Origin of the sequence: Aquitalea magnusonii, from assembly GCF_003202035.1 — a bacterium.
Taxonomy (GTDB): domain Bacteria; phylum Pseudomonadota; class Gammaproteobacteria; order Burkholderiales; family Chromobacteriaceae; genus Aquitalea; species Aquitalea magnusonii.
The window spans coordinates 57,672-114,258 of sequence record NZ_QJKC01000011.1 but is presented as its reverse complement, the minus strand read 5'-3'; the positions used below and the strand labels follow the sequence as shown (position 1 = coordinate 114,258).

Here is a 56,587-nt window from a genome sequence, read left to right as displayed (position 1 = left end):
CAACGGCTGGAATTCGGCCAGGCCGACATTCATTACCTGGCCAATCTCTGCCACAACTGCGGCGCCTGTCTGCATGCCTGCCAGTACGCACCGCCACATGAATTTGCCGTCAACATTCCCAAAGCCATGGCCCAGGTACGCCAGCAAAGCTATACCCGCTTTGCCTGGCCGGGCGCGCTGGGGCGGCTGTATCAGCATGCCGGGCTGACCGTGGCACTGGCACTGGCCAGCGGCCTCGCGCTGTTCCTGCTGCTATTGCAGGCGCTGGCCCCCAGCGTGAGCAGCGGCAATTTCTACGACTACTTCCCGCACCATCTGCTGGCCGGGCTGTTTGGCCCGGTATTCGGCTTTGCCATGCTGGCGCTGGGCCTGGGTGTGCGCCGCTTCTGGCGTGACATCAGCCCGCAAGCGCCGGATGTACCGGCGGTGCTGGATGCCGGTCATGCAGTAGCCACGCTGAAGTATCTGGATGGCGGCCACGGCCAGGGCTGCAATAACGCCGACGATGCCTACACCCTGTGGCGGCGGCGTTTTCACCATTTCACCTTCTATGGCTTCCTGTCCTGCTTTGCCGCCACCATCACCGCCACCGGCTACCACTATCTGCTGGGTCTGCCAGCCCCCTATGCACTGAACAGCCTGCCGGTGCTGCTGGGCTGCGCCGGTGGTATCGGGCTGCTGATTGGCCCGGCCGGTCTGCTGTGGCTGAACCTGCAGCGCGACCCGCAGCATGGCGACATACAACAACGCCCGATGGACCGCGGCTTCATTGCCCTGTTGCTGCTCACCAGCGCCAGCGGCCTGCTGTTGCCATTTGCCCGCCACAGCCATGTGCTGGGCAGCCTGCTGGCCGTGCATCTGGGCGTGGTGATGGCGCTGTTTGTCACCCTGCCCTATGGCAAGTTTGCCCACGGTATTTTCCGCAGCGCGGCCTTGCTGAAATGGGCCATCGAGAAGCGTCAACGCCGCTGACCGTCCATCAGTAAACATTCAGAAAAGCAATAAATACAACGCAACAGATGCAACAAAGGAGAGTACGCATGCAACAAGCGCCAGAGCGCCAGCACCCCGCCCAGTCCCGACTGGGTGCGGTACTGCGCGTGACCAGTGGCAATTTTCTCGAACAGTTCGATTTCTTTCTGTTCGGTTTTTATGCCACGTATATCGGCAAGGCATTTTTCCCCACCAGCAGCGAGTTCGCCTCGCTGATGCTGACTTTTGCCGTCTTCGGTGCCGGTTTCCTGATGCGCCCGCTGGGTGCCATCGTGCTGGGCAGTTATGTGGACCGCATCGGCCGCCGTCAGGGGCTGATTGTCACGCTGGGCATCATGGCCTGTGGCACGGTGCTGATTGCCTTTGTGCCGGACTACAGCCAGATCGGGCTGGCCGCGCCCTTGCTGGTGCTGCTGGGCCGACTGCTGCAGGGCTTTTCCGCCGGGGTGGAGCTGGGAGGGGTGTCGGTGTATTTGTCCGAGATTGCCACACCGGGTCGCAAGGGCTTTTACACCAGCTGGCAGTCGGCCAGCCAGCAAGTGGCCATTGTGGTGGCGGCGGCCATCGGCTATGGCATCCAGCAATGGCTGAGCCCGGCGCAGATTGCCGCCTGGGGCTGGCGCGTGCCGTTTTTCATCGGCTGCCTGATCATCCCGCTGATTTTCCTGCTGCGTGGCTCGCTGCAGGAAACCGATGCCTTCCTGGCGCGTCATCACCGCCCCAGCCTGCGTGAAATCTTTGCCACCATCGGCCTGCACTGGCGCACCATTGTGGCGGGCATGTTTCTGGTTTCGCTCACCACCACGCTGTTTTACTTCATCACCGTCTACACCCCCACTTTTGGCAAAAGCGTGCTGCACCTGAGCGCGCAGGACAGCCTGATCGTCACCCTGTGCGTGGGCCTGTCCAATTTCTGCTGGCTGCCCATCGGCGGCGCCCTGTCCGACCGCATTGGCCGCAAGCCCTTGCTGCTGGGTATTTCGCTGCTGGCCTTGCTGACCGCCTACCCGGCCATGGCCTGGCTGGGGGATGGGCCAAGCTTTATCCGGTTGCTGACGGTATTGCTGTGGTTCTCGTTTTTCTTCGGCATGTATAACGGTGCCATGGTGGCGGCACTGACCGAGGTGATGCCGGTGTATGTGCGTACCGTGGGCTTTTCGCTGGCCTTCAGCCTGGCCACCGCCATTTTCGGTGGCCTGACCCCGGCGGTATCCACCGCGCTGGTGGAAATGACGCACAGCAAGAGTTCACCGGCCTGGTGGCTGCTGTTTGCTGCGCTCTCGGCCTGCGTGGCAACGCTGCTGCTGTTTGCGCCGCGGCGGCATCAGCCTGCGGACTGACTGGGCATCCCAGACGCAAGCCAGGCAGGGCCTGGCTTGCGTCCACCCATTTCCCAGAGCGCCACTGCCGCACCTTCCGCGGCCCAGAATACTGGAGGCGCTGCCCTGGGGTCTGCGCTATCCGCAGCGGGCTGCCAGGGCAGCGGCGGGCCGCGACTGAAAACCGGAGGCTACAAAAGAAAAAGCCCGTCTGGTAACGGGCTTTTTCAGCATGCTGGGTTGATCAGGATTTGCCTGCATCATCCTTGCCGGGCGGCACATAGCCCGGGAAAGTGAAACCACTGAACAACTGTTTGGTTTGTTCCTGCATGCGATTCTGCATTTCCAGGAACATGCCGGTGCTCTGTTCCATATAACTGGACATGACATTCTGGATCGCCGGCCCCTGCAGCTTCATGAATTCGCCCCACATGGTGGTGTTGAACACTGCCTTGTCGCCATACATGGCGCGGGTTTGCTCCTGCAGCTTCTGCTGCATCTGCCCGAACAGCTGCAGGTTCTTCTCCAGGAAGGGCCCCATCATGCCCTGCATGGCCTGACCATAAAAGCGGATGAACTGTGTCAGCACTTCGTAGCTGAACATCGGCATGCCGCCATTCTCCTCCTCCAGGATGATCTGCAGCAGCACGCTGCGGGTGATGTCATCCTGTGATTTGGCATCGACAACCTGGATATCCACGTTCTCGAGCACCAGTTGTTTCACGTCTCCCAATGTGATGTAGGAACTTGTCGCCGTGTCATACAGGCGGCGGTTCGGGTACTTCTTGATGACCCTTTTTTCAACACTCATGTAACACTCCCGGATTATTGTCGTTGGTGTTGTGCACCCGCAATTTATCATAAATACAACAAGCTAGAGCAAAACTTCTATCCCCCTCGCGCAGTGCATGCTACATTTCGCACTTATTGTGCAGTGCAATATAAAACAAGAAAAAAAATCACAGTCAACACAGAGCTTGTCGGTCTTTTCTACGAAATCCAATGATGAGGGTTAAAAACATGTTCAATACCAACGATCAAATCAGCAAAATCTCCCTGTCCGGCTTTGAAGCCGCCCTGCGTGTTGCCCAGATCTCCCTGGACAGCGCCGAGCGCCTGGTCAAGCTGAACCTGGAAGCCTCCAAGCAAACCCTGGAAGAAAACGTCAAGGTCGCCAAGGCTCTGGCCGGCGCTGGCGATGCCCAGGAAGCCCTGAACCAGTTCAACCAACTGGCCAGCCAATCGGTGGACAAGGCTGTTGCCAACTCCCGCAACGTATACGAAATCGTATCCGCCGCGCAAAGCGAACTGTCCAAGCTGGCTGAAGAAAACCTCGGCAGCTTCAACAAGAACCTGATCACCGCACTGGAAGGTGCTGCCAAGAACGCCCCGGCAGGTTCCGACAATGCACTGAACGCCGTCAAGACCTCGCTGGCTGCTGCCGCTGCTGCCGTTAACAGCTTCAGCAAGGCTGCCCAGCAAGTTGCCGAATTCACTGATAGCAGCATCAAGGCTGCCAGCAGCGCCACTGCCGATGCAGTGAAGACCGCCACCAAGCGCGCCTGATTCACGGCTTCGCCTGCTGCAAAACCCCGCTTTGGCGGGGTTTTTTGTTTTGCATGATGCAAGCTGGCCGGCGCAGGTTTACAATTCTTTCTTTGAGTTCCAGCAAAGACCACGGGTTCAACGCATGAAAATCAGCAGCAACTTTGACGCAGGCAGCATCGAAATCGTTTCCATGGAGAGTTTCGACGACATCCAGCTGCGGATTCCCCATGACAATGCCGCGGACTTTGCTCAATGGTTTTATTTCCGGCTACAGGGTGCCGCCTATCAGGCTTGTACGCTGCGCTTTCTCAATGCCGGCGAATGCGCCTATCCGGAAGGATGGACTGATTACGAGCTGATGGCATCGTACGACCGCATCAACTGGTTCCGCGTACCTGCTCATTTTGACGGCCAGGTCATGACGGTTGAACATGTGCCGCTGGCCAATAGCGTGTATTACGCCTATTTCGAGCCCTACTCCCACGAGCAGCACCTGAATCTGCTGGGGCAGGCGCAAGGATCGGGCCTGTGCCAGATTCATGACCTGGGCTTTACCGTACAGGGCCGCGACATCAATTTGCTGACCATTGGCCATGAAGTCGAGTCTGATCTGAAAATCTGGGTGACCGCGCGCCAGCACCCCGGCGAAACCATGGCCGAGTGGTTTGTCGAAGGTTTCCTGAACCGCCTGCTCGATCCGCTGGATGCCACTTCGCGCGCCCTGCTGGACAAGGCCACCTTCTACGTGGTGCCCAATATGAACCCGGATGGCTCCATCCTGGGCAATCTGCGCACCAATGCCGCCGGGGCCAATCTCAATCGCGAATGGCTGGCACCATCGCAGGAAACCAGTCCGGAAGTACTGGTCGTGCGCAACAAAATGCTGGAGACCGGCGTTGACCTGTTCCTCGACATCCACGGCGACGAAAAACTGCCCTATGTGTTTGTCGCCGGAACAGAAGGCGTTCCTTCTTACAACGAACGCATCCGCCAGCTGGAAGACAAGTTCAAGCACTACCTGATGGTGGCCAATCCGGACTTCCAGGATGAATTCGGCTACGACAAGGATGCGCCGGGATCGGCCAATCTGAGCCTGGCCACCAACTGGGTCGGTGAAAACTTCAAATGCCTGGCCTTTACCCTGGAAATGCCGTTCAAGGACAATGCCAACCTGCCGGATGACGACTACGGCTGGAATGGCCAGCGCAGCCTGCGCATGGGCGAAGCAGCACTGACACCGATCTACGCGGTGATCAACGAATTGCGCTGATCACCCTGCAGCCAGCAAAAAGCCGGAATCGCGATTCCGGCTTTTTTGTTTTCCCCTGCCTGCAGCACTCACATGGCCAGTGGCAATCTTTCCAGCGCCTTCACCAGTTCGATTTCGGCCAGACACCAGTCGCTGCCTTTTTCCAGCACCTTGCCCAGCGCAATCTGAAAGTGTTTGCCGCGTGCCGTCATGTAATACTGCCGGCCCAGGGTATACACCGAAATCGGCATGATCAGGGCATTGATACGCCGCCCTCCGCGATCAAAAGGCACAAACAAGGCGATATGCCCGGCCAGCCACACCATGTCGGGGGGCAAGGTGGGATCGATCAGCTTGCTGTCGGTTGGGCGAATGGAGGCCGCCACCGGTCGGGTACACAGGGTCTCCACCCCCAGATAGATGCGCTCCCGCTGATTGGCGCGTTTGACCCGGCGCACCAGCCCCAGGCTCCAGTTGGCACTGTCCACATCGCGATAGCCTACCAGGCTGCCCAGTGTCACCCACTCATTGCCCAGCGAGTCCAGCGTCACGCCAAGGCCGCTCTGGCTGACATTCTCGACCGACCAGCGCAGGAACTCGTCGCGCAAGGGTTGTGCCGCCGGCGTCGCATCGCCGGTCATGGTCAGCGGAGCCAGCGCCAGCGTGCTGCGATCACGCTTGCGGCTGGTGACAAAGCCATAGATGCGAATATTGGCGGCATCATCAAAACTGTCGTTGTCGGTATGCCGCGCCTGCGCCTGTATGGCCTCATCTGGCTGCCGAATCAGCCGGTGCAGGGTTGACAGGCGATGCGCCACTTCCAGATTGCGGTTTGTCACGGCAACCCGCTCGGCCCGCTCGAAGCGCATCGGCTTGGCCGACCATTCACGGCACAGCATGTGCAGCAAACCGGCATCAATGCCAGGCTCGATCAATGGCTTGAGTTCCGGCGGCACCCGCCCGCCTTCCATCACCGTGGCCCAGCTATGGATGATTTCCACCATATTGGCGGTACTCCAGAAACGGGCAGAATCACTGACAAAGCTGGGATTGGCACGTGCGGCTGGTTTGGCCTCGGCCAGTGTCACGGCAAAGCTGGCCTCTTCATCATATTGCGGATGCAGCGACATGCGATTGGAAACCAGGCATAACAACTGGTAGGAGAAATTGAATTGGCGCAGGCTGAGATTGCCACTACTTAACAAGGACAACATCAGCATGATGAGGTATTGATCCTGCACCGTCGTACCGGGGCTGTCCTCTCCGAATAAAAACACCGGAGTCGAGTCAATACGTCGCTGCTCTGCCAGGCGATAAAGCTGATTTACATTCAGCCAGAAAACATCATCCGGAGTGAAATGCCGCAGGTATTGCCAACGGGCGAACTCACCAAAAAAATGCATCATGCGTACCAATACCAGGGGCAGCATGGCACGGATCCGCTCTTCTTGCTGCATGTCGGTATCAACCGACAAGGCTCGCTGATAAAACTCGAGAAACTGCTTGCCATAAGCCAGTATCTGCGAACGCAACTGCCCTTCCAGCACCTTGGGCATACGGGAATTCATGAAATATTGCGTGCACAGGTTTTCATGCAGCGGCTGGATTTCCAGATTGAGCGTCAACACGGCATCCAGCAAATCCGCCGTCACATGGGGAGACAGCGCATTGACCTCGGCCAGCATCTCGGTAATTCTCTCGTGCGCAGCCGCGCCATACTCTTGCTTGAGAGTATCGGCATAAACCTTGGCAGCAGCAGCATTGGCCAAAGGATCTGACTTGTTCTTTGAGCCTCGGGAGAAAAAGTCCAACATGGCGTAACTTTCAGTCTGTCATCATGACGGGATCAAGGCGAACCCGGAGCTTGCGCTAGTCGGCCCTACCAGTATTTATACAAGCCGGCAAATCAGCAAGAAGAACTTGTGCCACAAAACAAAAAGCGCCCGTGCAGGCGCTTTTTGTCAGGCACTTGGAAGACAGTGTCACATCAGATAGCGAGATCTTCAAGCGTTTTGCCAGCATTCAGCAGTTCTTGTACCCAAACCGGCTTGCGGCCGCGACCAGTCCAGGTCAGTTCGGCATTTTCCGGATGACGATACTTGGCTTCAACCGGCTTGCGCACGGTGGCACCCACCTTGCCCAGCACCTCTTCCACGCTCAGACCATAAGCTTTTGCCAGCTCGATGATCTGCTTCTTAGCCTTGGATTTTTCTTCAGATTCACGACGCTTGATTTCGTTTTCAACGTCGCCTTTCAATGCTACCAGTTCAGTAAAACTCAGATTGCTGATATCCATTTTGCCGCCCTTATTATTCAGTTGGAGAACCACTGATTCAATTTAGCCAAAAGCCCATCGACTAGTCAAGGCAATGTGGTTAAATTTCAGCAAACAAGGCAACAGTTTATTCATCCTGAGTAGGATATGGCAATGCCAGAGGCTCCAGCGCATTGATATATTCAGCCTCCAGATAAATACCCTTATCCCAGCATGCCGACTGCACCACGACCAAAGCCTCATACTCGCACTCTGCCACCTGACAAATAGCCGCCACCATCCCGATGGACTGTTCAGGCAGCTCCGGGCTGAATAACTTGCTGCCAACCGCAGCAAATCGGGCCAGCCGGGCTTTGTATAAGCGCCGCTTGAGCTTACCCAGATATTGGGTACGCGCCACAATTTCCTGGCCTGGATAACAGCCCTTTTTAAAGCTGACGGCGCCAATGACTTCCATATTTGCCATTTGCGGCACGAACTGTTCTTGGGTGGCCAGCGTCACCCAGGCAATGCCCGCATCAATATCCCGAATCGCCCAGGCAGCAGCAGACACGGCAACCGCATCCACCGCCTGCAGCAATGCCGGCAATGTTGAATCAATCACCGGATAGACAAGATAACCACCCTCCGGCAAGGCTATCGCAATATCTCCACCCTGCTGCATCACCGTGAGCGGCTGCGGCTGTCGCAGCGTGAAATGGGCTTCCACTACTTGCTCCAGCCTTGCCCCGCGCACACCAGCCACGTGCACCTCTGCTGCATCCAGCAAAGCGACTTTTACTTTGGATCGCATGACAAACATGGTCAGACGCTTGGCAATGGCAGCAGCAATATCCGCCGACAGCAGCAGAAAATAACTGTCCTCATGCTGCCAGATAAGAAAGCTGGCCAGCATGCGGCCCTTGGCGGTGGAGTAGGTGCTGAATTGCGCATGGCTTGCCGTCACGTCCCGGATATCGGCAGAAAACTGCCCCTGCAGAAAGCTTTGCGCATCCTCGCCCGTCACCCGGATGATTGCCAGGTTATCCAGCAGTGCAAGCGCATTGCCGGTACGCACGGCAGCGACTTGCGCCAGAAAATCGGAAAACGACAGCCGCCCTTCCTGGTCGATCTGTCCCTGATTCTTGTCTACCCACGACTGCCACAGCTGGTTCATGTTGCGATACCTGTGATTAAGCACACTAAATTAGTCAAGAATTTTACTTTTTTCAGCTGATTACTGCCAGCACCACCACATGCCGGGAATACATGCTGCGGTGATATTCTTTTTGCCTCATGCACTTAACCAACACACGCTCTGCAGCGGTTTAAAAAGCTGGCATTTTCCATGGGCAAAGCGTTGACAGGCCTGATTACCATCGGTATAGTTCGCACTCTCTTGGATGTTCCCTGATAGCTCAGTCGGTAGAGCGACGGACTGTTAATCCGCAGGTCGCAGGTTCGAGCCCTGCTCGGGGAGCCAAGACCCTACAATTTATTGTGCATTGCCGGTTATTCCCTGATAGCTCAGTCGGTAGAGCGACGGACTGTTAATCCGCAGGTCGCAGGTTCGAGCCCTGCTCGGGGAGCCACCCCTACAATGCCAAGCCAGTTTATTCCCTGATAGCTCAGTCGGTAGAGCGACGGACTGTTAATCCGCAGGTCGCAGGTTCGAGCCCTGCTCGGGGAGCCAGACAAAAGCCCGCTTTGATAGCGGGCTTTTTGCATTGCCATTGCCGCTTCCTTTTGACAAGACCTCACTTTCTCGCAAAGAATCGTCTGACTATCACAGCGGTTTATTCGTGCTAAAATAAGCATTGATTAACTCTGTATTAAACAATAACCATAGGATCAGCCATGTCCATTCTGAAGGAATTCAAGGAATTTGCTGTTAAAGGCAATGTCATCGATCTGGCCGTCGGTGTGGTCATTGGCGGTGCGTTCGGCTCCATCGTCAAATCGCTGGTCGACGATGTCATCATGCCCCCCATTGGTCTGCTCGTCGGCAATGTCGATTTTGCCAACCTGTTCTTCGTATTAAAGGAAGGCGCCAAGCAAGCCGGGCCTTACGCGTCGGTGGCCGCTGCCAAGCAGGCAGGTGCGGTGACCATGAATATCGGCCTGTTCATCAATTCGCTGGTCAGCTTTACCATTGTGGCCTTCGCCATCTTCATGCTGGTGAAGGCCATCAACAATCTCAAGCGCGAGGCGCCGGTTGAAGCAGCCCCGGCAGCAGCCACCAAGGAATGCCGCTACTGCCTGTCCTCCGTGCCGGAGAAGGCCAGCCGCTGCCCTTGCTGCACCTCGCAGCTGGATTGATGCACTGGTGCAGGTTCCGATAAAAAAAAAGAGGCCGTATGGCCTCTTTTTTATTTACTGCCTGACTGGCTTTAGCGCCGGCCTTTTTTCTCCAGACCTGCTGCCTCCAGCAGACTGCCGGGATCAAAGCCCAGGCGCAGCGCACCCCAGTGCCTGCCATCGATAAACACCGGCAGCGTCAGTTCAGACAAAATCTCGCCGGTATCGCGCATATAGGTATGCAGCAGAAAGGGCTCGGTATTGCGCGCCGACTTGAGGCCGGCCGGATCAGCAAAAATGCGCTTGTCACGACTGTTGACCAGATCTTTTTGCTCATCACCAGTCAGGGGCTGGCTATACCAGCTGTTATGGGTAGGCGCATAGCCATTGTTGTCGACCAGCAGGCAGAAGCGCCCTCCCACCACATCCCGCACCAGACTGTCGTAATGCGGCTGTACCAGACCGGCCAGCTTCTCGTCATAGGCCGTATGGTATTTGCTGGGTTTGCTGCCGGGGATGGGCTGGTAGCGCTGATCAAACACATTGACGCCGGCTTTTTGCTGCTGCTGCAACACGCCCTGCAACTGATCGCGCATATTGCGCGCCAAGCCTATCATGCGGTCAAACTCACCTTCGCCAATCACGAAGCGCGATACCATTTCCTGCACCTGCTCGGCCACGCCGGACAATTCGTCGGCAACCTGCTCGGTATGGTTGAGGCGTTCGGTTACCTGCTGGCCCAGATCGTGAATTTCCGATACATGGCGGTTTACCTGGCGATTGGTTTCGGCGAAATCTTCCATGGTGCCGGCGATTTGCGTCAGACTGCTGGCCGTGGCTTCGAAATCACCCATCATGCGGCCGAAGTGCTGCGAGGCACGCGATACCACTTCGCGCGCCTGATGAGTTCCGGCCGTGATTTCGTTGGTTTCCACCTGGGTATCCGACACCAGCCCGAGCATGCCGTCGATATTGCTGGATATTTCGTCGGTAGCCTTTTTCACCTTTTCCGCCAGCTTGCGCACTTCGTCGGCCACCACCGCAAAACCACGGCCGCTCTCGCCGGCCCGTGCTGCTTCGATGGCCGCATTCAGTGCCAATAGATTGGTCTGGTCGGAAATATCCTTGATCAGATCGACAATGGTCTTGATGCTGGCCGAGCGCTGACTCAGGTCCTCTACCGTTTCGTTGAAGTGACCGACTTTCTGGCTGATGTCATAGATGCGGTCGGCCACCGTTTTCAGCTCATCGTAAGACTCGCGTGCCACGTCCAGATTGGACAGGGTGGACACGGAAATGCTTTGCGTCTGACCGGTGACCTGATTGATGCCGGTGGTGGTCTGATCGCTGGCATCGCGCACGCGGGTGGCGAATTCATCCTGGCGTACCGCACTCCCCAGGGATTCACTGACATTCTTGCGCGTACGCGCGGAATCCATGGCGATACGCACAGTCATCAGCCGCACATTGCTGATGATTTCGCGCATTTTCAGTTGGAAGCGATTATAGGAGACGGAAACATCGCGGATTTCATCATAGGTGATGGCCGGGATATCGCGTGACAGATCCCCCTCGCCGGCGCCAATCTCATTGAAGATGCCGATAATCATTTTCAGCGGCCGCACGATAAGATAGCGCAGATACCAGACCATGAAGCTGGTAAAGGCCAAACCCAGCACCCACAGACAGCTGCCCCAGAAAATGGCGCTGTCGATACTGGACAGGATGTGGGTGGAGACGGTACTGGGGACCGCCGGATTATTCAGCTGGCCACGAATGTCGGTCAACACCAGATATGAATAAGCCAGCATGATCAACTGGAACAGGCTCAAACAAAAGAAACTGCACAATTTCCTGGTCAGGGTATTGAAAAACGTTTTTTCGACCAAGGCATATACGCGCCAGAACCAATCCATGCTCTCTCCTTACGACCTGCTGATATTGCTTGTTATATGTTTAAAGCGGGCGCTACATTTTTACCTGAAATCTGTGAAATAACCAATCCCAATTGCAATAAAAATGACCATTATCAAGCTCCTCACTCAGCCATTTCACAGCAAGCACAAACAGTCACGACAGAATATGAAAGATTATTCCGCGGGCCTGCCGTCAGCAGCAGGCTTGCGCTGCCATACCATCCAGAACTCCTGCCCGGCAAACACCGGCAAAGTCGCGCCAGCCGGCTGGCAATCCATCAATTCAAAGCCCTCGGCCAACAGTTGCTGCAAGGCCTCGCGGCTCGTGCCAAAAGGGGGACCTTTGGCTTTATCCGCCAGAAAGAACACCCCGGCCAGATATGCGCCACTAGGAATCAGTTGCATCATCTTCTGGGTATAGTCCTTCCACCGCCTCGGCGGCAAGGCGCACAAGAAGGCTCGTTCAAATACCAGGTCATAGTGTGCTGCGGCATCCAGGGCAAAGAAGTCGGCCTGCCACAAGCGCACCGGACTATCCTGCAGTGCGGCCGCCGCCCGCCTGATGGCTTCGTGGCTGAAATCGATGGCATCCACCTGCATGCCGGCCTGCAACAGCCAGCGCACATCTGCCGCCGAGCCACAGCCCGGTAGCAAGACCCGGCTTCCCGGCGGCAGGCTGGCGATGAAACGCTGCATCAGCACATCCGGCTGCGCCCCCTCCCATGGGGTGACGCCCTGCTGGTAGCGCACGTCCCAGAAGTCGGGCAAGGAACTGTCCTGCGCCATATTTCAGTTCTCCATTAACTACTGATTGATCAGCGCCACATACTGACGCAATTGCGCCGCAACGCCATCCACGCCTTGCTGCACATCCAGTGGCAGCGAGCGGCCATCGGGCAAGCGCAGCTGCACGGTGGCGGACTGCATGCGGATGAACAGTGGCCGCCCATTCAGCGACAAGGTCCCCCACTCTTCGCCATCCAGCAGCTGCAGGTCGAGCAGCACCCCCAGCCGCTCTGCGATATCCAGCAAAGCTTGCCGCTGTGGCAACTGCTGCCATACCTGTTCGCGTGCGGATTCATCCATGAAGCACCAGTTGGATATTTCGGCAAAGCTGCGACCGCAGCCGCGGCAGACATTGTCTCCCACGGCAGTCGTGCAGCGGGCAATGCAAGGGGAATCGGGACGCTCAAGCGCCATGCGCCACTCCTGCCTGAAACACTTCTGTCATATTTCTTGACTTTCTCAATAAAACTGTCAGATAAATGAAAGGTCGCTGCAACAATAAAGACACAAATGCCACGCAACGAATTATTGGTGTTCCGGATACTACGCATTTTGCGGCTGAAACAGGTGCAATATCTGGACGAGCGCCAGCTGATCGCCGCCATTCGCCGCGAAACGGGTGATGAGTTCAACGACCAGACCATCCATGAGCATCTGCGCCACATGCAGCAGCATGGGCTGCTCAAACCGGTCAATCTGCGTCGGATCAATGGCTATGCACTGGACTGGGCCGGCTACGACTACCTGGACGCATCCTGAATCAGCCTGGCCGCTCGCAGGCCAACATCAGCCCACCAGTACGATACAAAGCAAAAACCCCGGCTAGCGGGGTTTTTCGGCTCATGGCCAAGTGGCCTGCACATTCCTACCCGGTCATCACAAGGATGGCCGTATTGTAACCGCCAGTCAGGGCGGTGCGCTGCATTGTTGCCCGTCCGCAGCCAGTTCCTCCTCGCTCAACAAGCGCGACAGCGTGACAAAGCGCATCCCTTCGGCCGACTCCAGGGAAAAGCCACTGCCACGCCCCGGCAAGGCATCGATGGTCAGGACGCAGTTCTGCCAATAGCCATACAGAAATTCGCTGATGTAAAAAGGGCAGCCGCCGATTTCTCCCAACAGGATGTCATGATCGCCAACACGGAATTCCTGCTGGGTAAAACACAGTGGCGCACTGCCGTCGCAACATCCACCAGACTGGTGGAACAGCAAGGAACCATGGCGCTGGCACAACACCGACAATAGTTCCGCAGCACGCTCTGTCATGTTGACTCGGGAAATCATGTCACCCCTTTTTTGCGAGATACCGGCGGCGCCAAAGCGAGAGCGGCTCACGCCACCCCCAAGGAGGACCGCTGCTTGCAAGCGGCCATGCGCCCGCGGGCATGACCGTAAAAAACCGCTGCCGGCAAGCTGCTGGCGCGCATCCGGCCGCGCCAGCGCTCAGCGGCCGACAAGGGCTGCTTAGAAGAAGCCCAGGGCCTTCGGGCTGTAGCTCACCAGCAGGTTCTTGGTTTGCTGGTAGTGGTCGAGCATCATCTTGTGGGTTTCACGACCGATACCGGACTTCTTGTAACCACCAAAGGCTGCATGCGCCGGATACAGGTGGTAGCAGTTGGTCCAGACACGGCCCGCCTTGATCTCGCGACCCATGCGGTAGGCGGTATTGCCATCACGCGTCCACACACCGGCCCCCAGGCCGAAGGCGCTGTCATTGGCAATATGCAGGGCTTCCTCCTTGTCCTTGAAGGTGGTGACAGCCACCACCGGCCCGAAGATCTCCTCCTGGAACACGCGCATCTTGTTGTGGCCGGCCAGGATGGTGGGCTGCACATAGAAGCCCTCGGCCAGCTGACCACCCAGATGGGCCTGACCACCACCGGTCAGCACCTGGGCGCCTTCGGCGCGGCCAATGTCGATGTAGGACAGAATCTTGTCCAGCTGCTCGCGCGAAGCCTGGGCACCGATCATGGTGGCCATGTCCAGCGGATTGCCCTGCCTGATGGCCTGGACGCGGGCCACCGCACGCTCCATGAAGGCCTCGTAGATCGATTCCTGCACCAGCACGCGCGACGGGCAGGTACATACTTCCCCCTGATTGAGGGCAAACATGGCGAAGCCTTCCAGCGCCTTGTCGAAGTAATCGTCGTCCTCACGCATCACGTCTTCGAAGAAGATATTGGGCGACTTGCCACCCAGCTCCAGCGTTACCGGGATGATGTTTTCGGCGGCGTACTGCATGATCAGGCGGCCGGTGCCGGTTTCACCGGTAAAGGCCACCTTGGCAATGCGCGGGTTGGTGGCCAGCGGTTTGCCAGCTTCCACACCAAAACCGTTCACCACATTGAGCACGCCGTCCGGCAGCAAGTCGGCAATCACCTCCATCAGCACCAGAATCGCCATCGGGGTCTGCTCGGCCGGCTTGAGCACGATGCAGTTGCCGGCAGCCAAGGCCGGTGCCAGCTTCCAGGCGGCCATCAGCAGCGGGAAGTTCCAGGGAATGATCTGCCCCACCACGCCCAGCGGTTCGTGGTAGTGATAGGCCACGGTGTCTTCGTCCAGCTCGGACAGCGAGCCTTCCTGGGCACGCAGGCAGGCGGCAAAGTAGCGGAAGTGATCAACAGCCAGCGGCAGGTCGGCCGCGTTGGTTTCGCGAATGGGCTTGCCATTGTCCAGTGTTTCCACCAGCGCGAGGAAAGGCAGGTATTCCTCCATGCGGTCGGCAATTTTCAGCAGCACATTGGCACGCACGGCGGGAGCAGTGCGCCCCCAGCGGTCAGCCGCGGCATGGGCGGCATCCAGTGCCAGTTCGATGTCTGCCGCGGTGGAACGGGCAATGTCGCACAGCGGCTTGCCGTCTATCGGGCTGATATTGGTGAAATACTGCCCTTGTACCGGCGCCACCCAACGGCCACCGATAAAGTTTTCGTAGCGGGACTTCAACGGGATCTTCTTGCTGAGTGCGGCGAGTGCTTGCTGATACATGACGTTGCCTCCTGGCTATTAGAATCGGAGCGCCGGCAATTGCAACCGGCAGCCAGGTCATTGTGCGAAATTGTGTCGCCCTGCTCTATTCGACTTTGGTCTTAGACACGGCACCTAGCCGGCAGCCTTGCGCCGAAACAGCGTGATCACGTCGCCGCACTGCGCAGTAGCGCCGCCTGGCCGCAGGCCGCCACGCCAGTCCCGGCAGATGGCACCGGGCACACCCAAGCAGCCCATGGTCGGCAGCGGGGACAGGCGCCCGCCCGCTCAGCCCGCACGCTGCGGCACCGCCAGCTTGCCCAGATGGCCGATCAGCGCACGCAGCCTGGCCGGCCGAACCGGTTTGCTAAGCAAGGACCAGCCTTCGCCTGCGATTTCGGCAGCCACTTCCGGGCTGCGGTCAGCCGTGATGATGGCGGCGGGAATCTTCAGCTGCAGCTGGCGACATAAGGCCAGGATGACTTGCGGCCCACTGACGCCATGATCCAGGTGGTAGTCGGCCAGAATCACATCTGGCGGGCGACTCAGCTGCGCGAGCAAGGCCCGGGCCTCGTCCAGGCCGGCCGCCGCCAGCGGCAGGCAACCCCAGCCGGAGAGCAAGGTGGTCATGCCGGCCAGGATCGCCGCTTCGTTGTCGATCAGCAAGATGGTCAGGCCCTGCAATTCCGATGGCAGCACGGTACTGATCCCTTCCTGCTGTCGTGGCATGGCGCTGGCAGCCGCCTGCTCGCCATAGGGCAGGACAATGCCGAAAAAAGAACCGCGCCCATGCTGTGAGCGCACCACCAGCCGGTGTTGCAAGCGCGTGGCCAGCCGCTTGACGATGGCCAGCCCCAGCCCCAGGCCCTTGCTGCACATGGCGCGATGCTCGGGCAGGCGCTGGAATTCCTCAAAAACCTGCGCCAGCTTGTCGGCCGGAATGCCCTGCCCCTGATCCCACACGCCAACCAGCACGCCTTCGGCGGTACGGCGGGCGGCCAGCAATAAGCGACCATGCTCGCTGTAGCGCAAGGCATTGCTGAGAAAATTACGCAGGATGCGGCTGAGCAAGACCCAATCGCTGTACACCACGGCAGCACACAGATGACTGCGCAGGCTCAGCCCGCGCTCGGCCACCAGCGGGCTGAATTCGATGCTGAGCTGACGCAGCAGCTGGTCGATATGAAAGTGGCTGCGCTCCACCTCGATGGCACCGGCATCGATGCGTGACAATTCCAGCAAGGTGTTGATCAGATCATCCACCGCCTCCAGCGAAGTGGCCGCATGCTGCACCAGCCGCATGTTCTCACTGCTGGCCTCGCGTTCGGCCAGGCTGGCCACAAACAGCCGCGCGGCATTCAGTGGCTGCAGCAGGTCGTGGCTGGCGGCGGCAAAAAAGCGCGTCTTGCTGCGGTTGGCTTCTTCGGCGGCAACAATGGCCTCCTGCAAGCGGCTATTGGCACGGCGCAGTTCGCTGGTGCGGGCGGTGACCCGCAGCTCCAGTTCCTGCTTGGCCTGCGTCAGCAGCTGCTCGGCACGGCGGGTCTGGGTAATGTCCTGGATCAGCGCGTAGAAGCCATGTACCACGCCATCTTCGCCAATATGCGGAATAAAGGCCGCCTGGGCGTACTCCACCGCCCGCTTGGGAGCCGGCATTTTCAGTTCAAATACCGACGACACCCCGGCCAGCGCACGTTCGACAAAATGCCGGCGCGGATCGTACAAGTCCGGGCCCAGCACCTCGCGCAGGGTACGGCCATTGATTTCCTGCACCGGCAGGCCAAACCAGTCCTCGTAACCCTTGTTGGTGAAGCGGTAAACCTGGTCTTTATCGACATAGGAAATCAGTGCCGGCAGCGCATCGGTAATCAGCCGCAGCTTGGACTCGCTTTCGCGCAGGGCCAGCTCGTCACGCTTGCGGGCCGTGACATCGCTGCAGGTAATCACAAAGCCGGCATTGGGCATGGGGCAGGATTCGATTTCCAGCACCAGACCGCTGGCGGTTTCCACCTCGTAACTGCCATTGACCGGGCAGAGCAGCGGTATTTCCGCGCTGGCCGGCAAGGCCTGCCCCACGCGCAAGGCTGCCGGCGGCAGCCCGGCCAGCTCGCAAAAACGGTGATTCCAGGCCAGCAGCAAAGAATGGTGATCAAACACCGCAATACCCTGGCGCAGGCTGTTGACGGTAGCCTCCAGCAACTGGCGGTGGGCCGCCTGATCCTGCTGGCGCAGGCTCTGCTCCTGCCGTTTGATTTCGCTGATATCGGTATAAATGGCCACCCGGCCACCGTCGGCAGTCTGGCGTTCGCTGATGCGCAAATAGCGGCCGTCGCTGAGCGCCTCCAGATAGCTGCCACTGCTGTCGCGGTGCAGCTGGATACGCTGCTCGCGCCAGCGGTCGACCTGACCCAGCGCCTCCAGCGCGCTGCCGGAATCGGCCAGATGGTCGAGGTATTCGGCAAACTGCATGCCGCTGCGCACATGCCGCCGCAATGCCGGCTGCAGCTCGACAAAACGCTGGTTGAAACGCACCAGCCGGTCGTGCTGGTCCCACTGGGCAAAGCCGTCGGCGATGGTATCCACCGCCACCACCAGCCGGTTATTGGCTTGCTCGGCCGCCAGCCGGGCTTCTTCCAGTGCGATATTGCTGGTTTTAAGGTCATTCATGGCCCGCTCCAGTGCGTGGGTACGCTCCTGTATGCGTTTTTCCAGCTCGGCCGATACCTGGAAGATGGTAAAGGAATTGCCATTGTCGGCCATGCCGCTTTCCACGCGGTAGATCAGCGCCTTGTTGATCTTGCGCAGCTTGGCATTGTCCTTTTCCAGCCGGGCAATGTGCTGCAGCAGCTGTGATCGGTCGGCCAGGGCTAAATCGATCTCCTGCTCCATCATCCCGCTCCGTGTGTTGCAGACGGCCCGGCGGCATAGCCGATGGCAATGCCGGTAAAGGTCTGGTTGACATGCATGGCATTGAACTGCTCGCCATAGGTGTTGAAACCCACGACCCGGTTTTGCACCAGCAAAGCGGACAGACGGCTCTGCGCGGCGGTATTGCTGATCATGATGCGCCGCAAGATGCAGTCACAGCCCAGCACCAGCTGCAAGCGGCCCAGCTTGTCACGGACCTGGGAAAAAGTGTGGGCCAGGCTGGCGACCAGATCCTGCGCTTCGGTCCCGGACAGCACCACGCCCTCGTCCACACTGCAGAAAAAGGATAGCGACAAGTCATCGTTGACGCGCTGGATGGAGCGCGCATAAGGCACGCCGCCCACTTGCAAGACCAGCGGGTGGGCGGCAAAGGTGTGCGGGTCCAGCTGATCGGGGTCCAGCCCCAGCAGCCGGCAGTATTCCGCCGCCGCCGGTTCGGCATTGATCTCGGTCACCAGCCGGCTGTCGGCATCCGCTTCGGTAATCACCATGCGCTCGCCACTGCGGGCGGCATGCTCGGACTTGAACATCTCGAAGGGATGACGGCTGGCCACCATCACAAAAGCCGCGCTATTGCTGTGAAAGCGCCCGCCCAGCAGGATGGCGGTGTTTTCGAAACGCATATTGTCGCCGGCGGATCCGCCCAGCAAGGGAATATGCCCCAGCGCCGACGACAGCCGGCTGGCCACCCGCTCCTCGCAGGCCGCCAGCCCGTCGATCAGCATCAGGGCAAAGCTGTTGCGGTCGATGGCCTGGCCGCTCTTGCGCGCCAGCTCATGGCGCGAGCTCATCACCGCCTCGAAGGCATCGGCCAGTTCGAATGTGTGCAGATTGTCCAGCCGCGCCGCCACGGCAAAAAAGTCGGGCTCGGCAAAACTCACCCCGCTGATGCTGCCCTGCTGGTAGCCATGGCAGCCGATTTCGCCCGCTGTGGTACACCCCACCACCAGCGCATCGCCAAAATGCCGGTGCAGGCAGGGGCCGAGGCGGGCCAGATCGTAGGCCGGCGAAATGAACAGCAATACCAGTGCGAGATCTGGCTGATGCAGCTGCTGAAACAGCTCGGCGGCAGCCAGTGCGGGATCCTGCTGCTGGGTACTGCCCAGCAACACCAGGTTATTGTCCATCTTGTCTCCACCTTGCCGCCGCGCCACGGCGGGCGGCGACCTTGTCATGCTATTGGCCGGTCTGTTGCCGGCTTGGACCATGCCCCGACCGCTGCCATGCATCAGACGGGGCTGAGGCATGACGGCGACTGACAGGCAGCTTCATTCTAGCGTGAGCAGCCGGCCAGATCGCCCATGCCTGCGCGCAATCTGCCGCAGGTGGCAAAATGGGGGAGCTGCCATGCAGCGGACATGCTGCCAGCATTGGCCGATTCAAGCTATAGTCTTGGACGCCGCCGCTGCCCGGCCGCGCCATTTTTGCGAGACTGAATCGATATGGAAATGAGTGTACTGATTGCCGACGACCACCCGCTATTTCGCGAAGCCTTGAAGGACGTGGTGCGGGAAGTGTTTGGCCCGGACATCCGCCTGATCGAATGCACCACGCTGGCGGAAGCCAGCGCTGCCATCCACGACGACAGCCTGGAACTGGCACTGCTCGACCTCAACATGCCTGGCATGCAGGGTCTGAACGGCGTCGCCAGCCTGCGCCGCAGCGCACCGGTCGTGCCGCTGGTGGTGGTGTCGGCCGACGAGCGCAGCGAAGTGGTGCAGGCCGCGCTGGCACTGGGCGTCTGCGGTTTCATTCCCAAATCTACCCCGCGCCAGCAAATGGCCGAAGCGGTACGCCGCATCAGCGCCGACGGCGAAATCTATCAGCCCCCCACCCTCGCCGGCCACGATACCAATAGCCCGACGCCCCTCCCGCTCACGGCGGAACAACAAGCCATGCAAACCCGGCTTGGCAGCCTGACCCGTCAGGAACGTTGCGTGCTGGAAGCCATCGTCGCCGGCAAACCCAACAAGATTGTGGCGCACGAACTGAATATTGCCGAGAGCACGGTCAAGGCGCATGTTTCCGCCATCCTGCGCAAACTGGAAGTCAGCAGCCGCACCCAGGCGGTGATCAAGGCCGGTCCCCTCCTGGCGGGCTAAGCCCGGCCCGCAGCACCGACTTTGCAGTCGCCTGCCGGCATCGGTGCATCCCATCCGGGGTAGCGGCGCAGTTGCGTGGGCCAGTCCTGGTCGCAGGACAGGAAGCGGGCCCATCCGGGCCTGGCGCCGGCGGCACCCTGTTCAGCCCGGAAAACACCGCGAGTCCGCTGTCCAGGCCTGCTCACCGAGCCAAAACACGCGCTGGCCCCAGCAGTAAATAATGATAATAAATTCAGACACATAGATATTTCGTCTTATTAAGCGCTGAATAATCCCTGCCTATAGAGAAAATTCATAAAACCGAACGGAAATATCGACAGCAGCTTGCCTTGACCAAAAAAATGCAGAATCGGAGGATGGCAACACCCGAAGCACTTGCGTTTTGTTTCGGCAATTACCTTCACAAAGGAATCCAAGCATGTCTGCAAAACTGAAAATCATGGTCCTGATCACATTGCTCGGCAGCTCTGCCTTTGCCGCTGCTGCCAGCAGCAACACTGGCAAACAGAATGCTTCCGGCAACAAATCGAGTGCCAAATACGCCATCACGTGTAACGACTATCTCATTCTCAAGGAAACAGACAAGCCCATCATCCTTGGCTACGAAATCAGCAAGCACAAAAGTGGCAAGGTAAGCGCCACCGAAATCATTGCTGATGTCGAAAAAGTTCGCCCGGAGATTGATGAATACTGCAAGGTGCACAAAGAAAAAACCATGTGGCAAAAGATCAAGAGCGTGCTCTGAGCCGGCGCATTAAACCGCCTCCACTCAGCCTGGGCTCGTGGTAAATGACAAGGCCCCGTCGCATCCGCATGCGACGGGGCCTTGCTCATGCACCCGGCACGATCAGACCTGATACTGTGCCACCGCCTTGCCCATGCGCTCCACATTAAGCTGCAAACGGGTCGATGCCGCTTCGGTGGCATGTGCCACTTCCAGGTTTTTGCCAGTCAGCGCGGCCACCGACTCCAGTCCCTGGCCCATCAGGTCCATGCCCGTTTTCTGTTCATCGGCAGAGTGACTGATTTCCGCCACCATGCTGACTGCCCTGTCCATTTGCACGCTGATTTCGTCCAGCACCGCATGCGCCTGATGCACCAGCTCGACACTGGTCCCGACTTGCGCCGCACTCTGGCGCATGCCGCTGACCGAGCCTACGGTATCGGCCTGGATGCGCGAAATCATCTTGTCGATTTCCTGAGTGGCATTGGCCGTGCGCTCCGCCAGCTTGCGTACTTCATCGGCCACCACGGCAAAGCCACGCCCGGTTTCACCGGCGCGGGCGGCCTCGATCGCGGCATTGAGTGCCAGCAGATTGGTCTGATCGGCAATATCCTTGATCACACTGGCCACCTTGCCGATGTCTTCGGTACGCTGCCCCAGCTTCTCCACGGTTTCCGCCGAGCTGGCAACCGTAGCCGCCAGCTCGCGTATGGTCTCACTGGCCCGCTCCGACAAGCGTGCCGCCTCGCCGGCCTTGCTGCCGACATCCCGCGTCACGGTTTCGGTGTCATGCGCGTGCTGAGCGATCAAGCCTATCGATGCCGCCAGCTGCTCGATAGTAGCCGCCGAAGCCGTAGTCTTTTCGGTTTGCAATGATGCGGAGGAAACCAGCGACACCACGCTTTGGTTGAGATTGCCCGAGGTATCCTGCACATTATTGGCCGAATTCATCATCACCTGGATGGTGGCGCTGACCGCCGCAGTCTGATTGTCCAGCGCCGCCGCAATCTTGCTGATCAAATCATTGTGCGTGGGTTGCAGATTGGCACGCAGATTGCCTGTCTTGAGCAAGTCCAGCAAAAACTGGTGGATGCGGCCCAGCCTACCGACCACACCCGGCAGGATGAACACCACAGCCAACACGCAGGACAGCAAGGCCAGCACCGCGGCCCCCTGAAACCAGGGCATGAAGCTGCTCTGGCTGCTGGCCACCAGGCCCAGCAACAAGGCGAATGCGGCCAGCACCTGCACCGCGTAAAGCTGGAAAACAAAACCGCTCAACGCTTGCAGCAGTTGCGAGCGTTTTTTTACCACACGGCCATTTTCGATAGCCAGGGAACGGTCGCCCTGGCGGATGCGGCGGTATAGCAGTTCGGCGGCAGCCACTTCATCGCGACCGGGAGGCGTCCGTACCGACTGGTAGCCGACGATCTGCCCATGCTCACGCACCGGCGAGGCATTGGCCCTTACCCAATAAAAACCGCCATCCTTGCGCCGGTTTTTCACCAGCCCACGCCATGGCCGCCCCTCCTTCAGATTGCGCCACATATCGGCAAATGCCTCGACCGGCATGTCCGGGTGCCGGATCAAATTATGCGGCTGGCCAATCATTTCCTCCTGCTCAAAGCCACTGATCTGGGCAAAGGCTTTATTAGCCTCGACGATATTGCCCTGGGTATCAGTACGCGAATAAATGAACACGCCATCCGGAACGATGGTTTCCTGCTGGTTAACGGGTTGATTATTTCTCATATCTTTTTGTTTTATTTGGTTTTTATCAGGAAAAAGTCATGCTGCAATCAGAAGAGTATCGCCCGCTCATCCGGCAGACTTTCTGGCGTACAAGAGATCGAGCCCTATTGCAATCGGATGATGGCGAATAATAAGCTGATTAAACCAGAGCAAATGTAAAGAGGCACTGATTCAGAACAAAAAACAATAATAACTGTATGGTTTTTGCACTTTAGCCAAAACTGATGCAGATCCTGGCTTACAGGCTTTTTTTGCCGAGCGCGGAATAAGAATCGGCAAAGCCAGCACTGCGGCTAATGTGCCGAGTCAGTGACGCCAGCGATTGCCCCAGCCACCCGGCGAAATGAATTTGATAGAGACAAACAAGCGAGGAGAGAATAAAAGGACAGAGCAACTGAGCTGCAGATGCCAGGAATAAAACCCCTGCGGCATCTGTCAATGAATGGATAAAAAACAAAAAAGCCACCCCGCAGGATGGCTTAATGTTGGTATTGCTGTGGTCTTGTGGTCGGGGTGAGAAGATTCGAACTTCCGACCCCCTGCACCCCATGCAGGTGCGCTACCAGGCTGCGCTACACCCCGACTCAAGAGAAACGCATTGTAACTGTTTATTTACGATTTGCCAATACCTGAATCCAGCCAGGCCAGAATCGTTTCCAATTCTGCGCGAACTTCCTGCGCAGTAATCGGGCGCTCCATCTCACCGCCGGCACCAAGGCGCTGACGCGCACCATGAATGGTGAAACCGTCGTCATACAGCAAACCACGAATGCGCCGCACCAGCAGCACTTCGTGGTGCTGGTAGTAGCGACGATTGCCACGGCGCTTGACCAGGCGCAACTGGGAGAATTCCTGCTCCCAGTATCGCAGCACGTGCGGCTTGACCCCGGTCAGCTCGCTGACTTCGCTAATGGTGAAGTAGCGCTTGGACGGGATTGCCGGCAGATCAGCCTTGCTTGTTAGCATGGTATTGCTCAACCATTCCTTTGAGTTTCTGACTGGCATGGAAGGTGACCACCCGGCGTGCCGTGATGGGGATTTCTTCCCCGGTCTTGGGATTGCGACCCGGACGTTGCGGTTTGTCACGCAGCTGGAAATTGCCGAAACCGGACAGTTTTACCGAATCACCAGCCTCCAGCGCGATACGGATTTCCTCGAAAAACGTTTCAACCATGTCCTTGGCTTCACGCTTGTTCAGACCAACCTGGTCAAACAGCAGGTCGGCCAACTCAGCTTTGGTCAAAGTCATGACTACCCCTTAACTTCTTGAACTGAAACATGGAGGACGGGCCTGCAGCCACGCCCTCCGGCAAAAGTCTTACAGACGCAATTGTGCGGCATGGGCGGCAGCAACGCCATCCAGCAAGGCCTGAATCACTGGCTCGACATCTTCATCGGTCAGAGTGCGCGCCTCATCCTGCAGCACCACGCGGAAGGCCAGGCTCTTCTTGCCCTCTTCCACACCCTTGCCACGATACACGTCGAACAAGGCCACTTCCTTGACCAAGGACGTTGCCTTGCTGCTGAAGGCATCCAGCATAGCAGCAACCGTTACCTGCTCGTCAACCACCAGCGCCAGATCACGGCGTACCGGCTGCAATTTGCTGACCGGCTGGGCCTTGATGGCAGCGCGTTGTTCAACAGCAGCCAAGTCCAGTTCAAACAGCACCGGCGGCGTTGGCAGGCCATACTGCTGCGCCCACTTGGGGTGCAGCTCACCCATCACGCCAATCACCTTGCCGTTCAGGCTGATCTCGGCGCAACGGCCTGGATGGAAGGCCGGGTGTGCCGCCTTGGCAAAGCTGGCTTGTGCCGGCAGCAACAGGGCTTCCACATCGGCTTTCACATCGTAAAAATCGATGCGCTCGGCCTTGGCACCCCACTGCTCGGCGACACGCGGACCCCAGGCGAGACCAGCCACTTTTTCCGGCTGGGTGCTTTCATCGGCCACACCGGCAGCGTTCTTGCCAAACACGCGGGCTACTTCGAATACACGCACGCGCGGCTGCTTGCGGTTGAGGTTGCCTTGCAGCACGTTCACCAGCCCACCGATCAGCGACGAACGCATCACACTCATTTGCGAGGCAATCGGGTTGATCAGGCGTACCGGGTCGGTATTGCCGGCGAAATCACGTTCCCAGGCTTCTTCGACAAAGGCGTAACTGACCACTTCCTGATAGTCGCGGCCTGCCAGGAAATGGCGGATGTCTTCACGCGGGCGACGCTCTTCCGGCAGTGCCAGCATGCGCAGGCGGGCAGCCGGGGCAGCGTAAGGGATGGCATCGTAACCATGTACGCGGGCTACTTCCTCGATCAGGTCTTCTTCGATTTCGATGTCGTAGCGGAAGGACGGTGCATGTACCAGGAAGCCGTCTTCCAGCGTATCGAAGGACAAGCCCAGGCGAGCCAGAATGGTGGCAATCTGTTCGGCAGTCAGGCTGATACCCAACAGGCGCGCCACACGGGCGGTACGCAGCTTGACACCACCGCGCGCCGGCAGTTCGGCCACTTTTTCGTTCAGCGGGCCGGCTTCGCCACCACAGATGGACAGCACCAGCTCGGTAGCACGCTCCATGGCTTCGCTTTGCAGCTGGAAATCCACCCCGCGCTCAAAGCGGAAGGAAGAGTCAGAGCCGAAACCCCAGGCACGGGCCTTGCCGGCAATCGCTGCCGGTGCGAAAAAGGCGCTTTCCAGCATGATGTCGGTGCTGGCGGTTGTGACACCGCTTTCTTCACCGCCCATGATGCCGGCGATGGCCAGCACCTTGGCATCATCGGCGATCACCAGATGCTCGTCGCTGAGGGTGACGGTTTTTTCATTCAGGCACAGCAGCTGCTCGCCTGCCTTGGCCATGCGCACGGTGATGCCGCCATCCAGCTTGGCCAGATCAAAGGCGTGCATCGGCTGCCCTTGCTCCAGCAGCACATAATTGGTGACATCAACGATGGCCGAGATGGAGCGCAGACCGGAACGCTCCAGACGACGTTTCATCCAGTCCGGGGTCGGCGCAGCGGCATTGACATTGCGGATGACACGGCCGATATAGCGACCGCAGGCTTGCGGGGCAGCGATGGCTACCGGCACCACATCGTCGATTTGCGGGGCGACGGCGGTAATGGCTTGCGGCTGCAGCGCAGCACCGGTCAGTGCCGCCACTTCGCGGGCAATGCCCTTGATCGACAGGCAGTCGGCACGATTGGGGGTGATTTTCAGCGTAAACAGCTGATCATCCAGGCCCAGATAGTCGCGGATGTTCTGGCCAACCGGCGCATCAGCCGGCAGCAGCATCAGGCCGTCGACATCTTCCGGCACGCCCAGCTCCTTGCCGGAGCACAGCATGCCGCCTGATTCCACACCACGCATCTTGGTGGGCTTGATCTTGAAATCACCCGGCAATACCGCGCCCGGCAGCGCGCACGGCACGCGCACGCCCACAGCCACGTTCGGTGCACCGCAGACGATCTGCACCAGTTCGCCAGTACCGACATCCACCTTGGTGACGCGCAGGCGGTCGGCGTTTTCGTGCTTGACGCATTCCTTGACTTCGCCAATCACCACGCCAGTAAAGGCCGGCGCCGCCGCGGTGGTTTCTTCCACTTCCAGACCTGCCATGGTCAGCAGATTGGACAATTCCTCGCTGGAAAGGGAAGGATTAACCCAGCTTCTCAGCCACTGTTCGGAAAATTGCATTGTTTATCCCCTGCCTGCGATCAATTGAACTGTTTGAGGAAATTGAGATCGTTCTCGAAGAACAGTCGCAGGTCATTCACGCCATAGCGCAGCATGGCGAAACGGTCCAGACCGATGCCGAAGGCAAAGCCGCTGTACTTTTCCGGATCGATATTCACGTTGCGCAGCACATTCGGGTGCACCATGCCGCAGCCACCCACTTCCAGCCAGCCACGCTCGCCCAGTACGTCGATTTCGGCAGATGGCTCGGTGAAGGGGAAGAAGGACGGACGGAAACGCACTTGCAGGTCATCGCGCTCGAAGAAGCGGCGCAGGAAGTCGGTCACCACGGCCTTGAGGTCGGCAAAGGACACGCCCTCTTCCACCCACAGGCCTTCCATCTGGTGGAACATCGGCGAGTGGGTAGCATCAGAATCCACACGGTACACGCGACCCGGTGCCACGATCTTGATCGGCGGCTCGTTGTTCAACATGTAGCGCACCTGGATCGGGCTGGTATGGGTACGCAGCACATCGCCACCTTCTACATAGAAGGTGTCGGCCATGGCACGCGCCGGGTGATTTTCCGGGATATTGAGCGCCTGGAAATTGTGGAAATCGGTTTCGATTTCCGGACCATCCGCCACCTGGAAACCCATGGAGCGGAACAGGGTGGCAATGCGCTCCAGCGTCAGCGCCACCGGATGCAGGCCGCCGGTGGACAGGCCACGACCCGGCAGGGTGACATCCAGCGACTCGGCTGCCAGCTGGGCTTCCAGCTTCTGGGCATTGATCAGGTCACGGCGGGCGTTATGGGCGGTTTCAAAAGCCTGCTTGGCCACATTGATGGTGGCACCGGCAGCCTTGCGCTCCTCCGGCGGGAGCTTGCCCAGTTGCTTGAGGAGTTCGGTCAGCTCGCCACTCTTGCCGAGATAGCGCGCCTTGACCTGCTCCAGTTCGATCAGGTCGGCGGCGGCCTCGATGGCAGCCAGACCAGCTTGGAGAATCGCGTCAACGTTAGTCATTGGGTCTCACACCGTATGCGTCTTTCCGGCCACCCGGCAGGCGATGCGACGGCCGCTGCATCACAACATCGGCATCCTGCATCGACCGGCTGGTCGAAACAAAAAGGCTGACCACACTCATGGCAGTCTGGTCAGCGCTCTTGCTACTTCACTACCACAGGCAAATGAAAAAAAAGGGAGGCATCAGCCTCCCCTTTTACAGTCTTGCTATCAAGCGAGGCTAGCTTTCGCCTTTTCAACGATCTGAGCAAAAGCCGGCTTGTCGAACACGGCCAGGTCGGCCAGGACCTTACGGTCGATTTCGATGGCAGCTTTTTTCAGGCCGTTCATGAACTTGCTGTACGGCAGACCGTTTTCACGCGCAGCGGCGTTGATACGGGCAATCCACAGCTGGCGGAACTGACGCTTTTTCTGACGACGGTCGCGGTAGGCATATTGACCGGCTTTCATCACCGCCTGTTTGGCGATGCGATAGACGTTCTTGCGACGGCCGCGATAGCCTTTCGCCAGGGCAAGGATTTTCTTGTGACGAGCACGTGCGGTTACACCGCGTTTAACGCGTGGCATTATTCAGTCTCCTTATGCGTAGGGCATCATGGCGCGAACAGAAGCCATGTTGGTGGCGTGTACCATGGTGGTACCGCGCAACTGGCGCTTGTTCTTGGTGGTTTTCTTGGTCAGGATGTGACGCTTGAACGCATAAGAGCGCTTTACACCGCCATTGCCCAGCACGTTGAGACGCTTTTTCGCGCTCGACTTGGTCTTCATTTTCGGCATGGAAAACTCCTGCAGAATTTCTGAGTTAGATTAGACACAGGGTGGCCCGAAGGCGCTTGATACCACTGCGTCACGCTTTTGCGCGGGGTGTTGCCACCCCACAAAATCAACACGGCAGGGATGACCCTGCCGTATTGAGGAAACGATTATACCCGATTATTTCTTTTTCGGGGCAATCATCATCACCATTTGGCGACCTTCCAGCTTGGGGAACTGCTCGACTGTCGCAATTTCAGCCAGATCGGCCTCGACACGCTTGAGCAGGGCCAGGCCGATGTCCTGGTGAGCCATTTCACGACCACGGAAACGCAGGGTGATCTTGGCCTTGTCGCCATCATTGAGGAAGCGGGCCAGATTACGCAGTTTCACGTTGTAATCGCCATCGTCAGTGCCCGGACGGAACTTGATTTCCTTGATCTGGACCTGCTTCTGCTTCTGCTTGGCTTCGTGACGTTTCTTCGACTGTTCGTACTTGAACTTGCCGTAGTCCATCAGCTTGCACACCGGGGGTTGTGCGGTCGGCGAAATTTCCACCAGATCCACATCATTTTCCTCGGCCAGAGCCATTGCCTCACGCAGACCGACAACACCGATCTGCTCACCTTCCATGCCTACCAGACGAATCTCGCGAGCGGTAATCTCGCCGTTGATCCGTGCTTCGCGTTCCTGAGCTATAGCCAAATCTCCTATTAATCTATCAAATGCCTGCCGTTGCCGGATCAGGCCTCGGGCATCTCAGCCTTGAGGCGGGCAATGAATGCATCCAGCGTGAGCTGACCGAGATCTTCACCCCGGGCGCGCACGGCAACCAGTTCACCTGCTTTTTCCTTGTCGCCCACGATAATCTGGTACGGCAGCTTTTGCAGGCTATGCTCGCGGATTTTATAGCCGATCTTCTCGTTTCTCAAGTCAAGATCAACGCGGAAGCCTTGTTTCTGCAAAGCTCCTGCAATTTCCGCAGCATAATCGGCCTGTGCTTCGGTGATATTCATCACCACCATCTGCACCGGCGCCAGCCACAGCGGGAAGGCCCCGGCATGGTTTTCAATCAGAATGCCCAGGAAGCGCTCCAGCGAACCCAGCGCTGCGCGGTGCAGCATCACCGGACGCTTGCGGCTGTTGTCATCGGCCACGTATTCGGCACCCAGACTTTCCGGCAGCATGAAGTCGAGCTGCAGGGTACCACACTGCCAGGAGCGACCCAGCGCATCCTTGACGTGGTATTCGATCTTGGGACCATAAAAAGCCCCCTCGCCCGGCAGCTCTTCCCAGGCGACGCCACAAGCCTGCAGCGCTTCGCGCATGCCCTGCTCGGCCTTGTCCCAGGTTTCTTCCGCACCCAGGCGTTTTTCCGGACGCAGCGCCAGCTTGATCGACACCTTGTCAAAACCGAAGCGTTCATACACTTCCATCACCAGACGATGGAAAGCCTTGGCTTCCTGGTTGATCTGGTCTTCGGTGCAGAAAATATGACCGTCATCCTGCACAAAGCCACGCACGCGCATGATGCCGTGCAGCGCACCGCCCGGCTCGTTACGGTGACAGGAGCCAAACTCGGCATAGCGCAGCGGCAGGTCACGATAGGAACGCAGGCCGCTGTTGAAAATCTGGATATGCCCCGGACAGTTCATCGGCTTGACGGCATAGTCGCGCTTTTCCGATTCGGTGATGAACATGTTTTCCTTGTAGTTCTGCCAGTGACCCGACTTCTTCCACAACTCCACATCCATCATCATCGGCGTGCGGACTTCCTGATAACCCTCTTTCACCAGCTTGCCGCGCATGTATTGCTCGACGTTCTGCCACAGCTGCCAACCCTTGGGATGCCAGAACACCATGCCCGGTGCCTCGTCCTGCAGGTGGAACAGGTCCAGCTGCACGCCCAGCTTGCGGTGGTCGCGCTTTTCCGCCTCTTCCAGCATGTAGAGGTAGGCTTCCAGATCCTCTTTCTTGGCCCAGGCCGTGCCGTAAATGCGCTGCAGCATTTCGTTCTTGCTGTCGCCGCGCCAGTAAGCACCAGCCACCTTCATCAGCTTGAACACTTTCAGCTTGCCGGTGGACGGCACGTGCGGACCACGACACAGGTCGGTGAATTCACCCTCGCGATACAGGCTCAGCACCTCGCCTTGCGGAATGGATTCGATGATTTCGGCCTTGTAGGCTTCGCCGATGCTCTTGAAGTAGGCAATGGCCTCATCGCGCGGCAGCTCGTAACGCTCGACCGGAATATCCTTCTTGGCCAGTTCGCTCATCTTCTTTTCGATGGCGGTCAGGTCTTCCGGCGTAAACGGGCGCTTGTAGGCGAAGTCGTAATAGAAGCCGTTTTCGATTTCCGGTCCGATGGTGACCTGGGCTTCCGGAAACAGCTCTTTCACTGCATAAGCCAGCAAGTGGGCAGTCGAGTGACGAATGATGCCAAGGCCATCGGCATCCTTGTCGGTCACAATGGCCAGATCAGCATCGCGGTCGATACTGTACGAGGTATCCACCAGCACGCCGTCAACGCGACCCGCCAGCGCAGCACGCGCCAGACCGGTACCGATGGACGCAGCCACTTCATGAACCGTTACCGGCTTGTCGAAGGATCGAACCGAGCCGTCAGGCAGGCGAATGTCAGGCATGTCAACTCCAAACAGGGCGAAATTTCATTGCGAAGGGTAAAAAAAAAGAGCGGCCTGAGCCGCTCTTTTTTTGCATGGTACAACCCGCAAGGCTCAGCTAGCGTGAGAATGTCGGGTTGTGGTAGTTCGCCAGTGTTTCACCTGGGATAACTCCATGCTAAGTATTGGTAGGCACGATTGGACTCGAACCAACGACCCCCACCATGTCAAGGTGGTGCTCTAACCAGCTGAGCTACGTGCCTGTCGTCGAGTTGGCAATACTAAAGTACACATCCTGAAAATGCAAGGCCATTTTTCGTAAAAACACCGCAGCGACCCGCTTGCTGTATACTAGCGCGCTGATTTTGCATAACAAATACACTCCATGCTGAAGTTTACCGTACACAAAACCTCCGGCGGTGCCCGCCGCGGGACTCTGCAGCTCAACCACGGCACCGTGGAAACCCCGGTTTTCCAGCCGGTGGGCACCTATGGCTCGGTCAAGGCCATGAGCCCGGTGGAGCTCAACGATATCGGCGCCCAGATCATTCTGGGCAACACCTTTCACCTGTGGCTGCGCCCCGGCCTGGAGGTCATCGAACAATTCGGCGGCCTGCATGATTTCATCGGCTGGGACAAACCCATCCTGACCGACTCCGGCGGCTTCCAGGTATTCAGCCTGTCCGACATGCGCAAGCTGACCGAGGAAGGCTGCACTTTCCAGAGCCCGATCAACGGCGACAAGCTGTTTCTGAGCCCGGAAATCTCGATGAAAATCCAGACCGTGCTCAATTCGGACATCGTGATGCAGCTGGATGAATGCACGCCGGGCCAGGTAGACCACAGCACCGCGCAAAAGTCGCTACAGATGAGCCTGCGCTGGGCCGAACGCTCGCGCCGCGCCTTTGACGACCTGAAAAACCCCAATGCGCTGTTTGGCATCGTGCAGGGCAATCTGTATACCGATCTGCGCCAGGAATCCCTCGAGGGGCTGTTGCAGGTGGGCTTTGACGGTTACGCCATCGGCGGTCTGTCGGTGGGTGAGCCCAAGCCGGAAATGTACCGCATGCTGAACGAGCTGAATGGCATGCTGCCGGCCGACAAGCCGCACTACCTGATGGGCGTGGGCACACCGGAAGACCTGGTGCACGGCGTAGCCAACGGCATCGACATGTTCGACTGCGTGATGCCCACCCGCAATGCGCGCAATGGCTGGATTTTCACCCAGCATGGCGACATCAAGATCAAGAATGCGCGCTACAAGGATGACAAGAAGCCACTGGACGAAGAATGCAGCTGCTATGCCTGCCGCAACTTCAGCCGTGCCTATCTGCATCACCTGCATCGCGTGGGCGAGATCCTGGGTGCGCGCCTGAACACCATCCACAATCTGCACTACTACCAGGAGCTGATGCGTGAAATGCGCAAGGCCATCGAGGAAGACCGCTTCGAGGACTTCCGCCTGGAGTTTGCCGACAAGCGCGCACGCGGCGTGTCGTAAAGCGCGGGAACCTGCCAGCTGGCCGGCCGGTCTGAGCCTGCGTTCAGGCCGGAAGGTTGGAAAAGACACGCAGCGTGGCTACAATGGCCCGTTTGTTTCACCATCAACACTATAACAAGGGAGCAAATCCATGCCCTTTATTGACAAGGCTTTCGCCGCTGGCGCCGCACCGGGCGGTTTTGACATCATGTCTTTCCTGCCGATGATCGTCATTTTCGTGCTGTTCTGGTTCCTGATGGTTCGCCCGCAGCAGAAGAAAATGAAAGAGCACCAGAAGATGTTGTCGGAAATCCAGAAGGGCGATGAAGTCATTACCCAGGGTGGCATTCTGGGCCGCGTCGTCAAGACCGGCGAACAGTTCCTGACCGTAGAAATCGCCAATGGCGTGGAAATCAATGTGCAGCGCCCGGCCGTTACCGGCAAGGTGGAAAAGGGCACGCTGAAGTCCCTGTAATCCCCAGGACGGCCGCCCGGCCTGCAAACCGGGCGGCCAGTTTCGTTTCCTACCTCCGATATCACTCATGAACCGCTATCCTCTCTGGAAATACCTCGTCATTGTGGTAGCACTGATCATTGCCACGATCTACACGCTACCCAACTTCTACGGCGAGACTCCCGCGGTACAGGTCTCCAGCACCCGCCAGTCCATTCCGGTGGACACCGCCCTGATGGGCCGCGTGGAAGAGGCTCTGAAAGCCCAGAACATCAGCCCGGACGGTCTTTATCTGGACGGCAGCAGCCTGAAAATCCGCTTCAAGGATGCCGACACCCAGATCAAGGCCCGCGACGCCATCCAGCATGCGCTGGGTGACAGCTACATCATTGCGCTCAACCTGCTGCCGGCCTCGCCGCAGTGGCTGGCCGACCTGAAAGCCTACCCCATGTTCCTGGGTCTGGACTTGCGCGGTGGGGTGCACTTCCTGCTGCAGGTGGACATGCAGGCTGCCATCGACAAGACCATGGAACGCTATGCCGGCGACATTCGCCGCGAGCTGAAGAACAAGCAGGTGCGCTATGGCAGCATCAAGCGCAATGGCAATGTGCTGGAAGTGCAGCTGCGTGATGCCGACACCCTGAAAGCCGCGCAGAACGTGGTCAGCCGCACCCTGCCCACCCTGGTGGTGAGCAGCGACGATGCCAATTACAAGCTGACCGCCACGCTGAAGCCGGAAGAAGTCACCAAGATCCAGAGCGATGCGGTGAAGCAGAACATCTCCACCCTGCACAACCGGGTGAACGAGCTGGGCACCTCCGAACCCATCATCCAGCAGGCCGGCCCCAACCGCATCGTGGTGGAACTGCCGGGTATCCAGGATACTGCCCGCGCCAAGGACATCATCGGCCGCACTGCCACGCTGGAAGTGCGCATGGTGGAAGACGACCAGGGCAAGGTCAGCGATGCGCTGGCCGGCAATATTCCGGCTGGCTACGACCTGCTGGACGAAGCCACCTCGCATGGCGACAGCAAGATCCTGGTGAAGAAGGACGTGGAGCTGACCGGCGACAACATCAACGACGCGCAAGCCGGCTTTGATGAAAACGGCGCCCCGGCGGTACACATCAATCTGGACTCCACCGGCGCTTCCATCTTCCGTCAGGTGACGGCGGAAAACATCGGCAAGCGCATGGCGATGATCCTGGTGGAAAAAGGCCGTGCCGAAGTGGTGACTGCGCCGGTCATCCGCTCGGAAATCGGTGGTGGCCGCGTGCAGATCTCCGGCAGCATGAACCCGGCCGAAGCCAATGACACCGCCCTGTTGCTGCGTGCCGGTTCGCTGGCTGCGCCGATGAACATCATCGAAGAGCGTACCGTCGGCCCGAGCCTGGGCAAGGAAAACATCGAGAAGGGCTTCCACTCCACCCTGTGGGGCTTTGCTGCCATCGCGGTGTTCATGGTGATCTACTACGGCGTGTTTGGCGTGTTCTCTGCCATCTCGCTGGCGGTCAACGTGTTCCTGCTGCTGGCCATTCTGTCCATCCTGCAGGCCACGCTCACCCTGCCCGGCATTGCCGCCATTGCGCTGGCGCTGGGCATGGCGATTGATGCCAACGTGCTGATCAACGAGCGTATCCGTGAAGAGCTGCGCAACGGCGTACCGCCGCACTCGGCCATCCAGGCCGGTTACGGCCATGCCTGGGCGACGATTCTGGACTCCAACGTCACCACGCTGATTGCCGGCCTGGCCCTGCTGATTTTCGGCTCCGGCCCGGTGCGCGGCTTTGCCGTGGTGCACTGCATCGGCATCATGACCTCGATGTTCTCGGCAGTGCTGGTTTCGCGCGGCCTGGTGAACCTGTGGTACGGCCGCCGTCGCAAACTGACCTCGCTGGCCATTGGCCAGGTGTGGAAACCCGAGAAATAAGGACAGGACAGATCATGGAGCTTTTCCGCATCAAACGGGACATCCCGTTCATGAGCTACGGCAGGCTGACCACGGCGATTTCGCTGGTCACCTTCATTCTGGCCGTGTTCTTCCTGGCCACCCGCGGCCTTAACTACAGTGTTGAGTTCACCGGCGGTACCGTGCTGGAAGTGCAGTACCAGCAGTCGGCCGACCTGAACCTGATCCGCGACACCGTGGACAGCCTCAAGCTGGGCGAAGCCACCGTGCAAAGCCTGGGCAGCAGCAGCGATGTGATGATTCGCCTGCCGAACAAGCCGGGCACCACCTCGGCCCAGCTGTCGGAAAAGGTGATGAACCTGCTCAAGGCCAAGGACAGCACCGTGCAACTGCGCAAGGTCGATTTTGTCGGCCCCAGCGTGGGCGAGGAGCTGGTGAGCCACGGCCTGACTGCCGCCATTCTGGTGTGCCTGGGCATCATGGCCTATCTGGCCATGCGCTTTGAATGGCGCTTCGCCGTGTCGGCCATCATCGCCAACATGCACGACGTGGTGATCATCCTCGGCTGCTTTGCCTTCTTCCGCTGGGAATTCTCGCTGACCGTACTGGCCGGCGTGCTGGCGGTGCTGGGCTACTCGGTGAACGAATCGGTAGTGGTGTTCGACCGTATCCGCGAGAACTTCCGCAAGCCGGGCCTGCGTGGCAAGAGCACCGCCAGCATCATCGACAATGCCATTACCGCCACCATGAGCCGTACCATCATCACCCACTTCTCCACCGAGATGATGGTGGTGTCCATGCTGGTATTCGGCGGCCCGGCGCTGCACGGCTTTGCCATGGCGCTGACCATCGGCATCATCTTCGGCATTTACTCTTCGGTACTGGTGGCCAGCCCGATCGCACTGTGGCTGGGTGTCAGCCGCGAGCACATGATCAAGCCGACCAAACCAAAAGAAGAAGCCGTGGTCTGAACCAGGGCAGCTCCCTATGCAGCACACACTGGCCGGCTTGTCCGGCCGGTTTTTTATCCACCATAGCCAACCACCACGGTGACTCATGGAAGCCATCACATTCCTGCTCGACTTCATCCTGCACATCGATGTCCACCTGACCCAGCTGGTCGCCCAGTATGGTGTGTGGATCTACGCCATCCTGTTTCTCATCATCTTCTGCGAAACCGGGCTGGTGGTAACGCCCTTCCTGCCGGGCGACTCGCTGCTGTTCGTTGCGGGTGCGCTGGCGGCCATGGGCAAGATGGATGCGCACATGCTGGTGCTGCTGCTGACCGTGGCCGCCGTGCTGGGCAATAGCGTCAATTACACCATCGGCCGCTATCTGGGCACGGCCCTGCTGCGGCGCTTTCCGCGGCTGATCAAGCCGGAATACCTGGCCAAGACCCATGCCTTCTACGACAGGCACGGTGGCAAAACCATCATCTTCACCCGCTTCGTGCCCATCATCCGTACCTTTGCCCCGTTTGTGGCCGGCATCGGCAGCATGGGTTATCGCCAGTTCACCGTGTATAACGTGACCGGTGCCGTGCTGTGGGTGGCGGGTTTCTGTTATGCCGGTTATTTTTTCGGCAATCTGCCCTTCGTGCGCAAGAATCTGGAACTGCTGATCTTCGGCATCATTTTCGTGTCCTTCCTGCCGGCCATCATCGAGTTCTGGCGGCACAAGCGCGCGGCGCAGCGCCAGTAAGCCTTTGCCGCTCCCGCCCGCGGCGGCGGGAGCATCGCCCTACCCTTCTTGCCCGTCCGGCATTATCATCCTTGGCCTATGAAACGCATTCACAAGCTTCCTGACCATCTGGTCAATCAGATTGCTGCTGGCGAGGTGGTGGAACGCCCCGCCTCCGCCCTCAAGGAAATGCTGGAAAACAGCCTGGACGCCGGCGCCAGCAAGATCACGGTTGATCTGGCCCAGGGTGGCATCAAGCTGATCCGCGTCACCGACAACGGCAGCGGCATCACCGCCGATGACCTGCCGCTGGCGCTGGACCGCCACGCCACCAGCAAGATCGCTTCGCTGGATGATCTGGAACAGGTGGGCACGCTGGGTTTTCGCGGTGAGGGGCTGGCCAGCGTGGCCTCGGTCTCGCGCCTCACCCTGACCAGCCGCCCGGCGGACAGTGCTCACGCCCACCAGATCATCGCCATCGACGGCGCCCTGCATCCGGTGGAACCGGCCGCGCATGCCCCCGGCACCAGCGTGGAAGTGGTGGACCTGTACTTCAACACCCCGGCGCGGCGCAAATTCCTCAAGAGCGAAAACACCGAATACGCCCACTGCGAAGCCACTTTCGAACGCATTGCGCTGGCACACCCGCAAGTGGAGTTTCTGCTGCGCCACAATGGCAAGGTGATCTGGCGCTTGCCGGTGCAAGACCTGGCCGAGCGGGTGGCTGCACTGCTGGGCAAGGACTTCATCAGCGAAGCCATTGCGGTGGAGACCTCTGCCGGCAGCATGACGCTGAGCGGTTTTGTCGGCTCGCCCACTTACTCCAAAGCCAGCCGCGACGCCCAGTATTTCTATGTCAATGGCCGCTTCGTGCGCGACAAGACCGCCCAGCATGCGCTGCGTCAGGCTTACCGCGATGTGCTGCATCACGACCGCCACCCGGTGTATGCGCTGTTCCTGTCGATGGACCCGGCCGGGGTGGATGTGAATGTGCACCCGACCAAGATCGAGGTGCGCTTTCGCGAAAGCCAGGCCATCCACCAGTTTTTGTTCCACAGCATCAACAAGGCGCTGGCCGCCACCACCGCCGGCAGCAGCAGCCCGGTACCGGCGCAGGGCGACATCAACACCAGCGCCAATACCGCAGAACCACAAGCGGCGCTATTCCCGCCGCGTACCCCCCTGCCGGGCAGCGCATCGGGCAGTAGCGGCCATACCCCGGTCCGCCCCTTCAGCTATCAGCAGCAGAGCATTCCGCTGCATGTGGTACGCGAGGCGCTCGGCAGCTACGACAAGATGTTCTCCGGCCTGCGGGAAGAAGAACAGCGCAGTACGCCGCCAGCCAGCGCGCCAGCGCTCGACAGCCTGCCGCCCATGCTGTCGCCGGCCCAGCTGCAGGCGCTGCCACAGGCCAGCGAGGGCATTCCGCCACTGGGCTTTGCCCTGGCCCAGTTGCACGGCGTGTATATCCTCAGCCAGTGCGAGGACGGGCTGATCGTGGTGGACATGCATGCCGCGCACGAGCGTATTGTCTACGAACGGCTGAAAACCGCGCTGGAAGCCGACACCATTCCCATGCAGCCCTTGCTGCTGCCGGTATCCTTTGCCGCCGACCGCATGGAAGTGGCCACGGTGCACGAACATGGCGAGCAGCTGAAACAGCTGGGCGTGGAACTGGCCCCGCTGTCCCCCACCCAGATCGCCGTGCGCGGCATTCCGGTGTGGCTGCAGGATGGCAATCCGGTAGAGCTGGCCCGCGCCGTGCTGAAAGACGTGCGTGAATTCGGCCTCAGCCAGGTGCTGACCGAACGCCGCAACGAACTGCTGGCCACCATGGCCTGCCACGGTGCGGTGCGCGCCAATCGCCAGCTGACGCTGACCGAAATGAATGCCCTGCTGCGCGACATGGAAAACACCGAACGCTCCAACCAGTGCAATCACGGCCGCCCCACCTGGTCGCGACTGGGCATGAAAGACCTCGACAATCTGTTCATGCGCGGGCGCTGAACCCTCTTTTATCCGAAACAGACGTATGGCCAAACTGTTTTTCCGCTACGCCGCCATGAACAGCGGCAAGAGCACCCAATTGCTGCAAATTGCCAATAACTACGAAACCATGGGCAAGCAGGTGGCGCTGTATACCGCGGCCATCGACGACCGCTTTGGCGTGGGCATGATTTCCTCGCGGCTGGGCATCCAGCGCCAGGCGCACACCTTTGGCGGCGACACCGATTTCCTGGCTGTTGAGCTGGCCGGCATCAGCTGCATCCTGCTGGATGAAGCCCAGTTCCTGACGCCGGAGCAGGTCTGCCAGCTGCACCGGCTGGCGCACACCCGCAATATCCCGGTGATCTGCTTCGGCCTGCGCGTGGACTTCCAGGGCCACCCCTTCCCCGGCGCCACCTGGCTCTTGACCCGCGCCGAGGAAATCGAAGAAATCAAGACCATCTGCGCCTGCGGCAAGAAAGCCACCATGCATATCCGCATCAATGCCGATGGCAGCCGGGTGATCGAGGGCCCGCAAGTGGAGATTGGTGGCGAAGCACGCTATCGCGCGGTGTGCGGCCGCTGTTTTCATCAGGCCGACTGAAGCCGCCCACCACCACGCCTTGGCCCGTGTGCACATCGCTGCCACACTCAAGGCCCGGCCACCCACCAAGTGACAGCCTCCATGCATACTTTTTTCTGGCACGACTATGAAACCTTTGGCGCCGTGCCGCGCCAGGATCGCCCTTCGCAGTTTGCCGGGATACGCACCGATGCCGAGCTGAACGAAATCGGCGAACCGCTGATGCTGTACTGCCAGCCGGCACCCGACTACCTGCCGGCGCCGGAAGCCTGCCTGCTCACCGGCATCACCCCGCAGCACTGTCTGGCCCATGGTGTGGCCGAGCATGAGTTCGCCGGCGTGATCGAACGCGAACTGGCCGCGCCCGGCACCATCGGCGTGGGTTACAACTCGCTGCGCTTTGACGATGAGGTCAGCCGCTTTCTGTTCTGGCGCAACCTGATCGACCCCTATGCGCGCGAATGGCAGAACCAGTGCGGCCGCTGGGACATGCTGGACCTGGTACGCGCCACCTACGTGCTGCGCCCGGAGGGCATCGAATGGCCACAGCACGAGGACGGCCGCCCCAGTTTCAAGCTGGAACACCTGTCCGCTGCCAACGGCCTGCTGCACGAAGCCGCCCACGATGCACTGTCCGATGTGCGCGCCACCATTGCGCTGGCGCGGCTGATCAAGCAAAAGCAGCCCAAGCTCTTCGATTTTTACCTCAGCCTGCACAAGAAAGACGCGGTCAAGGCCCAGCTGAACCTGCATCGCCCGCAACCGCTGCTGCATGTGTCCGGCATGTATGGTGTGGAACGCGGCAATATGGCCATCGTCTGGCCGCTGGCCCAGCACCCGACCAATGGCAATGAAGTCATCGTGTGGGACCTGGCCTTCGACCCGGCCATGCTGCGCGGCCTGAGCGCCGACACCATCCGCCAGCGCATCTACACCCGCACGGAAGAGCTACCGGAAGGCGTCACGCGGCTGCCGCTCAAAACCATCCACATCAACAAATCGCCTTTTGTGGTAGCCAATCTCAAGGTTCTGGGCGCAGATCGGGCAGCGCACTGGGGCGTGGACATGGTGCAGATACAACAGCATGCCGCCAGCGCCGCCGCCCTGCCCGACCTCACGCCCATCTGGCGCCAGGTCTACCGCCGCGAAGCCGGCGAGCCGCGTGATGTGGACGAAAACCTGTATGGCGGCTTTGTCAGCAATAACGACCGCAAGGTGTTGAACAAGCTACGCTTGAAATCCGCCGCGCAGCTGACTGGTGAGATGGCCTTTTTTGAAGATGCCCAGCTGGGTGAGCTGCTGTTACGCTACCGCGCACGAAACTTCCCTGACAGCCTGTCCGGCGAAGAAAGCCAACGCTGGCAAGCCTGGTGCCGGCACAAGCTGCAGGACGGCGTGGGTGGACGCAGCCTGGCGCAGTTCCAGCAGGAAATGGCTGCGGTGCGGGCACGCGAGCTGACACCGGCCCAGCAGGACATCCTGCAACAGCTGGACCGCTATGCCACCAGCCTGCTGGCGCCACAGCCGTAAAAGCGGTTCCGGGGCGGATGCAGCTGTGCGACAATCCCGCCCCAGACCCAGCCAGTGCAAAGACCACACCATGTCACACACACCCGACGCCATTCTGTTGATGGGCCCCACCGCTTCCGGCAAGACCGGCCTCGCGCTGGCGCTGGCCCGCCATTTCCCGGTGGAAATCATCAGCGTGGATTCGGCCCTGGTGTATCGCGGCATGGATATCGGCAGCGCCAAACCCACACCTGAGGAAATGGCCGCCTGCCCGCACCACCTGATCGACATCATCAGCCCGCTGGAGACGTATTCCGCCGCCCAGTTTCATGCCGATGCCAACCGCTTGATCATGGAAATCCGCGCGCGCGGCAATATGCCGCTGCTGGTGGGCGGCACCATGCTGTATTACAAGGCGCTGCTGGAAGGCCTGTCCGAGCTGCCGCAGGCAAACCCGGCCCTGCGCGCCGAACTGGATGCCGAAGCCAGCGCCATCGGCTGGCCCGCCATGCACGCGCGGCTGGCCGTGCTGGACCCGGACACCGCCGCCCGCCTCAATCCCAACGACGCGCAGCGCATTCACCGCGCACTGGAAATCTGCCTCGTCAGCGGCCAGACCATGTCCAGCCTGATTGCCCGTGGCAAGGAAGCCGCGGCTGACTTTCACTGCCTGCCGCTGGCCCTGGTGCCGGAAGAGCGCAGCTGGCTGCACCAGCGCATTGCCCAGCGCTTCGACCTGATGCTGCAGCAGGATTTTCTCGGCGAAGTACGCCGCCTGCGCCAGGACTACCCGACACTCACGCCCGACCTGCCCTCGATGCGCTGCGTCGGCTACCGCCAGGCCTGGGACTATCTGGACGGGCTATGCAGCGAGGCCGAATTCATCGAACGCGGCGTGGCCGCCACCCGCCAGCTGTGCAAGCGCCAGCTGACCTGGATGCGCAGCCTGCCGGTGATTCCGGTCAGCGCCCAGCGCCCCGACCTGACCGACTGCGTGCTGCAGGCCTGCAGCGACTTCATGGCCGGTCAGCCGCCGGCAGACAGCCTGGCTTATCAGGGCAGCTTTTGAGCAAGCACCTGCCCACAAGAAAAAACCCGCCGTAGCGGGTTTTGTTTGGCCATGGTTTCGCAAATCAGCTGGCAGCCACCAGCTTGATTTCCACTTTCCAGGCCGGGTTGGCCAGCTTGGCTTCCACCGTGGCACGCGCCGGCACATTGCCCGCCGGCACCCAGGCATCCCAGGCGGCGTTCATCGCGTCGTAATCGGCCAGGCTGGCCAGGAAAATGGTCACATCCAGAATCTTGCTCTTGTCCGAACCCAGCTCGGCCAGCAGGGTGTCGATCTGGGCAAGCACATTGGCGGTCTGCGCCTGGGCATCGGCCTCGGTGTTTTCCGGCACCTGGCCAGCCAGGAAAATCATGCCATTGCAAACGGCCGCCTCGGCCAGACGTGCGCCCTGCTTGTGACGATAGATGCTCATGCTGCTTCCCTCTTGCTACGGGTGGTGGGTAAAAGCGCGATTTTACCGATAATGGCGCGCGCTGAAAGCCCGTTTTCAATAGCACAGGGGCATCAGGCGCGCTTCCGTCCGACCTGCGCGGCGCCATTTTGTCAAAAGCGCAAAAAAACATAAAAGCAGCGTTGACATGGCAAAAAGCATGGGAATAGAATCCGCCCTATCTTATTTTTCAGGTTTACTGCCTTGGACTGCCAGAGTCGTCAACAACGTTTTCAGTTTACTCGGTAAGACACGCGTCGTATTCCTTCGCCGCCGTCCTGCCGAATAAGCAGGCCGGTGCGCTTCCAGATTTCTTGCAGCACACCCCCTAAAAAACCAGCAGCCCGTGTTGTGCCCTGCCCTGTTTGCCCGACAAGCAGGTCAATGGTCATGGCCCAGCCCTCATTGCGGTGTTGCGCGGCTCCTTGCCGCTGCACCGGGTGATTCGGCTAGCCCTGCCATCGCGCAGCCATGGCTGTCGACGCCTCCAGCAGCCAGGACAGGCCGCCGCGCTGACTGGCCGCAACCCAGACAGCAAAACCTGCACCGCGATGTCCACGCGACAGAAAGGAGCCGCCATGCCATCAGACAGTTGTCGATGTGATTGCCCTACCCTTACGCCATTTTTCTCCCCGGGAAATGCCGCCATAGCCTGAGACGAGCGCGATCAGGCAGGACCCGGAACATTCCAGGAGTCTGATCATGCATTACGCCATGCTGCTTTCCTCCAGCCAGAAGCGCGAAATCACCCTGCCGGACAACTTCAAGTTGTACCAGGAAGACGAAAGCCTGTGGGCCTGCCTCGCCGGCAAGCTGCAGGCACTGAAACTGAAGTTTTTTCACTGAAACTGCCCTGTTTGCGGCACAGAAAGGATAAATATGGACCCCTACCCCAGTAGCGCGGTCGTACTGAGCGGCAAGGCGCCGCCAGGCCGGATGAGGACTCACTAGACAGCGCTCCTCTTCCTCCTGTCCGCCTCCCTTCCTTCAGTGCGACCTCCCCGCACGCCGGCCTTCCCGGCCACATTCATTGATCTTGCAGCGACTGACCTGTTTCAGGATGCCTAGATATCTTCTCTTGTCCGCGCACAAGAAAACACATCCATGCACCCAGAACTGCCGGCTTCTGCTGCCAAATGCTTGCAAAAAGCATAGTCAGGGAGTATTGCATGTCCAAACAGGATAACCGCACCGCCGTACTGGATAGCGCCCACATCGGTGACATCCGCGGCGCACTGGGCACCATCCGTCACAATGACACCGAGGCCCGCCATGGCTGGATGGCCAAATTCAAGACCCTGCTGGCCATTCTCGGCCCCGGCCTCATCGTGATGGTGGGGGACAACGATGCCGGTGCCTTCAGCACCTATGCCCAGGCCGGCCAGAACTACGGTACCAGCTTGCTGTGGACGCTGGCGCTGCTGATCCCGGTGCTGTACGTGAATCAGGAAATGGTGCTGCGCCTGGGTGCCGTCACCGGCGTGGGCCATGCCCGGCTGATCCTCGAACGCTTTGGCAGGTTCTGGGGTGCTTTCAGCGCCATCGACCTGTTCCTGCTCAATGCGCTGACCATCGTCACCGAATTCATCGGCATCAGCCTGGGCATGGATTTTCTGGGCGTACCCAAAATCGTCGGCGTGGGCCTGGCTGCGGTATTCATCATGCTGTCGGCCAGTACCGGCGACTTCCGCCGCTTCGAGCGCTTTTCGCTGATTCTGGTGGCCGGCAGCCTGCTGCTGGTACCCATCCTGGTGATGGTGCACCCGCCGATGACCCAGGTGGCGCATGATTTCCTGGTACCGCAAATGCCTGCAGGCGGCAAGCTGGCCGACGTGATGCTACTGATTATTGCCATTGTCGGTACCACCGTGGCACCGTGGCAGCTGTTCTTCCAGCAAAGCTATCTGATCGACAAGCGCATCACCCCGCGCTTCATCTCCTATGAGCGTGCCGACCTGTGGCTGGGCATTGCACTGGTGGTGATTGGCGCCGTGGCGATGATTGCCTTCACCGCCATGGTGTTCATGGGTCATCCGGAGTTCGGCAACTTCCAGGATGCCGGTGCGGTGGCCAGCGGTCTGGCCAAATACTACGGTCGCCTGCCCGGCACGCTGTTCGCCGTCGCCCTGATTGACGCCAGCATCATCGGTGCCATGGCGGTATCGCTGTCCACCGCTTATGCGCTGGGCGATGTACTGAGCCTGAAACACTCGCTGCACCGCAAGCCGGGTGACGCCAAGGGCTTCTATGCCATGTATTGCGGGCTGATCGTGCTGGCGGCGGCACTGGTGCTGATTCCGGGCGTGCCGCTGGGCCTGCTGACCAATGCCGTGCAAACCCTGGCTGGGGTGCTGTTGCCCAGCGCCACCGTCTTCCTGCTATTGCTGTGCAATGACAAGGATGTACTGGGCCCGTGGGTGAACGGCCGCTTCTTCAATGTGCTGTCGGCCATCATCGTGGCGGTACTGGTGCTGCTGTCCATCATCCTGACTGCGGCGGTGGTCTTCCCCGACATGTCAGGCGAAACCATCAGCAATATCCTGATTGGCGGCAGCGTGATCGGCATGATCATTGCCATCGTGGTGAACGTGCTGCATGCCCGCGAAGAAATGGAAAAGGGCGAGGTTCCGCAGCACAAGGCGCGCAAAGTCGATCTGCATCACCTGCATACCTGGCGCATGCCGGCACTGGACCAGCTGCCCCCGCTGGTGCTGTCACAGCGCAACAAGCTGTGGATGGCCGTACTGCGCGGCTATCTGCTGGCGGCCATGGGCATGGTGATCTACAAGGTCGTCGCCTCCATGCTGTAACGACCGGGCAGGACGCCAGGGTCCTGCCATCCCGCATGACAGCTGGTGGTTTCGTCAGATTGCAATCGCCAGCTGTTACACATACACCTGCACCAGACCATCACAACAGGAGGGCTGCATGCACTTCGATTTTGCTGTTTTTACCCACTCCTTCATCGCCCTGGTGACGGCTTTCCTGCTCGGCTCGGCCATCGGCTACGAGCGCCAGGTGCGCCAGCGTACCGCCGGCCTGCGCACCAATGCGCTGGTTGCCGTGGGCGCTGCCGCTTTTGTTGATCTGGCCGTGCGGCTGGGTGGTAATGACGGTGCCACCCATGTGGTGGCCTATGTGGTGTCCGGCGTGGGTTTTCTCGGCGCCGGCACCATCATGAAGGAAGGGCTGAATGTACGCGGCCTGAATACCGCCGCCACCTTGTGGGGCTCGGCGGCGGCCGGTGCCTGCGCCGGAGCCGGCCTGCTGGATGCGGCACTGCTGGACGCCGTGTTCGTACTGGCCGCCAACACCCTGCTGCGGCCGGTGGTCAACTCGATCAACCGCACCCCACTGGACGATGAGCACAGCGAAGTCACCTACCAGCTATGCGTGATCAGCGAGGACGAACAGCAGAAACTGGCCTTCACCCTGATCGACCAGTTGCTGGAGCAGGCGCAGTACCCGCTGGGCGACATGAATGTCGAGCCGTTTGGGGATGATGATGTGGAAATCACCGCCACCCTGTTGTCGACATCGGCCGATTCGGCCGTGCTGGAGCGGATTGCCAGCCAGCTGGCGGCCAAGCCCTATATCAAGCAGGCTTACTGGAACCAGAGCATTACCGAGTAATACGGTCCTGCCCATGAAAAATCCCGCCTGCGGCGGGATTATCTGTGTGGTGCAGGGGTATTTCTCAGGCCACGGCCGTCATGCGCAGACTCTGGGCAAACCGCTCCAGCGCGGCAATGCCGGACTGTTCGGCGCGCACACACCAGTCCTGCAGCTCATGCAGCAATTGCTCGCGACTAAGCGAGGATCGCTCCCACAAGCGGCACAGCTCCTGGCGCATGGTGTAGACGGTATGCAAGGTTTCGCTGTGCTGCAGCACCGCTGCCAGCTGTGCCTTGTCGCCAGACGGCGTGTCCTTGGCATCCTGCTTCAGCCATACCTTCATCTTGCGCGTCATGTCATCCATGTCCGGCAGGCTGATCTTTTCCAGCTCGCTGCGATACACCTCTTTCAGCTCGCGGGCATAGCGCGAGGCAATGGCATAGCGGTTGGCGATGATGGCCTGCAGATGTTCCAGATCCAGCTGCGTCCGGCTGGCATCCTGCACCAGGCGCGGTGCCACGCGGCGCACCTTGGCCAGATGGCAGATTTCCAGCATGCGGATATACATCCAGCCGATGTCAAACTCGTACCACTTGTAAGACAGCTTGGCCGAGGTGCCGAAGGTGTGGTGATTATTGTGCAGCTCTTCACCACCCACGATGATGCCCCAGGGAATCAGGTTGGTAGAGGCATCTTCGTTTTCGAAGTTGCGATAGCCCCACCAGTGCCCCAGGCCATTGATGACGCCGGCGGCCCAGAAGGGAATCCACAGCATCTGCACCGCCCAGATCGACAGACCAGCCGGGCCGAACAGCAACAGGTCGATGCCCAGCATCAGGAAGATGCCCTTGCCAAAATGCGGTGCATACAGCTTGCGCTCCAGCCAGTCGTCCGGCGTGCCATGGCCAAACTTGTCCATGATGGACTGATCCTTGCAGGCGGCACGGTACAGCTCCACCCCCTCCCACAGCACTTTCTTGATACCGAGGATCTGCGGGCTGTGCGGGTCTTCTGCGGTTTCACACTTGGCGTGATGCTTGCGGTGGATGGCCGCCCACTGTTTGGTGACCATGCCGGTGGTCAGCCACAGCCAGAAGCGGAAAAAGTGGCTGGCAAGCGGATGCAGGTCCAGCGCGCGGTGCGCCTGATGGCGATGCAGGAAGATGGTGACCGACACGATGGTGATATGAGTGAGGATCAGTGCAGCAACGATATAACCCCACCACGGGAGATCAAGCAAACCGTTAAGCCAATGCATGAGGGCCGGCAACCTTGTAATTTGGACAATCCTCCATTTTAACCAATTGATCCGGCAGTGTCAGACTGTTTTCTACGGTTCGACTTGTGGCGCGCTTGGTGTACCATAGGGCCTTATTCCACACACCCTTCAGAAAAACGCTTGTGTTGCCAAAACGACGTCTGATTATTGCGGGAGCCACCCTGGGTGGCCTGTTGGTGTTCAATGGGGCCGCCGCCTTCTGGGCTGGCATGAAAGCCGAGGACACGCTGGAGGAACAGCACAAGATGCTGGCCAGCCTGCCGCTGTTCAAGGTGAAGTCGCACAGCTATGACCGTGGCTGGTTCTCCTCCACCGAAACCACCGAGCTGGAGTTCAACCGCCGCCTGTCCGGGCCGTATGAAAACATGCTGCCGGACAACTTCAAGCCGCTGCTGAACTCCACCATCAAGTTCACCAACCACATCAAGCATGGCCCCTTCCCCGGCCTGTCCAGCCTGGACTTCCGTCCTGCGCGTGCGCTGGTCACCACGGAATTTGCCATGAGCGATGCCACTCGCAAGACGCTCAAGACCTTTTTTGGCGACAAGGACCCGATTACCGTTACCAACCGGCTGGGCTTTGGCGGTGGCGGCGAGCTGCATGTCGACGTTCCGTCCTTCGATTACGAAGAGGCGCTGTCCGGCGTCAAGATGAAATGGAAAGGCTTTGACCTGAAGCTGGACTACGCCTCCGGCTACAAGGAATACAAGACCGAAGCCAATTCGCCGGGCTTCCTGCTAGAAGCCTCCAGCAAGGGCAGCGTGGCGTTTGATGGTGTGCGCTATGTCTCCGACATCCGCCCTGGTGCCACCGGCATCAAGCTGGGCACCAGCGAACTGACCGTGGGCAATGTGCAGCTCAACTGGAAGGACAGCGTTCCTTACAGCATCAAGCTGAACGAACTGGTTTACCTGATGACGCGCATGCGCGTGGGCGAATTCATCAATCCGTCCGGCGAATTCAAGCCGTCGGCGGTATCGCTGAAGAATTTCCGCTACCAGATCGTCAGCAGCGAACAGGATGAATTCATCAATACCCGCGGCAAGCTGGATTTTGCCGAATTCAACTACAACGACCAGCATTACGGCCCGCTGCGGCTGGATGTGTCGGCCAATCACCTGCACGGCCCCACCCTGCTCAAGCTGGATCAGGCCATCAGCCAGATTCCGTTCGAGGGCGTGGACCCGGCGGTATTGCGCAAGCAGTACATCGACACCATCAAGCACACCGGCATTCCGCTGCTCACCAACAATCCGAAACTGGTGATCAACGACTTCTATCTGAAGATGCCCAGTGGTGAAACCACGCTGCAAGGCAGCCTGGGACTGAATGGCCTGCAGGAAGCCGACCTCAACAACTCCACCGCCTTCCTCAAGCGCTTTGAAGTGGAAGCCAAGCTCAGCCTGCCGCGCAAGACGCTGGAAAACCTGGTGGTGGCCCAGGCGCGCACCCTGTTCATGGTGGACCAGAGCGCCGAAGTGCAGCCGAACATGAGCGAAGTGGAAGACCTGGCGCGCAGCCTGCTGGACAGCCAGCTGACGCAGTGGAAGGACGAAAAGTTCATCAACGAGGACAAGGGGCAGATTTCCACCCAGCTCAACTACAAGGGTGGCAACCTGTCCATCAACAACAAGAAAGTGGGCCTGCCGTGGGAAGAGCAGGAAGACCCGGCACCGACTGCCTCGGCCCCTGCAGCCAAGGCCGCCAGCGCCGCCAAATAGGCGGATGGCAGACGTGACAAAGGGGGCTGCTGCCCCCTTTTTTCATTGCTGAGCAGACCGCGCCGCGGAGGCGCCTGCCACGACAGGCCGAATCAGGCGGCCGCCCGCGCCGGATGGCTGGCAGCCAGCTGCTGCAGGGTTTCCTTGCGCAGCTGATTGGCGCAGCAGGCACACTTGCCACATTCGGCAGCCACGCCCAGCTCTGCCCGCAGGTCGCACATGCGCGTGGCACCGTCTTCTACTGCCTGACGGATCTGGCTGTCGGTTACCGCATTGCACAAGCAGACATACATGGCTCAAACCCTTAATGAGAATAATTCTCTGTATGGTATTTTCAAATAATAACGATTGTCAATTACATTAGGAGCAGGCACATGCAATGGAAGCCAAATACCACAGTGGCCACCATCGTGGAACAGGATGGTCGTTATCTGCTGGTGGAAGAAGAAACCGAATACGGCCTGCGCTTCAACCAGCCGGCCGGCCATCTGGAACATGGCGAAAGCCTGTTTGCCGCAGCCATCCGCGAAACCCGCGAAGAAACCGGCTGGGAGGTGGAATTGCAACACCTGGTCGGCATTTACATGGTGGACAAGCCGGACAGTGACATCACCTGGTTGCGCTTTGCCTTTGCCGCCCGCGCCATTCGCCATCATCCGGCGGAAAAACTCGACACAGGCATTGTCAGCGCGCATTGGCTTACCTACGATGAGATCGCCGCCTGCGCATTGCAACACCGCAGCCCGGTGGTCATGCACTGTCTGGATGACTACCGGCTCGGTAAACGTTTCGATCTGGATCTGATCCACCATCAACCCTGAAACGGGCGGCAAGAGAGGAAACCTTGCCTCGACTTTGCCTGTTACTGCGCCACTGCCTGTGGCTGGCCATGCTGCTGGCGACCGGGACGCTACATGCGGAGCCCTTGCAGCTCTGTTATGATTACGGCTGCGCCAAACAGCTGGAAATGGAAATTTCCGGCGAGGCCCGCGACTGGCTGGCCGGACTGTTTGACGACCTGCATGACGCCACCATCGAACGCAGCCAGATCCAGCACGCAGTGCAGGCCCTGTATCTGCTGGCCGCCCAGGACAGCCCGCTATGGCACGACAAGGGGGGCGACCGCTTCGACAACGATGCCGATGGCCGCATGGACTGCATCGACCACAGCCATAACGACTCGGCCTTTCTGCACTATCTGGCGGCACAGGGCTGGCTGCATTATCACCGGGTCGACGACATCGTGCGCCGCACCCGCTATCTGGTGGCACAACATTTTGCCAGCCATATCACCGAGCAGGACACCGGCCAGGAATGGGTGGTGGACAGCTGGTTCAATTCATTCGGGGAACCGCCCGTGGTGGTGCCCCTGGCTCTCTGGAAAGAAGGATTTTCCCCGTGACGGGTAAGAAACGTATTGTCGTCGGCATGTCCGGCGGTGTGGATTCGTCGGTAACCGCCTGGCTGCTCAAGCAACAGGGCCATGAAGTCATCGGCGTGTTCATGCAGAACTGGGAAGACGACAACGACGACGAATACTGCTCCATCAAGCAGGATGCACTGGATGCCATGAGCGTGGCCGACATCGTCGGCATCGACATGGAAATCGTCAATTTCGCCAAGGAATACAAGGACCGGGTGTTCTCCTACTTCCTCAAGGAATACTCGGCCGGCCGCACGCCCAATCCGGACGTGCTGTGCAATGCCGAAATCAAGTTCAAGGCTTTTCTGGACTATGCGCTGGAACTGGGTGCCGACTGCATCGCCACCGGTCATTACGCCCGCAAGATGGAAAAGGACGGCCTGCACTACCTGATGAAGGCGGTGGACCACACCAAGGACCAGAGCTACTTCCTGTACCGCCTGCAGCAACACCAGCTGGCCAAAGCCATGTTCCCGCTGGGCGACATCCGCAAGACCGAAGTACGCAAGCTGGCCGAGGAAGCCGGGCTGCCTACCGCCGCCAAGAAGGACTCCACCGGCATCTGCTTTATCGGCGAACGCCCCTTCCGTGAGTTCCTGCAACGCTATCTGCCCACCCAGCCCGGCCAGATGATCTTGCCGGATGGCAAGGTGGTGGGCGAGCACATGGGCCTGATGTATTACACGCTGGGCCAGCGCAAGGGCCTGACCATAGGCGGCAGCAAGGATGGCAGTGGCGAGCCGTGGTTTGTCGCCGGCAAGGATATTCCAGGCAACAAGCTGATTGTGGTGCAGGGGCACGACCACCCGCTGCTGCTCAAGCCCACGCTGGCGATGAGCGATCTGTCGTGGACGCTGAATGGCGCGCCGGCTGCCGGCGAATACGCCGCCAAAAACCGCTACCGCATGGCCGATGCCGCCTGTTCGCTGTCGCCGGTGGTGGATGGCCAGGCCACCCTCACCTTCCGCGAAAAACAGTGGGCGGTGACGCCGGGCCAGTCTGCCGTGCTGTACGACGGGGACATTTGTCTGGGCGGCGGCATCATCCAGTAAGCAAGCCCGGCACCACCAGCTAAAAGCCATTGCCAAAATACGCAATGGCTATTTGTGTCATTGCGCATCGCTTCAATCATTGTTGAGAATCACTGATTCAATTGGCCACCACCACTCATGGTGGCGGTCCAATCATCACAATGGAGGCGATATGCTCAGAATACTCGTGGCGTTGCTTGCTGGCCTAACCAGCTCTGTTTTCGCAGGCAACGCTGGCAAGATGCAAATCTTCGCGACTGCCTTTCTGGATGTACAGGGTTTATTCCCGAATACGCTGCAATCCTGCTCAGACATTGCCCCGGCCAGCGTAGCCCCCTTGCAAGCCGCGTATGCACAATGGCAAGCAAAACACGGTGTATATCAACAGGAATTGCAGCAGATCATCCGCAAAAATCTGCTCCTTGAAGTTGGTGCGGAACAAACAGAACAGGCCATTGCCGCTTTCAAATATGCAGCAAGCCAACAAATCGCACCGATTCATTTTCCACAAAATTACCATTTCAAGGATGACTATTTCTGTACCCGTTCCTTACTCAGGGAATTTGCCGAAGGCACAGGTGATAGCGGTGGGCTCCCTTTGAAATTTGCCGACTATGTCAGGGAATGGAAGCAGCAATCGATACCGGCAAAATGATCAAGACTAGGTCTGGATAAGCCAATACGACATCTGTCTGGGTGGCGGCATCATCCAGTAAGCAAGCCCGGCATCACACCAAGCCTGCCACGCGCAGGCTTTTTCACGCCCGGCTGGCGCGCAGGAATACCGAGAACAGCTCGGATTGCGAATTGATGCCCAGCTTGCTGTACAGGTGTTTCTTGTGTACGCGCACGGTCTCCACCGATATCTGCAAGCGCTGGGCAATCGCCTTGCTGGAATGGCCGCCCAGCATCAGTTGCGCCACCTCATTCTCGCGCAGGGTCAGGCCCTGCCCCTCCAGCCCGACCGGGGCTGCCTGCGGGGCGGCTACAGCAGGCTTGCTGGCCGCCAATTGCTCGAAATGCAGGCGCTGGCGCATCAGGGCCAGTACCCAGGGCTGCAACAGGCTCAAGATTGCCATTTGCTCCGGACTAAAGCGCTGTCCGGCCCCCAGTGACAGACACAAGGTGCTGCCATCCTCGCCAGGCAGGTTGAACTGCACCTCATCCTCGACAATGTTCAGGCGGAAATAGCGCTGGTAGTAATCGGTAAACGGAAAGCGGTCCGGTGCCACCTCGTCCAGCCGCAACAGCCCGGCATGGCGGTACTCCAGGCTGGCGACATAAAACGGGTCCAGCCGGTACAGGCCCTGCAGATAATCCTGAAACAGCGTATCCACCCCGCCATCGGCCATGGCCTGCTCGGCCAGCACCGTGGGCGGGCGATCCGGGTAAAACAGCAGCACCACCCAGCTGTCAAAGGCCACGTAGTCGGCCAGCACGCCCAGCAAGGCTGGCCAGAACACCGGCTTGTCCAGCTGATCGATCAAACGCCCCACCGTGCGATGCCAGGCGATATCCTGCATTTCCAAAGCCACGACTACCCCAATCTGGTTACCCACTTGATGTAATTTTCATACGCAGGACAGCAACCGATACTGGGCCCTGTGCTGACAGCCCTCACGCTAGCACGCTTACCGACTTATCGACAGCCTGTTGCCCGTCACTGGCAGGCGCTGGCGATGTAGTCTGACAACAGTCAACCAAGGAGACAGCATGATTGTAGAACTGGCCCAGCTGCCCGGTGTCGATGGCGACATCCCGGCCAACACCGCCAGCGCCCTGGACGCCATCGCCCGTTGCGGGCCGGATACCCGCCTGCTGGTATTCCCGGAAACCTATCTCAGCGGCTTTCCCACGGCGGACAATATCGCCAGCCTGGCCCAGCCCATAGCCGGCCCGGCCATCCGCACCATCCAGCAGGCCGCCCGCGACAAGAACATCAGCATCGCCATCGGTTTTGCCGAGGCGCATGAGGGCCGCTTTTACAACACTACCGCCCTGCTCACCCCGCACGGCGTGGCACTGGCCTACCGCAAAACCCATTTGTGGGCTTCCGACCACGGCATCTTCACCCCTGGCGATGCCTTGGTCAGCTGCGAATGGGATGGTCTGCGCGTGGGCATCCTCATCTGTTACGACATCGAGTTTCCGGAAACCGCCCGCGCCCTGGCGCAGCAAGAGGTGGACCTGCTGATCGTCACCAACGGCAATATGGACCCTTACGGCCCGGTGCACCGTACCGCCATTACCGCGCGTGCCATGGAAAACCAGCTGTTCGCAGTAATGACCAACCGCTGCGGCAGTGGCGATGGCCTGCAATTTGCCGGTGAAAGCGCGGTGATCAACCCCTTCGGCCAAGTGGTAGCCAGCTGTGGCCGCGACCCGCAACAACTGCGCGTGGCACTGGACCTGGGCCAACTGGCAGCCAGCCGCCGCGATTACCGCTATCTGGACGACCGGCGCATTGCGCTGAGCGGTGAAGTGAGCTGCGGCGCAAACGGCCAGCGCAGCTTCCGCATCCGCCACTAGCCACGCGCTAGCAATCACCAGCAGTCAAAACAAAAGAGACAGGCTCATGACAACAAACACAAACATGAGCCACAAAGGAGAAACAATGGAAACGAAACAACTGGAGCGCTCGCTGACGCTGGGTTCCGTGGTGCTGTTCGGGCTGGCCTACATGACGCCCATCATCGTACTGGGGACCTTCGGCATCCTGGCGCAAATGACCGATGGCATGGTGCCAGCCTCCTATCTGCTGGCACTGGTAGCCATGCTGTTTACCGCTTACAGCTATGGCCGCATGGCGGCGGCCTTTCCGGTGGCCGGTTCGGCCTATACCTACACCCGCAAATCCATCCACGCCAAGCTGGGCTTTCTGGTGGGCTGGGCGGTGCTGCTGGACTATCTGTTTTTACCGATGGCCATCTGGCTGATCGGCGCGGCCTATCTGGCGGCGGCCTTTCCCGGCATCCCGATGGCAGTATGGGTGATTGCCTTCATCGTGCTGACCACGCTGATCAACATTGTCGGGCTGAAGATGGCCAATACCGTCAACTACCTGATGATGCTGCTGCAATTCCTGGTGCTGCTGGCCTTTGTGGCGCTATGCATCCACTATGTGGCGGGCGATGCCAGCAAGCCCTTGTGGAATCTGGCGCCCTTTTTCCGTGGCGACATGAAGCTGCCAATGATCATGGCCGGTGCTGCCGTGGCCTGTTATTCCTTTCTGGGTTTTGACGCGGTCAGCACGCTGACAGAAGAAACCCGTGATGCACGCCGCACCATTCCGCGCGCCATCATGTGGATTACCATCATCGGCGGGCTGATTTTCGTGGTGGCATCCTACTTTGTGCAGCTGGCCCATCCGTCCAGCCAGTTCAAGAGCGTGGATGATGCGGCGTTCGAGATTGCCAAGAATATCGGTGGCGACCTGTTTGCCAGCATCTTCCTGATCGGCCTGATCATCGGCCAGTTTGCCTCCGGCCTGTCGGCGCAGGCCAGCGCCTCGCGCCTGCTGTATGCCATGGGCCGCGACGCGGTGCTGCCGCCGTCCATCTTCGGCAAGCTGCATGCGCGCTTTCGCACTCCGGTCAACAATCTGCTGATCTGCGGCGTGGTAGCGCTGCTGGCACTGAAGCTGGATGTCACCACCTCCACCTCCTTTATCAACTTTGGTGCCTTCCTGGCCTTCAGCTTCGTTAACTTGTCGGTGATTGCCCACTACTACGTGCGTCAGCGTCGTCGTGCGCTGCGTGACTTCTTCCTGTTCCTGCTGTTTCCACTGATCGGCATGCTGGCCGACCTGTGGCTGCTGGTCAGCCTGGATAGCCGCGCCATCATGCTGGGGCTGATCTGGCTGGCACTGGGCATTGCCTACCTGGCCAAGCTCACCGGTTTCTTCCGCCGTGAGCCGCCGGAACTGGACTTTGTTGAAGCCGAAGGCTGATTCCAGCCCTTCCAGACGTAAAAAAGCCCTGATCACTCAGGGCTTTTTCTTTGGCATCAGACCTGCGCGGCTTACACCGACAGATAGGACGACTGTTTCAGACCGCGGCAGAATTCGGCAAAGAACACATTGCGCTCATCGCTGGACAGGTCGGCCGCACGGGCCTTCTCTTCGTAGCGGTTGAGGATTTCCTCCGGCGACAGGTGCACATAGCGCAGCATGTCTTCGATGGTGTCATGCTCCTCGACACCGGCAAATTCCAGCTGGCCGTTGTCGCGCACATAGACGTTGACCGAGTCGGTATCGCCGAACAGATTGTGCATGTCACCCAGGATTTCCTGGTAAGCACCCACCATGAACACGGCGATCAGGTATTCCTTGCCCGGTTCGACATCATGCACCGACATGCTGGATTCGATGCTTTGCTGGTCGACATACTGCTTTACCTTGCCGTCCGAATCGCAGGTCAAATCCTGCAGCACGGCGCGGCGGGTGGGCTGCTCATCCAGCCGGTGTACCGGCATGATGGGCAGGATCTGGTCGATGGCCCAGGTATCCGGCAGGCTCTGGAACACCGAGAAGTTGCAGAAATACTTGTCGGCCAGCTTGTCGGTCAGCTCGTCATACACCTGGCGCTGCGAACGCTGGCTGGCTTGCAGCTGGCGGTGCAGGCGACGGCACAGGGTGGCGTGCACGTCTTCGGCCATGGCCTTTTCCTTCAGCGAAATGCGACCGGCGGAATAGAGGTCGGACACATCAGAGGCGTAATGGCTGGCACGGTAATAGATCTCCGTCACCATTTCCTCGTCGGTCAGCTCCATCAGCTCGAACAGCTTGCGCACCGGCTTGGCCAGTACCGACAGGTCGGCCACTTCCGGCACGCTTTCCGGCAAGCGCTCCACGTCGGTCACGTTCATGATCAGCACCGCGTGGTGGGCGGTCATGGCGCGGCCGGATTCGGACAGGATGCGCGGATGCGGAATGCCGTTTTCGTCGCAGAACTCGGCCAGCATGGATACGATGACCTGGGCGTATTCGTCCATGTCATAGTTGATGGAGCTGGCATTGCGCGAATGGGTGCCGTCGTAATCCACGCCCAGGCCACCGCCCACGTCGACGTGGTCGATGGGCAGGCCCAGCGCACGCAGTTCGGCAAAATAGCGCACGGCTTCGCGGAAGCCGGAGCGGTAGTCACCGATATTGGCAATCTGCGAACCCATGTGGAAGTGCATCAGGCGCACGCAGTCGGACATGCCGGCAGCGGCCAGCTTGTCGGCAGCGGAAATCAGCTGGGCTGCGGACAGGCCGAACTTGCCCTTGTCACCGCCGGTATCTGCCCATTTGCTGCTGGCCAGCGAGGACAGACGCACGCGCATGCCCAGCATCGGGCGCACGCCCAGCTTCTGGCTTTCTTCGATGGCCAGGTCGACCTCGGATTCTTTTTCGATGACGATGAATACCTGATGGCCCAGCTTCTGGCCAATCAGCGCCAGGCGCACGAATTCGCGGTCCTTGTAGCCATTGCAGATGATGGTGCCGCCCTTGGGGGCCAGCGCCAGCACCGCCA

Annotated in this window: 53 protein-coding genes and 5 tRNA genes (2 of these 58 only partly in view); 30 read left to right on the top strand and 28 right to left on the bottom strand. The window is 59.4% G+C overall.

What is annotated here, in order from left to right; genetic code table 11:
* Positions 1-972, top strand: the 3' portion of a protein-coding gene (gene tcuB / locus DFR38_RS13090; protein ID WP_059286021.1) for a tricarballylate utilization 4Fe-4S protein TcuB. It extends 162 nt beyond the left edge of the window; only the last 972 of its 1,134 coding nucleotides appear in the window; its start codon lies off the left edge, out of view; the stop codon is at positions 970-972.
* Positions 973-1,040: 68 nt separating this feature from the next.
* On the top strand, positions 1,041-2,333 hold the full coding sequence (tcuC, locus tag DFR38_RS13085) for an MFS transporter (RefSeq protein ID WP_059286020.1): 1,293 nt from the start codon (positions 1,041-1,043) through the stop codon (positions 2,331-2,333).
* A gap of 223 nt (positions 2,334-2,556) precedes the next feature.
* On the opposite strand, the gene phaR is transcribed toward tcuC, so the two are convergent.
* Positions 2,557-3,123, bottom strand: a complete 567-nt coding sequence (gene phaR, locus DFR38_RS13080) for a polyhydroxyalkanoate synthesis repressor PhaR (protein WP_059286019.1) — start codon at positions 3,121-3,123, stop codon at positions 2,557-2,559.
* A 209-nt stretch (positions 3,124-3,332) separates the two neighbouring features.
* Here phaR and DFR38_RS13075 point away from each other — a divergent pair, with 209 nt between their 5' ends.
* Positions 3,333-3,878, top strand: a complete 546-nt coding sequence (locus DFR38_RS13075; protein WP_059286018.1) for a phasin family protein — start codon at positions 3,333-3,335, stop codon at positions 3,876-3,878.
* Positions 3,879-4,002: 124 nt separating this feature from the next.
* Complete coding sequence (locus DFR38_RS13070; protein ID WP_059286017.1) at positions 4,003-5,130, top strand: M14 family metallopeptidase; 1,128 nt, start codon at positions 4,003-4,005, stop codon at positions 5,128-5,130.
* A gap of 68 nt (positions 5,131-5,198) precedes the next feature.
* Here DFR38_RS13070 and DFR38_RS13065 read toward each other — a convergent pair whose 3' ends face one another.
* The 3 genes from DFR38_RS13065 to ygfZ form a co-directional block, all read right to left on the bottom strand.
* Complete coding sequence (locus tag DFR38_RS13065) at positions 5,199-6,878, bottom strand: hypothetical protein (RefSeq protein ID WP_239688651.1); 1,680 nt, start codon at positions 6,876-6,878, stop codon at positions 5,199-5,201.
* 218 nt (positions 6,879-7,096) lie between these two features.
* Complete coding sequence (locus DFR38_RS13060) at positions 7,097-7,405, bottom strand: H-NS histone family protein (protein WP_059286015.1); 309 nt, start codon at positions 7,403-7,405, stop codon at positions 7,097-7,099.
* 106 nt (positions 7,406-7,511) lie between these two features.
* Positions 7,512-8,540: a CAF17-like 4Fe-4S cluster assembly/insertion protein YgfZ gene (gene ygfZ, locus DFR38_RS13055; protein ID WP_059286014.1), complete on the bottom strand. Its 1,029-nt coding sequence runs from the start codon at positions 8,538-8,540 to the stop codon at positions 7,512-7,514.
* 230 nt (positions 8,541-8,770) lie between these two features.
* On the opposite strand from ygfZ, the gene DFR38_RS13050 reads away from it, so the two are divergent.
* From DFR38_RS13050 to mscL, 4 genes are all read left to right on the top strand, one after another.
* Positions 8,771-8,846 (top strand) — tRNA-Asn (locus tag DFR38_RS13050).
* Between the two features lie 33 nt (positions 8,847-8,879).
* Positions 8,880-8,955, top strand: a tRNA-Asn gene (locus DFR38_RS13045).
* A gap of 25 nt (positions 8,956-8,980) precedes the next feature.
* Positions 8,981-9,056: transfer RNA gene (locus DFR38_RS13040), tRNA-Asn, on the top strand.
* Between the two features lie 164 nt (positions 9,057-9,220).
* Positions 9,221-9,682, top strand: coding sequence for a large-conductance mechanosensitive channel protein MscL (gene mscL, locus DFR38_RS13035; protein WP_059286013.1), 462 nt, complete (start codon positions 9,221-9,223; stop codon positions 9,680-9,682).
* Between the two features lie 71 nt (positions 9,683-9,753).
* On the opposite strand, the gene DFR38_RS13030 is transcribed toward mscL, so the two are convergent.
* From DFR38_RS13030 to DFR38_RS13020, 3 genes are all read right to left on the bottom strand, one after another.
* Positions 9,754-11,472, bottom strand: a complete 1,719-nt coding sequence (locus tag DFR38_RS13030; protein ID WP_233170521.1) for a methyl-accepting chemotaxis protein — start codon at positions 11,470-11,472, stop codon at positions 9,754-9,756.
* A 279-nt stretch (positions 11,473-11,751) separates the two neighbouring features.
* Positions 11,752-12,363 (bottom strand): methyltransferase domain-containing protein, encoded by a 612-nt coding sequence (locus DFR38_RS13025; RefSeq protein WP_110313505.1) that lies wholly within the window; start codon positions 12,361-12,363, stop codon positions 11,752-11,754.
* 18 nt (positions 12,364-12,381) lie between these two features.
* Positions 12,382-12,777, bottom strand: coding sequence for a DUF1289 domain-containing protein (locus tag DFR38_RS13020; protein ID WP_059286012.1), 396 nt, complete (start codon positions 12,775-12,777; stop codon positions 12,382-12,384).
* Positions 12,778-12,873: 96 nt separating this feature from the next.
* On the opposite strand from DFR38_RS13020, the gene DFR38_RS13015 reads away from it, so the two are divergent.
* Entirely contained in the window at positions 12,874-13,122 is a 249-nt protein-coding gene (locus DFR38_RS13015; protein WP_059286011.1) for a hypothetical protein, read from the top strand.
* Positions 13,123-13,269: 147 nt separating this feature from the next.
* On the opposite strand, the gene DFR38_RS13010 is transcribed toward DFR38_RS13015, so the two are convergent.
* The 4 genes from DFR38_RS13010 to nosP all read right to left on the bottom strand — a co-directional run bounded on the left by DFR38_RS13010 (position 13,270) and on the right by nosP (position 19,379).
* Positions 13,270-13,626 carry a DUF779 domain-containing protein gene (locus tag DFR38_RS13010; protein WP_233170520.1) on the bottom strand — a complete coding sequence of 119 codons (357 nt, stop codon included), beginning with the start codon at positions 13,624-13,626 and terminating at the stop codon, positions 13,270-13,272.
* Positions 13,627-13,824: 198 nt separating this feature from the next.
* Positions 13,825-15,345, bottom strand: a complete 1,521-nt coding sequence (gene adh, locus DFR38_RS13005) for an aldehyde dehydrogenase (protein WP_110313504.1) — start codon at positions 15,343-15,345, stop codon at positions 13,825-13,827.
* 267 nt (positions 15,346-15,612) lie between these two features.
* Complete coding sequence (locus DFR38_RS13000) at positions 15,613-18,216, bottom strand: hybrid sensor histidine kinase/response regulator (protein WP_244909905.1); 2,604 nt, start codon at positions 18,214-18,216, stop codon at positions 15,613-15,615.
* Positions 18,213-19,379 carry a nitric oxide-sensing protein NosP gene (gene nosP / locus DFR38_RS12995; protein ID WP_233170518.1) on the bottom strand — a complete coding sequence of 389 codons (1,167 nt, stop codon included), beginning with the start codon at positions 19,377-19,379 and terminating at the stop codon, positions 18,213-18,215. Before nosP ends, DFR38_RS13000 begins: the two co-directional genes overlap by 4 nt.
* Before the next feature lie 321 nt (positions 19,380-19,700).
* Between nosP and DFR38_RS12990 the strand changes: the two genes are divergently transcribed.
* Positions 19,701-20,354: a response regulator gene (locus tag DFR38_RS12990; protein WP_244909904.1), complete on the top strand. Its 654-nt coding sequence runs from the start codon at positions 19,701-19,703 to the stop codon at positions 20,352-20,354.
* 418 nt (positions 20,355-20,772) lie between these two features.
* The gene (locus tag DFR38_RS12985) at positions 20,773-21,099 is read left to right on the top strand and encodes an HdeA/HdeB family chaperone (RefSeq protein ID WP_059285952.1); all 327 of its coding nucleotides are present in this window, start codon (positions 20,773-20,775) and stop codon (positions 21,097-21,099) included.
* A gap of 102 nt (positions 21,100-21,201) precedes the next feature.
* Here DFR38_RS12985 and DFR38_RS12980 read toward each other — a convergent pair whose 3' ends face one another.
* The 11 genes from DFR38_RS12980 to DFR38_RS12930 form a co-directional block, all read right to left on the bottom strand.
* A complete protein-coding gene (locus tag DFR38_RS12980) occupies positions 21,202-22,830 on the bottom strand; it encodes a methyl-accepting chemotaxis protein (RefSeq protein ID WP_110313502.1) in 1,629 nt (542 codons plus the stop codon).
* A 505-nt stretch (positions 22,831-23,335) separates the two neighbouring features.
* Positions 23,336-23,412: transfer RNA gene (locus DFR38_RS12975), tRNA-Pro, on the bottom strand.
* Between the two features lie 30 nt (positions 23,413-23,442).
* On the bottom strand, positions 23,443-23,796 hold the full coding sequence (locus DFR38_RS12970; RefSeq protein WP_059285955.1) for a MerR family transcriptional regulator: 354 nt from the start codon (positions 23,794-23,796) through the stop codon (positions 23,443-23,445).
* Complete coding sequence (locus DFR38_RS12965; RefSeq protein WP_045845169.1) at positions 23,777-24,079, bottom strand: integration host factor subunit alpha; 303 nt, start codon at positions 24,077-24,079, stop codon at positions 23,777-23,779. The genes DFR38_RS12970 and DFR38_RS12965 overlap by 20 nt, the downstream gene beginning before the upstream one ends.
* Positions 24,080-24,148: 69 nt before the next feature.
* Entirely contained in the window at positions 24,149-26,521 is a 2,373-nt protein-coding gene (gene pheT, locus DFR38_RS12960; protein WP_059285956.1) for a phenylalanine--tRNA ligase subunit beta, read from the bottom strand.
* Positions 26,522-26,541: 20 nt separating this feature from the next.
* Entirely contained in the window at positions 26,542-27,525 is a 984-nt protein-coding gene (pheS, locus tag DFR38_RS12955) for a phenylalanine--tRNA ligase subunit alpha (RefSeq protein ID WP_059285957.1), read from the bottom strand.
* Between the two features lie 210 nt (positions 27,526-27,735).
* On the bottom strand, positions 27,736-28,092 hold the full coding sequence (rplT, locus tag DFR38_RS12950; protein WP_059285958.1) for a 50S ribosomal protein L20: 357 nt from the start codon (positions 28,090-28,092) through the stop codon (positions 27,736-27,738).
* Positions 28,093-28,104: 12 nt separating this feature from the next.
* Positions 28,105-28,302, bottom strand: a complete 198-nt coding sequence (gene rpmI / locus DFR38_RS12945) for a 50S ribosomal protein L35 (protein WP_045845173.1) — start codon at positions 28,300-28,302, stop codon at positions 28,105-28,107.
* Between the two features lie 156 nt (positions 28,303-28,458).
* Positions 28,459-28,983, bottom strand: coding sequence for a translation initiation factor IF-3 (gene infC, locus DFR38_RS12940; protein ID WP_082693440.1), 525 nt, complete (start codon positions 28,981-28,983; stop codon positions 28,459-28,461).
* A gap of 38 nt (positions 28,984-29,021) precedes the next feature.
* Positions 29,022-30,923 (bottom strand): threonine--tRNA ligase, encoded by a 1,902-nt coding sequence (gene thrS / locus DFR38_RS12935; RefSeq protein WP_059285959.1) that lies wholly within the window; start codon positions 30,921-30,923, stop codon positions 29,022-29,024.
* A 165-nt stretch (positions 30,924-31,088) separates the two neighbouring features.
* Positions 31,089-31,165, bottom strand: a tRNA-Val gene (locus tag DFR38_RS12930).
* Positions 31,166-31,287: 122 nt separating this feature from the next.
* On the opposite strand from DFR38_RS12930, the gene tgt reads away from it, so the two are divergent.
* The 9 genes from tgt (at position 31,288) to miaA (ending at position 41,572) form a co-directional block, all read left to right on the top strand.
* Positions 31,288-32,403 (top strand): tRNA guanosine(34) transglycosylase Tgt, encoded by a 1,116-nt coding sequence (tgt, locus tag DFR38_RS12925; protein ID WP_059285960.1) that lies wholly within the window; start codon positions 31,288-31,290, stop codon positions 32,401-32,403.
* Positions 32,404-32,533: 130 nt separating this feature from the next.
* Entirely contained in the window at positions 32,534-32,857 is a 324-nt protein-coding gene (yajC, locus tag DFR38_RS12920; RefSeq protein WP_059285961.1) for a preprotein translocase subunit YajC, read from the top strand.
* Positions 32,858-32,924: 67 nt separating this feature from the next.
* Positions 32,925-34,766: a protein translocase subunit SecD gene (gene secD / locus DFR38_RS12915; protein ID WP_059285962.1), complete on the top strand. Its 1,842-nt coding sequence runs from the start codon at positions 32,925-32,927 to the stop codon at positions 34,764-34,766.
* Between the two features lie 14 nt (positions 34,767-34,780).
* Complete coding sequence (secF, locus tag DFR38_RS12910; RefSeq protein ID WP_059285963.1) at positions 34,781-35,716, top strand: protein translocase subunit SecF; 936 nt, start codon at positions 34,781-34,783, stop codon at positions 35,714-35,716.
* 85 nt (positions 35,717-35,801) lie between these two features.
* On the top strand, positions 35,802-36,446 hold the full coding sequence (locus DFR38_RS12905) for a DedA family protein (RefSeq protein WP_059285964.1): 645 nt from the start codon (positions 35,802-35,804) through the stop codon (positions 36,444-36,446).
* Positions 36,447-36,524: 78 nt separating this feature from the next.
* On the top strand, positions 36,525-38,432 hold the full coding sequence (gene mutL / locus DFR38_RS12900) for a DNA mismatch repair endonuclease MutL (RefSeq protein WP_059285965.1): 1,908 nt from the start codon (positions 36,525-36,527) through the stop codon (positions 38,430-38,432).
* Positions 38,433-38,457: 25 nt separating this feature from the next.
* Positions 38,458-39,015: a thymidine kinase gene (locus DFR38_RS12895; protein ID WP_059285966.1), complete on the top strand. Its 558-nt coding sequence runs from the start codon at positions 38,458-38,460 to the stop codon at positions 39,013-39,015.
* Positions 39,016-39,096: 81 nt separating this feature from the next.
* Positions 39,097-40,524, top strand: a complete 1,428-nt coding sequence (gene sbcB / locus DFR38_RS12890; RefSeq protein WP_110313501.1) for an exodeoxyribonuclease I — start codon at positions 39,097-39,099, stop codon at positions 40,522-40,524.
* 70 nt (positions 40,525-40,594) lie between these two features.
* Positions 40,595-41,572 carry a tRNA (adenosine(37)-N6)-dimethylallyltransferase MiaA gene (gene miaA / locus DFR38_RS12885; RefSeq protein ID WP_110313500.1) on the top strand — a complete coding sequence of 326 codons (978 nt, stop codon included), beginning with the start codon at positions 40,595-40,597 and terminating at the stop codon, positions 41,570-41,572.
* Between the two features lie 64 nt (positions 41,573-41,636).
* On the opposite strand, the gene DFR38_RS12880 is transcribed toward miaA, so the two are convergent.
* Entirely contained in the window at positions 41,637-41,984 is a 348-nt protein-coding gene (locus tag DFR38_RS12880) for a RidA family protein (RefSeq protein ID WP_059286794.1), read from the bottom strand.
* A gap of 251 nt (positions 41,985-42,235) precedes the next feature.
* Positions 42,236-42,394, bottom strand: a complete 159-nt coding sequence (locus tag DFR38_RS21260; protein WP_158527739.1) for a hypothetical protein — start codon at positions 42,392-42,394, stop codon at positions 42,236-42,238.
* Between the two features lie 310 nt (positions 42,395-42,704).
* On the opposite strand from DFR38_RS21260, the gene DFR38_RS21255 reads away from it, so the two are divergent.
* From DFR38_RS21255 to DFR38_RS12870, 3 genes are all read left to right on the top strand, one after another.
* Complete coding sequence (locus DFR38_RS21255; RefSeq protein ID WP_158527738.1) at positions 42,705-42,848, top strand: hypothetical protein; 144 nt, start codon at positions 42,705-42,707, stop codon at positions 42,846-42,848.
* A gap of 323 nt (positions 42,849-43,171) precedes the next feature.
* Positions 43,172-44,812, top strand: coding sequence for an NRAMP family divalent metal transporter (locus DFR38_RS12875; RefSeq protein WP_059286795.1), 1,641 nt, complete (start codon positions 43,172-43,174; stop codon positions 44,810-44,812).
* 118 nt (positions 44,813-44,930) lie between these two features.
* Positions 44,931-45,635 (top strand): MgtC/SapB family protein, encoded by a 705-nt coding sequence (locus DFR38_RS12870; RefSeq protein WP_059286796.1) that lies wholly within the window; start codon positions 44,931-44,933, stop codon positions 45,633-45,635.
* Between the two features lie 64 nt (positions 45,636-45,699).
* Here DFR38_RS12870 and DFR38_RS12865 read toward each other — a convergent pair whose 3' ends face one another.
* Positions 45,700-46,875, bottom strand: coding sequence for a DesA family fatty acid desaturase (locus DFR38_RS12865; RefSeq protein WP_059286797.1), 1,176 nt, complete (start codon positions 46,873-46,875; stop codon positions 45,700-45,702).
* A 143-nt stretch (positions 46,876-47,018) separates the two neighbouring features.
* Here DFR38_RS12865 and DFR38_RS12860 point away from each other — a divergent pair, with 143 nt between their 5' ends.
* Positions 47,019-48,617, top strand: coding sequence for a YdgA family protein (locus DFR38_RS12860; RefSeq protein ID WP_110313499.1), 1,599 nt, complete (start codon positions 47,019-47,021; stop codon positions 48,615-48,617).
* A 92-nt stretch (positions 48,618-48,709) separates the two neighbouring features.
* On the opposite strand, the gene DFR38_RS12855 is transcribed toward DFR38_RS12860, so the two are convergent.
* Positions 48,710-48,910, bottom strand: coding sequence for a (2Fe-2S)-binding protein (locus DFR38_RS12855; RefSeq protein ID WP_110313498.1), 201 nt, complete (start codon positions 48,908-48,910; stop codon positions 48,710-48,712).
* A gap of 81 nt (positions 48,911-48,991) precedes the next feature.
* Here DFR38_RS12855 and DFR38_RS12850 point away from each other — a divergent pair, with 81 nt between their 5' ends.
* The 4 genes from DFR38_RS12850 (at position 48,992) to DFR38_RS12835 (ending at position 51,726) form a co-directional block, all read left to right on the top strand.
* On the top strand, positions 48,992-49,438 hold the full coding sequence (locus tag DFR38_RS12850; protein WP_059286799.1) for an NUDIX hydrolase: 447 nt from the start codon (positions 48,992-48,994) through the stop codon (positions 49,436-49,438).
* 23 nt (positions 49,439-49,461) lie between these two features.
* A complete protein-coding gene (locus DFR38_RS12845; protein WP_146215978.1) occupies positions 49,462-50,019 on the top strand; it encodes a hypothetical protein in 558 nt (185 codons plus the stop codon).
* On the top strand, positions 50,016-51,092 hold the full coding sequence (mnmA, locus tag DFR38_RS12840) for a tRNA 2-thiouridine(34) synthase MnmA (RefSeq protein WP_059286801.1): 1,077 nt from the start codon (positions 50,016-50,018) through the stop codon (positions 51,090-51,092). The genes DFR38_RS12845 and mnmA overlap by 4 nt, the downstream gene beginning before the upstream one ends.
* A 151-nt stretch (positions 51,093-51,243) precedes the next feature.
* Positions 51,244-51,726, top strand: a complete 483-nt coding sequence (locus DFR38_RS12835) for a hypothetical protein (protein WP_059286802.1) — start codon at positions 51,244-51,246, stop codon at positions 51,724-51,726.
* Positions 51,727-51,829: 103 nt separating this feature from the next.
* Here DFR38_RS12835 and DFR38_RS12830 read toward each other — a convergent pair whose 3' ends face one another.
* Positions 51,830-52,606, bottom strand: a complete 777-nt coding sequence (locus DFR38_RS12830; protein WP_059286803.1) for a helix-turn-helix transcriptional regulator — start codon at positions 52,604-52,606, stop codon at positions 51,830-51,832.
* Between the two features lie 178 nt (positions 52,607-52,784).
* On the opposite strand from DFR38_RS12830, the gene DFR38_RS12825 reads away from it, so the two are divergent.
* Positions 52,785-53,600 (top strand): carbon-nitrogen hydrolase family protein, encoded by an 816-nt coding sequence (locus tag DFR38_RS12825; protein WP_110313496.1) that lies wholly within the window; start codon positions 52,785-52,787, stop codon positions 53,598-53,600.
* An 85-nt stretch (positions 53,601-53,685) separates the two neighbouring features.
* A complete protein-coding gene (locus DFR38_RS12820; RefSeq protein WP_059285853.1) occupies positions 53,686-55,020 on the top strand; it encodes an APC family permease in 1,335 nt (444 codons plus the stop codon).
* Between the two features lie 71 nt (positions 55,021-55,091).
* On the opposite strand, the gene speA is transcribed toward DFR38_RS12820, so the two are convergent.
* A protein-coding gene (gene speA / locus DFR38_RS12815; RefSeq protein ID WP_059285854.1) for an arginine decarboxylase crosses the window boundary here: on the bottom strand, positions 55,092-56,587 show its 3' portion. It continues 385 nt past the right edge of the window; 1,496 of the gene's 1,881 nt are visible here — the last part of the coding sequence; the start codon falls outside the window, past its right edge; it ends in the stop codon at positions 55,092-55,094.

Excerpts from the sequence above, each read along its gene's own strand:
- tcuC (WP_059286020.1), top strand. The coding sequence starts at position 1,041 with ATGCAACAAGCGCCAGAGCGCCAGCACCCCGCCCAGTCCCGACTGGGT.
- phaR (WP_059286019.1), bottom strand. The coding sequence starts at position 3,123 with ATGAGTGTTGAAAAAAGGGTCATCAAGAAGTACCCGAACCGCCGCCTG.
- DFR38_RS13075 (WP_059286018.1), top strand. The coding sequence starts at position 3,333 with ATGTTCAATACCAACGATCAAATCAGCAAAATCTCCCTGTCCGGCTTT.
- DFR38_RS13070 (WP_059286017.1), top strand. The coding sequence starts at position 4,003 with ATGAAAATCAGCAGCAACTTTGACGCAGGCAGCATCGAAATCGTTTCC.
- DFR38_RS13060 (WP_059286015.1), bottom strand. The coding sequence starts at position 7,405 with ATGGATATCAGCAATCTGAGTTTTACTGAACTGGTAGCATTGAAAGGC.
- ygfZ (WP_059286014.1), bottom strand. The coding sequence starts at position 8,540 with ATGAACCAGCTGTGGCAGTCGTGGGTAGACAAGAATCAGGGACAGATC.
- mscL (WP_059286013.1), top strand. The coding sequence starts at position 9,221 with ATGTCCATTCTGAAGGAATTCAAGGAATTTGCTGTTAAAGGCAATGTC.
- DFR38_RS13030 (WP_233170521.1), bottom strand. The coding sequence starts at position 11,472 with ATGCTGGCTTATTCATATCTGGTGTTGACCGACATTCGTGGCCAGCTG.
- DFR38_RS13025 (WP_110313505.1), bottom strand. The coding sequence starts at position 12,363 with ATGGCGCAGGACAGTTCCTTGCCCGACTTCTGGGACGTGCGCTACCAG.
- DFR38_RS13020 (WP_059286012.1), bottom strand. The coding sequence starts at position 12,777 with ATGGCGCTTGAGCGTCCCGATTCCCCTTGCATTGCCCGCTGCACGACT.
- DFR38_RS13015 (WP_059286011.1), top strand. The coding sequence starts at position 12,874 with ATGCCACGCAACGAATTATTGGTGTTCCGGATACTACGCATTTTGCGG.
- DFR38_RS13010 (WP_233170520.1), bottom strand. The coding sequence starts at position 13,626 with ATGACAGAGCGTGCTGCGGAACTATTGTCGGTGTTGTGCCAGCGCCAT.
- adh (WP_110313504.1), bottom strand. The coding sequence starts at position 15,345 with ATGTATCAGCAAGCACTCGCCGCACTCAGCAAGAAGATCCCGTTGAAG.
- DFR38_RS13000 (WP_244909905.1), bottom strand. The coding sequence starts at position 18,216 with ATGATGGAGCAGGAGATCGATTTAGCCCTGGCCGACCGATCACAGCTG.
- nosP (WP_233170518.1), bottom strand. The coding sequence starts at position 19,379 with ATGGACAATAACCTGGTGTTGCTGGGCAGTACCCAGCAGCAGGATCCC.
- DFR38_RS12990 (WP_244909904.1), top strand. The coding sequence starts at position 19,701 with ATGAGTGTACTGATTGCCGACGACCACCCGCTATTTCGCGAAGCCTTG.
- DFR38_RS12985 (WP_059285952.1), top strand. The coding sequence starts at position 20,773 with ATGTCTGCAAAACTGAAAATCATGGTCCTGATCACATTGCTCGGCAGC.
- DFR38_RS12980 (WP_110313502.1), bottom strand. The coding sequence starts at position 22,830 with ATGAGAAATAATCAACCCGTTAACCAGCAGGAAACCATCGTTCCGGAT.
- DFR38_RS12970 (WP_059285955.1), bottom strand. The coding sequence starts at position 23,796 with ATGCTAACAAGCAAGGCTGATCTGCCGGCAATCCCGTCCAAGCGCTAC.
- DFR38_RS12965 (WP_045845169.1), bottom strand. The coding sequence starts at position 24,079 with ATGACTTTGACCAAAGCTGAGTTGGCCGACCTGCTGTTTGACCAGGTT.
- pheT (WP_059285956.1), bottom strand. The coding sequence starts at position 26,521 with ATGCAATTTTCCGAACAGTGGCTGAGAAGCTGGGTTAATCCTTCCCTT.
- pheS (WP_059285957.1), bottom strand. The coding sequence starts at position 27,525 with ATGACTAACGTTGACGCGATTCTCCAAGCTGGTCTGGCTGCCATCGAG.
- rplT (WP_059285958.1), bottom strand. The coding sequence starts at position 28,092 with ATGCCACGCGTTAAACGCGGTGTAACCGCACGTGCTCGTCACAAGAAA.
- rpmI (WP_045845173.1), bottom strand. The coding sequence starts at position 28,302 with ATGCCGAAAATGAAGACCAAGTCGAGCGCGAAAAAGCGTCTCAACGTG.
- thrS (WP_059285959.1), bottom strand. The coding sequence starts at position 30,923 with ATGCCTGACATTCGCCTGCCTGACGGCTCGGTTCGATCCTTCGACAAG.
- tgt (WP_059285960.1), top strand. The coding sequence starts at position 31,288 with ATGCTGAAGTTTACCGTACACAAAACCTCCGGCGGTGCCCGCCGCGGG.
- yajC (WP_059285961.1), top strand. The coding sequence starts at position 32,534 with ATGCCCTTTATTGACAAGGCTTTCGCCGCTGGCGCCGCACCGGGCGGT.
- secD (WP_059285962.1), top strand. The coding sequence starts at position 32,925 with ATGAACCGCTATCCTCTCTGGAAATACCTCGTCATTGTGGTAGCACTG.
- secF (WP_059285963.1), top strand. The coding sequence starts at position 34,781 with ATGGAGCTTTTCCGCATCAAACGGGACATCCCGTTCATGAGCTACGGC.
- DFR38_RS12905 (WP_059285964.1), top strand. The coding sequence starts at position 35,802 with ATGGAAGCCATCACATTCCTGCTCGACTTCATCCTGCACATCGATGTC.
- mutL (WP_059285965.1), top strand. The coding sequence starts at position 36,525 with ATGAAACGCATTCACAAGCTTCCTGACCATCTGGTCAATCAGATTGCT.
- DFR38_RS12895 (WP_059285966.1), top strand. The coding sequence starts at position 38,458 with ATGGCCAAACTGTTTTTCCGCTACGCCGCCATGAACAGCGGCAAGAGC.
- sbcB (WP_110313501.1), top strand. The coding sequence starts at position 39,097 with ATGCATACTTTTTTCTGGCACGACTATGAAACCTTTGGCGCCGTGCCG.
- miaA (WP_110313500.1), top strand. The coding sequence starts at position 40,595 with ATGTCACACACACCCGACGCCATTCTGTTGATGGGCCCCACCGCTTCC.
- DFR38_RS12880 (WP_059286794.1), bottom strand. The coding sequence starts at position 41,984 with ATGAGCATCTATCGTCACAAGCAGGGCGCACGTCTGGCCGAGGCGGCC.
- DFR38_RS21260 (WP_158527739.1), bottom strand. The coding sequence starts at position 42,394 with ATGACCATTGACCTGCTTGTCGGGCAAACAGGGCAGGGCACAACACGG.
- DFR38_RS21255 (WP_158527738.1), top strand. The coding sequence starts at position 42,705 with ATGCATTACGCCATGCTGCTTTCCTCCAGCCAGAAGCGCGAAATCACC.
- DFR38_RS12875 (WP_059286795.1), top strand. The coding sequence starts at position 43,172 with ATGTCCAAACAGGATAACCGCACCGCCGTACTGGATAGCGCCCACATC.
- DFR38_RS12870 (WP_059286796.1), top strand. The coding sequence starts at position 44,931 with ATGCACTTCGATTTTGCTGTTTTTACCCACTCCTTCATCGCCCTGGTG.
- DFR38_RS12865 (WP_059286797.1), bottom strand. The coding sequence starts at position 46,875 with ATGCATTGGCTTAACGGTTTGCTTGATCTCCCGTGGTGGGGTTATATC.
- DFR38_RS12855 (WP_110313498.1), bottom strand. The coding sequence starts at position 48,910 with ATGTATGTCTGCTTGTGCAATGCGGTAACCGACAGCCAGATCCGTCAG.
- DFR38_RS12850 (WP_059286799.1), top strand. The coding sequence starts at position 48,992 with ATGCAATGGAAGCCAAATACCACAGTGGCCACCATCGTGGAACAGGAT.
- DFR38_RS12835 (WP_059286802.1), top strand. The coding sequence starts at position 51,244 with ATGCTCAGAATACTCGTGGCGTTGCTTGCTGGCCTAACCAGCTCTGTT.
- DFR38_RS12825 (WP_110313496.1), top strand. The coding sequence starts at position 52,785 with ATGATTGTAGAACTGGCCCAGCTGCCCGGTGTCGATGGCGACATCCCG.
- DFR38_RS12820 (WP_059285853.1), top strand. The coding sequence starts at position 53,686 with ATGGAAACGAAACAACTGGAGCGCTCGCTGACGCTGGGTTCCGTGGTG.